We start from the raw sequence: 55,402 nt of genomic DNA on the forward strand, positions 1-55,402 counted from the left end.
TGCCGTTCGCGGGAACAGCGAGCGTGCCGCTGCTGGGACTGACCGGCATCCTGCTCGTCTTCACGATCGCCGAGCTGCTGCTCTCCCCGGTCGGGTTGTCGCTCGCCACCAAGCTGGCGCCGGAAGCCTTCCGCACCCAGATGGTGCCCTGTTCTTCCTGTCGGTCGCCCTGGGCACGGCGCTGTCCGGCACCCTGGCCGGCTACTACAGCGAGGACAACGAGGTGCTGTACTTCGGCGTCCTGGGCGCGATCGCCATCGTGCTCGGCGCCGCCCTGCTGGCCCTGGCCCCGATGCTGCGCCGCCTGATGGCGGCGTGAAGTGACTACGCCTCGTCCTGCCGCGGCGGGCGGGGCGTGCGCAAGTACTCGATGTAGGCCATAGCGACGGTGACGGCGACCGGCACGGCCAGAGACCACCAGATGCCGTACGCGAAACCCAGCACCACCGCCACCGGCAGGCCGAGGCCGAGGGTCAGACAGCCGGCGAAGAAGACCGCCGGCGGCTCGTCATCCGGGGCGGCGACCGGTGGCGCGACGGCGGGCGGCAGCTCGGGGTGCGGGACGGGCAGGTCGGCGAAGACCTGCAGGAGCTCGGACTGGGTGCGGGCCAGGTTCGTGGCTTCCAGGCGCCGCTCGTACTCGGCCGGATCGAACCTCTTCTCGACCAGGTGCTCCGCCAGCGCCTGGTGGGCCGACGCCCTTTCCGGGGTGCCGATCAGCCGGTCGGGCGTGGGGCTGTGATCATCCGGTACGCCGTCCCCCACCACCGTCACGGCGACAGCGTAGCGGGACTCCGCACGGCACGTTCGGTGAAGGCATTCACTGCCATCGCCACCAGTGCGAGCACGGCGGCGTTGAGACAGTGCCACAGCCAGTATCCGTCCACGCGCCGGACGGTAGCGATCCAAGGCATCGCCGGCGTGAACGACGGGCGGCCGGCGGGTCACTGCGGCGGTGGCGGCGCCTGGGCTGCCGCGGCCAGGCCGGCGATGGCGGTGGCGGCGCGGACGAAGTCGTTGGCGGCCAGGTCGCCGATGGTGGCTATGCCGAAGGCCAGGCGCAGGCCCTCGGCCTCCTCGTCGCTGACGCCGGAGAGGGCGGCCACGGGGGCGTTGACCAGGTCGGTCAGCGGCAGGTCGCGGAAGGGCTCGTCGAGCAGGGCGTCCAGGTTCACCGAGACGGGCATGACCGCAGCATCTCACGGTCCACTGTGCACGCCGGGCTCGTTTCGGATGGTGCGAACCATCCGCACGATGGGGACCGGGGCGCCGCCTCGGCCGTCCTCGATCCGTTCCACCTCCTGGAAGCCGTAGCTGCGGTAGAGCGGCTCGCCGGACAGGGTGGCCATCAACTCGAGCCGGGTGTAGCCCTCGGCGGCGGCGGCCCGCTCGCACAGGCCCAGGATCAGGCGGCCGACCCCGCGCCGGGTGAAGGCGGGGTGGGTGTACATGGCCCGCACCTTGGCCGGGTCCTTCGCGGGGTCGAGCAGGGAGGTGTCGCGGGTCGCGGAGTGGTCGCCGCCGTAGAGCGTGGCCCGCCGGCTCCACCCGCCGCACCCGGCGAGCACGCCGTCGGACTCGATCACGAAGTACGTCCGGTCGTCGATCAGCTGGGTGTCGAGCCCCATGATGGCCGCGCTGCTGCGGATCTGCTCGTCGGTGAGAAATCCCTTCTGCAGCTCGGCGATCGCGAGGTCGACCAGTGCCCGGAGCGCGCCGAGATCATCCGGCGTCGCCAGTCGATGGGTGAGAGTCACGCCCCGATCCAACCCGCTTGACAGGTTCCCGGTCCAGGCGCATCGTGTTAATCGATTAACACGAGGGGGGAACGATGGGCGCGCGGAAGCCGACTCTACGGTCGGTGGCGGAAGCGGCGGGGGTGTCGACGGCCACTGTGTCGTACGCGTTCAGCCGGCCCGACCGGGTGTCGGCCGAGGCCCGGGCGCGGGTGCTGACGGTGGCCGGGGAACTGGGTTACGCGGGGCCGGACGCCAAGGGTCGCTCGTTGCGAACCGGGCGGACCGGTGCCGTCGGCGTCATCTTCACGACCGGGCTGACGTACGCGTTCACCGACCCGTACGTGACGGCCATGCTCGCGGGGCTGGCCGAGGCGCTGGAGCCGAGCCGGACGAGCCTGGTGTTCATCCCGTTCGGCGAGGTGAACGCGGGCATGGCGCCCGACGAGGTGCGGCGGTCGGTCGACGCGGTGCACCGCGCGATGATCGACGGCGCGGTGGCCGACGGGCTCGACGACGACCACCCGGCCGTCCGGGTGCTGGCCGAGCGCGGCATCCCCCTGGTGCGCTCGAACGAGACCGCCGCCGGGCCGTCGGTGGTGATCGACGACCGGCAGGCCGGGCGGGATGTGGGCCGGCACCTGGCCGGGCTCGGGCACCGGGACATCGTGGCCCTGGTGGCCACGCCGCACGAGCCGGGGCGGGTGGTCGAGGTGACCGGACAGACGCCGCTCTTCCCGTACTCGCGGCTGCGCCTGACCGGGCTGCGCGAGTCGCTGCCGGCCGATACCCGGCTACGGGTGATCAGCGGGGGCAGCAACTCCGCGCTCGCGGGGCAGGTGGCGGCCAGGGCTGTGCTGCACGGGTCGGAGAGGCCGACGGCCATCGCCGCCGACAGCGACGTGCTGGCCGCGGCCGTCGCCGGGGTGGCTCGCGAACGCGGTCTCTGGCTGGGGGCCGGGCTCTCGCTCACCGGGTTCGACGACCAGCCGGTGGCGGCCGAGCTCGGCCTCACCACGGTGCGTCAGCCCGTACACCGGAAGGGTTTTCTGATGGGACGCATGCTGGTCGACCCGGGCGCGGAACGGGGGCGGATCACCCTGCCGACCGAGCTGGTCGTCCGCCGCAGCACCGGGCCGGCCCCCTCCGTACGGCTGGGAGAATGACGATGTGGTCCGATGAGGTCGACCTCGACGCCTACCTCGAGCGCATCGGCGAGACGGCGCCGGTGCGTCCGGATGCCGCGACGCTGACCCGCCTGCACCGCGCGCACGTGGCCGCGATCCGCTTCGAGAATCTCGACGTGATGCTGGGCCGCCCGATCGACGTCACCCTCGCCGCCGTCGAACAGAAGCTGGTGCGCCGGGGCCGGGGCGGCTACTGCTACGAGCACGCCACCCTGTTCGGCGCTGTCCTGCAGGCGATCGGCTTCCGGGTGGACAGGCTGCTCGCCCGCACCGGCGATCCGCTGGAGGAGCCGCGACCGCGCTCGCACATGACGCTGCGGGTGGCCGCCGGCGACGAGGTGTGGCTGGCCGACGTGGGCTTCGGCAGCGGGCTGCTCGAACCACTCCCCCTCGCGGCCGGGCGGCGACATCGGCAGGGAGCCTGGGAGTACGAGCTGGTGGTCGGGCCGGACGGGGCGTGGCGGCTGCGCGAGGGGGCCGAGAGCACGTGGCGCACCGTGCAGACGTTCACCGAGGAGCCGCAGTACCCGGTGGACGTCGAGGTGGCCAACTACGACACGTCGACCAACCCGCGGTCGCCGTTCACCCAGCGCTGCATCGTGATGCGCAAGAACGCGGGCGCGGTGCACAGCCTGATCGGCCGCGAGTACAGCGTCGAGCGGCCGGGGCGGCCCGCACGGCGCGAGACGCTGAGCGACCAGGATTTCGCGTCCGCGCTGCGCACCGAGTTCGGGTTGCGGCTCGAGCCGGCCGAGGTGCGAATGCTGACCGCGACGCTCTGAGCCACGATGCAGGAATTGGCCGCCTCGCGGGCGGGGCGGCGGCTTTACGGTAGCCGCATGACCGTGGGGTTTCTGGGGCTCGGCGTGATGGGGCGGCCGATGGCGGCCAACCTGGCGAAGGCCGGCGTCGAGCTGGTCGTCTGGAGTCGTACCGACCGCGGGGACACGCCGCCGGGCGCCGTCCGCGTGACCGAGCCGGGCGAGGTGTTCCGCCGGGCCGGAGTCGTGATTCTCATGCTGGCGACCGAGCAGGCGATCGACAGTCTGCTGCCGGCGGAGCTCGGCGGGACGCTGGTCGTCCACATGGGCACCACGAGCCCGGAATACTCGGCCGGGCTGGGCGCCCGGATCAGGGACGCGGGCGGCCGGTACGTCGAGGCGCCGGTCTCCGGGTCGCGCGGGCCGGCCGAGGCGGGCGAGCTCATCGCCATGATCGCCGGCGATCCGGAAGACCTTTCCCGCGTACGCCCGATTCTCGCGCCCCTGTGCCGCCAGGTGTTCGAGTGCGGGCCCGTGCCGGGCGCGCTGCTGCTGAAACTGTCGGTCAACACCTTCCTGATCAGCATGGTGACCGGTCTGGCCGAGGCCTTCCACTTCGCCGAGGGACACGGGGTGGAGGCGGACCTGCTGCGGCAGGTGCTCGACGCCGGGCCGATGGCGAGCGCCGTCTCCCGCGGCAAGGGCGGCAAGCTGGTCGACGGCGATTTCGCGGTGCAGGCGGCGATCCACGACGTGCTCAAGAACAACGAGCTGATCGTGTCGTCCGCGCGCCGCCGCGGCATCACGTCGCCGCTGCTGGACGTCTGCCGCGACCTGTACGCGTCGGCCGCCGCCTCCGGTCACGCCGAGGCGGACATGGCGGCGGTTGTCCACGCCTTCGGAGAGCCGACTCACTAGGCTGCGCTGGTGGCGAAGTACTTCGACGTGCACCCGGACAACCCGCAGGCGCGTTCCATCCGTCAGGTGGTCGACATCGTCCGGGGCGACGGGGTGATCGCCTACCCGACCGACTCGCTGTTCGCGCTGGGGTGCCGGATGGGCAGCAAGGCGGGCCTCGACCGGATCCGCGAGATCCGGCACCTGGACGACCGGCACCACTTCACCCTGATGTGCCGCGACTTCGCCCAGCTGGGCCAGTTCGTGCAGATCAACAACGCGGCCTTCCGCGCGGTGAAGTCGGCGACCCCGGGCCCGTACACGTTCATCCTGCCCGCCACCAAGGAGGTGCCGCGCCGGCTGCTGCACCCGAAGAAGAAGACCGTCGGCGCGCGCATCCCCGGCCACGTCGTGGCCCAGGCGATCCTGGCCGAGCTGGGTGAGCCGCTGCTGTCGACCACCCTGCTGCTGCCCGGTCAGGACGAGCCGATGACGATGGGCTGGGAGATCAAGGAGACGCTCGACCACGTGGTCGACGCGGTGGTCGACTCGGGTGAGGGCGGTGTCGAGCCCACGACCGTGGTCGACCTGTCCGAGGGCGAGCCCGAGATCCTGCGCGTGGGCGCGGGCGACCCGGCCCGGTTCGAGTAGTCAGCCCGGTTCGAGTGGTCAGCTCGAGAGCGCGCCGTCCGCGCCCAGGGCCAGGATGACCAGTCCGCCGCGGTGGTCGGTGGCGGTCAGGCGATGCTCGTCGAGGCGTTGCAGGGACGCGACCCCCGCGCCGAACTCGCCGGCGAGCGTCGGGCCGACCGGCGGGCCGGTCCAGTCGACAGTCCACGAGAAGAGCCGGAACTCGTACGACGCGGCGACCACGACCGTGCTCTCGGCCGTGCCGAGCAGGGCCACCGTGCGTACGGGCTCGGGCGCGCGCAGCGTGATGCCGCGTTCCACCTCGAAGCTCACCGGGTCGAGCCGGGCCACCCGCACAGCCTGGTGGGCGGCCGACGCGATGACCCGGTCGCCCAGCGCGTCGATGGCGCCGACGCGCAGGTCGTGCTCGACGACCACCGACCGGTTGCCGGGCGGGCCGGCCGTGACGACGCGCCCCTCGGCGGCCAGCACGCCGTTGCGGAACGGCCGGGTCGGCGCGGGTAGCGCGGGCAGGGACAGCCCGGAGGTCAGCGGCACGCCGGAGGTGCCGTCGAGCAGGTAGGGCCGGGTCGCGAAGGTGGCCGTGGCCAGCACCGGCCCGCCCACGGCGAGCGAGCAGGTGCGGATCGTCGGGTCGGTCAGCCGCCACACCGGCCGGCTCGACGGGTCGACGGCGAACACCGCTCCGTCGTACGCGCCCGCCAGCACATGCCGGCCGTCGGCCGACCAGGTGACCGAGCGCAGCGGCGCGTCGCCCGCGCGCAGGGTGCGGATCGGGTCGAGGTGGGCGTTGCGCAGCTCGATCGCGCCGTCGCGGCGGGCCAGGGCCAGGGTCGACGAGTCGGGCGACCACGCGCAGGCCTCGACGGCGGGAGCGGCCCGGCCGGCCAGCGGGGATCTGTCCTGAGCCAGGTCGCGGACGGCGACGAAACCGCTCGCGCCCACGGTGGCCACCAGGCCGCTCGCGCTCACGTCGAGGCGCGCACAGTCGTCGATCTCGCCCAGGTAGGTCTCCCCGAACGCCTGCCACACGGCCGCCCGCCCGTCGGCCAGCAGGCAGAGCAGATGCTGACCGTCGGGCATCCACGAGACGCCGGTGACCGCGGCCGGGTGACCGCCGAGGACCTTCATGAGGTGGGGCGGGCGGTCGTCGACGACCCGCCACACCGCGGCCGTGCCGTCGGCCGAGCCGGTGGCCAGCAGATCGGACGCGCCCGGGTTCCAGGACGCGGCCAGCACGGCCGATCGATGGGCAAATTCGGTCAGGGTCACGGGACGGGCAGGGTCGCTGGTCTCCCACACGGCCACCGTTCCCGCCTGGGTGCCACTCGCCAGCCGCCGGCCGTCGGCCCGGAAGGCGACGCAGTTGACCGGCGCGGCCGGCGCCGGGGCGCTCCCTGCTTTCACGCGACATATGCTGGACACCCCGTCGCAATGAGTCAATACCGAAGTCGGTCCTTAGCGGTCGGTCAGCCGACCGGTTGAAGTCTCAGCAGACCCGGGCGGCGGCTCGGCAGCGGCCCGATCGCTGCGGTGATCGCCCTGCGCAACCGCTCCTGTTCACCCGCCCGGTCGTGGTGCCACGCCGTTCCCCACAGGCGGTGCAACCGCCAGCCGAGCCCGGTGAGCACGGCAGCGTTGAGCCGGTCACGGTCGCGGGCCGCGCCCATCGAGCCGTAGAACGGGCCGTCGCACTCGATGCCGAGCACGTAGCCATGGCCCGGCGTGGGGTGCCGCACGCCGATGTCCACCCGGTACCCCTGACCGCCCACGCCGGCGTTCGCCTCGTACCCCCACGACCGCACCGTCTCGAGCACTGAGGACACGAACGGGTCGGCGGCCGCGGCCGGGGCCGGGGCGGCGGCCAGGCCGCGCTCGGCGAAATCCAGGTAGGCGGCGAGATGCCGTACGCCCGGGTTGGCCGACTCCGGGATGTCGCGCGACCGGATCGACGAGATGATCTCGACGCGGCGCCGGGCCCGGGTGATCGCCACGTTGAGCCGCCGCCAGCCGTTGGGCTGGTTGAGGGCGCCGAAGTTGCTGCTGACCCGTCCCTGCTCGTCGCGGCCGTACCCGATCGAGAAGATCATCACGTCGCGCTCGTCGCCCTGCACCGACTCGAGGCTCTTCACGAAGAAGCCGGTGAGCCGGTCCCCGTCGAGTAATCGTTCCAGCCCCGGATGGCGGGCCGCCGCCCGCTCGACGGCCGCCTCGATCGCCTCCGCCTGCGCCACCGAGAACGTGACCACGCCCAGCGACAGGTCGGGCCGGGTGGTCAGGCACGAGATGATCCGCCCGGCCACCGCCTCCGCCTCGACCGGGTTGTCCCGGGCGCCGCCGCGGCGGTAGACGCCGGCCGCCGGCACCAGTTCGACACCGGCCTCCGGATCGGCGCCGGCGCTCGGGAAGGTGAGCAGCCGGCCCTGGTAGAAGCGGTGGTTGGCGAAGGCGATCAGCGCCTCGTGCCGGCTGCGGTAGTGCCGGCCCAGGCCGAGGACGGGGAAGGCGCCGCAGGCCTCGGCCAGCTCCAGCACCGACTGGAAGTCGTTGACGTCGGTGCCGTCGTCGCGGTCGGCCCGGGTCGAGAAGAAGGAGGTCGGCGGCAGCTGGCGGTCGTCGCCCGCCGCGATCATCGCATCGGCCCGGTAGACGCAGTTGATCGCGTCGGCCGGCGCGATCTGGGACGCCTCGTCGAAGAGGACGACGTCGAAGGTCAGGTCGGGCGGCAGGTACTGGCTGACCGCGAGCGGGGACATGAGGAAACACGGCTTGGCGGCCTGGACGGTCTCGCGGGCCTGGCCGATCAGGTCGCGTACGGGAAGGTGGCGGTTCTGCTTGCGGCCCTCGCGCCGCAGCAGGGCGACCTCGTCCGGGCGATCCAGCCGGCGGGCCTCGACGGCGGCGCTGATGACGGCGGGCGCCTCGACGGCCAGGGCGGCGTCCAGGACGCGGAACTCCTCGACCAGACGGTCGCGCTCGAGGCCGTCGACCGGGCGCAGGCGCTCGTCGTCGCGCAGCACGGCATCGACCCAGGCTGTCCACAGAGCACGCTCGACCACCGGCCGGATCTGCTCGGCCGGCAGGTCCCGGCAGAAGTCGGCGGTCTCGTCGGGGAGCAGGCTGCGCGCGTGCTCGTACCCGAGTCGTTCCTGCTGCCCGTGCGGGTCGTCGAGCAGCCGCGCCAGCAGGTCGCCGTCGATCTCGCGGGCCGACGCGAAGGCCGCGGCCACGGCATCGCGGGCCTTCTGCCAGTCGCCGACGCACTCGGTGAGCGCACGCCCGTCACCCTCGATGAGAGGCTTCCCGCGTGCTTCCCGCGCCCAGGCGATCGCGTCGGCGCCGACGTCGGTCGCGTGGAAGACGGCGGTGCTGCGCAGCCGGGCCAGATGGGCGGCCTCGGCCAGATCGACGTGGCGCCCGAGCACCCGGTCGAAAGCGTCGAGGGCCTCGGCCGCCTCGATGAGCGGCCCGATGGCGGCCCGCCGGCGGGCCGCGGCGGAGCTCAGAGTCTCCGTCGGCGGTTCCCACCCGGCGACGATGCGGGCCTGCCGGGCCAGCCGCACCAGGGCCGGATCGGACGCCGTACGGCAGATCAGGTCGGCCGCCGCGGGCAGGGCGCCGGGCGGGCTGAGCCGGATCAGGTCGGCCGCGGTCCGCAGGGCGTCCTCGACCGCCGGCTCGCCCCGCCGGTAGCGGCCGAGCAGCGGGGCGTACTGCCGTTCGGCCGCCGCCCGCTCCCGCAGCGCCCGCTGCCAGGCCACGGCCGCGCCGAGGTGCGCGACGGCGTCGGCCGGCGACACCGTGGGCAGGGCGAACCCGGCGACGGCGTCCCAGTCCCGGCGGTACGCGGGCAGCAGCTTGCGCAGCCCACGATGCTCATGGGTGAGCCGGTCGGCCAGCTGCTCCACGGGCTGGTCGACGATCGCGTCGAGGAACCACCGGCGGCACTCGGCGCCGGTCGTGGCCACCGCCTCGGCGCACCGGCGCAGCACGGCCGCCGCCTCGGCGACCCCGGTGAGCACGCCGGGCCCGAACCAGAACGGCTCGGGCCGGTTGGCGCGGGCCGCCAGCTCGGCGACGGCGGCGAACCGGCCCAGGTCGGCGAACGTGGTCACCTCGGGCAGGCCGAGCCGGACGGCGAGCGGACCGGCCGCCGGCAGCATGTCGTCGAGGGCGTCCGCCTCCACGGTGTGACGGCGGGCCGCGGCTTCAGCGGCGGTGGCGGTCAGGGTGGACTGCTCGAGGTTGGGCGGGTGCGCTTCGGGCAGCTCGTCCCACTCGACGCCGGCCGCCTCCCGCACCTGCCGAGCGGCGTCGGCGAAACTCCGGAGCTGCTCGTCGGCGCGATCGATCGCATCCGGGGTTGGCGCGGTCAGCCACTCGTCGGGCACCGTGGCGGGCCGGTTCGCCGCGTGCGTGACCAGGGCGGCGAGCGCTCCGGCGTCGGCCGGGAGACTCAGGCCGTACGCCGCCGCTGTTTCCTCGTACGGCCGGATCGCCTCTTCGAACGCCCGCAGAGCCGCCCGGGCCCGGTGAATCGTGTCGTGCATCGGTTGCGTCGCCACGACATCCCGCCAGGCGAAGTCGTCGGCGGCCGCCCGGCGGCATCGGGCCAGCTCGTCGGCGGCGTCCAGGATCAGCCGCAGGCGCTCCGGGTCAAGCCCCTCCACCGCGGCCGGCGGCATCGGCGCGGCCGGCAGATCACCCAGCCGGGCGCACTCCCCCAGCGCCTCGTGGAGTGTGCGGCCCAGCGGCTCGCGGCGCTCGTTCATCGCCCGGGCATTGCCGTCCAGGCGCGCCCTGACGTTCTCCAGGCGAGCCCGATCAACGGACGCCCCGGCCCCTGGGGACGGCTCTCCGCCGGTGAGCTCGTCCGGCTCGGCGATTCCACCGGGTCGCGGCTCGACCGAATCGGCCAGCGCGCGGGCCACTTCTTTGCGGGTCGCCTTGTGGCTGTGCAGCTCCAACAGGTAAGGATCGAGTCCCACCGCCGCCAGCCGGTTACGCACGACTTCGAGAGCGGCCGCCTTCTCCGACACGAAGAGGACGCGCTTTCCCGCATGCATCAGGCAGCCGATCATGTTCGCGATCGTCTGGGACTTCCCCGTGCCGGGAGGCCCGTCGAGCACGAAGCTGCGCCCCGCGACCGCCGCCTCCACACAGGCCCGCTGGGTGGCATCCGCATCGAGAACGAGCGGCAGCTCGGGGTCGGCCGGACTGGACACGACCCGCCCACTGTGGGAGGGGGAGGTGGTGGCCGATTTTACGCCACCGAAAGCGCCATCAGCCCGTTGTCCACAGGCATCGCCGTCCGCATTCGTGCCAACTTCGGCGACGTCCCGACCAGCTCCACCCGGCTCCGCGACCGGCGCCACGCCCGGGTCTCCGGCGAGCGCGACCACCAGCGGATGGCGCACTATTCGCGACTCGTTGTCGAGCAGATCGCGGTACATCGCCTCCTTGTGGAAGCTGAAGCACGACAGAACCAGGCTCTCGTCCGCGGACCAGTCCAGGTTGCTGACCGTCGAGCGCAGCTCCGCCAGATACGCCCGCACGCCCAGCGCATCCCCATCGGCGAGCCCGGGCACTTTGATCCCCATCCGGCGCAACCGCAGGATCAGCGCCGGATTCACGACCATTTCGTCGTCGCGGAGGCGCAGCTGTGGCACCTCCCCGGGCGCCCGCGCCACCAGCTCGACCGGCAACAGCAACACCGGGCTGGTGTACGGCGTGTCCTCCTCGCCCCGCCAGTGCAGCGCCCCCACCGCCAGGTGCAGCGTCACCACCCCCCGGTCGAGGAAATCCTGCCGGGACCGGCGTAGCAGGCGGCGCAGGGTCGTGCCGAGCGGAACCGGCGCCAGCCCGGTGCGGAACAGGCACCCGGGCGCCGGCTCGGCGCCGGCCGGCAGGAAGCCGTACGCCCGCCCTTCGCGCAGGGCCGCGACCACGTCCGGGGCGGCCGGGCCGGTGATGACCAGGCTGCCGGCCGCGGACGGACGGTGGTTCAGCAGCCGGTTGGCGGCGTCGAGGTTGACCAGGCCGTCACGCCAGGCACGTACGGCCGCTCTCGGCGTTTCTGCCCCCATGGCGACAATTGCACCAAGCCGAGCAGGGGTCCCGCTGGAGTTCAGGAGTACTGCTCCTCATCCTCCTTGCGGTAGTCGTTGATCTCGTCGAGGCGGCCCGCCTCGGCCAGCTTCACCCAGGCCGGGTTGCCCAGCAGCACCCGGCCCAGCGCCATCAGGTCGTACTCGCCGCGGGCCCGCCGGTCGAGGAGCTCGCGCATCCGGTCGGAGCGGGCGAAGTCACGGGTGAGGCCGATCGCGCCGACGGTGATCGACGGCAGGCCGGTGAGGTGCTTGGCCCAGCCGGCCAGGTTCCGGTCGCTCCCGTCGAACACGGGCTCCCAGAAGCGGCGCTGCGAGGCGTGCAGCACGTCGGCGCCCGCCGCCCGAAAGCCCTCGAGAATCGTGCCCAGCTCGTGCGGAGTCTCGGCGATGCGGGCGCTGTAGTCGCGCTCCTTGAACTGCGAGAACCGGACGATCAGCGGCATGCACGCGGGGATCGCGGCCCGGACGGCCCGCACCACCTGGGCCGGGAAGTCGCGGTGGTGGCCGCCCGGGTTGGTCACCGGCCAGAGGAACTCGTCGAGCAGGTAGCCGTGAGCGGCGTGCACCTCGATCGCGTCGAAGCCGGCCCGCACGGCGACGCGCGCGGCTTCGGCGTACGCGCGTGACAGCGCGTCGAAGTCGCCGCCCGACATCGTCCGCGGTGTCCACGCGTCGCCTTCGAAGAGGCTGCCCAGATGCCACAGCTGCGCGGCGATCCGGCCGCCGGCCGCGTGCACCTCGGCGGTCACGTGGCGCCATCCGGCCTCGGCCGCGCCCTCGGTGAGCCGCGGGACGTCGCGCTGGTGGCCGGCGCTGGGGTGATCGACGAGCACGCCCTCGGTGATGATCAGGCCCACGCCGTTGGCGGCGCGGCGGCGGTAGTAGGCGGCGACCTCCGATGTCGGCACGCCGCCCGGCGAGTGCTCGCGCGTCATCGGGGCCATGACGAACGGGCTGGTCAGCGACAGGCCGGCCAGGGTGACCGGCTCGATCAGGGCGGTTGTGGTGGTCATACCGACACGGTAAAACTTGACATCCGCGTGAGGGTCAAGCACTTTTCGAGAATGCGTATCGGCGATCTGTCCGCGGCGACCGGCGCCAGCGCCCGGTCGCTGCGGTACTACGAGGAACAGGGCCTGCTGGCCAGCACACGCAGCGGCGGCGGGCAACGGCACTATCCGGCGACGGCTGTCGAGCGGGTCTCGCTGATCCAGTCGCTGTTGTCGGCCGGCCTGAACAGCGCCGCCATTCACGACGTGCTGCCTTGCATCAGCAACGAGGCCATCCGCACCCCGTGGCTGGCCGACCGCCTGACGGCCGAGCTCGATCGGGTGAACAAACAGATCAAGGACCTGCACCGTACGAGGGACATCCTGACCGGCCTGGTCGAGGAATACCGCGTGCCGTAGCCCCGGTCTCAGCAAACCGCCAGGCAGGTCACAGGCTGTGCTGGACTTAATCACCTACCGTGGTAGTCACCAGTAGAGGAGGCCACTTTGAGCGGTTCCGTCAAGAGACTGCTGATGTCGCTGATCGCGTCGAAGCTGCAGAAGCGGGGCCATCACGGTTACCAACAGCCCGGCGGCTACGGCCACGGCGCGTACGGCCCGCCGCCCACCTACGGCCACCACGGCCACTACAAGCATCACGGCCACTATCGTCACCACGGCCACTACAAGAAGCGCCGCCGCTGGTAGTGCGGCCGCCGCAAGCTGCCCCGGTGCGCTGCGCCAGCGTGCACCGGGGCTACTGCGTCATCACAGGCCGACGTCATCACAGGTCGACCAGCTCGACGGACACGGCGGCCACGTCACCGACCGCCAGCTTCTGCGCCGTGCGGATCGCTCGCTTGACCGGCAGGACGTAGGCGCCGCCACCACCGGGGAAGATCGACGTCAACCAGTGGCTGGTGCCGATCGACGCCTTGACGCGCACCGAGCCGAACCCGCGGCGCAGCCCGTCCGTCCGGTCGCGGATCTCGTCGGACGCCTCGACCGGCAAGCTGACGAAGGTCCAGCTCTCGGTCTTGCGCGCTTCCCACAACCACAGCTCGCTTTCGAAGTCGACCACCACCGCCAGAGCATGGCACGGGGGTACGACATCGCCCGGTCAAGCCGCGCTCGGAGCCGGCGCGGAGGCCCCGCGAGAGCCTCGATCAGCGACGAGCACGAGCGCGGCCAGCGCCAGCAGGGCGATGCTCGTGCCGGCGACCAGCAGGGCGGCGGGCGCCTGACCCTCGAGCACGTAGGTCGGGTTGGCGGCGGCGCTGTCGTAGGTCAGGGTGCGCACGAACACTCGGTAGAGCTCGAAGACCGGCACGGCGCCCGCGGTGAACACGACTGCCGTCCGGGCTGCGGCCAGCCGGCGGTGGGAGCGGTCACCCCGCCGTACGCGGGAGATCAGCGCAACCGCCACCAGCCACCCCACCAGCGCGCCGAGCGCCAGCCCGCCCACGGTGAACGGGCGCACGGCCCAGGCCTCGTCGGCCACGACGTCGACCCGCAGCGATGTGCGCCCGGCCCCGGTCAGGGAGTCGCCCCGCAGCGCCAGGCCGTCCTTCGCGGCCTCGAACATGACGTTGCGCGCGGGCACCGAGGCGAACGGCTCGGTGGAGACATCGGTGAGGATGGCGCTGGAGACGGTGGTGTACGCCGTGATCCGCCACCCGTCGGCGGTGAGCGCCGCGCGCGCCCGGTCGTCGATCTCGGGCCCGTTGGCGATCGCCCACGCGCTGGGGCCACCCATCGCCGTGCGCTGGTCGTAGAGCTCAGGCCAGTAGACGCCCATCGAGTCGGTCAGCGCCCGCATCCCGTCGCGCGAGGGCACATCGGCCCCCGTCTGCCAGCCCAGCCACCGGCCCCCGGCCGCACCGGCCGCCCCCACCGCGACCATGGCCAGCACCGCGGCCAGGATCGCCCACGGCCGCAACGGAACCCGGAACCGCTGCCGCACCCCGGCCGCGACCAGGTGCGCCCGGGCAGCGAGACCCGGCGCCCGGCCGCCGGACACCTCGGCCATCGTGGCCAGCAGCTCGTCGCCGTAGCGGCGGCGGAAATCGCTCGGGTACGCCCACAGCAGCCGGCTGCTCACGAGGCCACCGCCGGGTTGCCGAAGCCGCCCAGACGAAGCTCGGCCGCGTCGGCGTGCCGCCGCAGCCGGGTCGCCTCCTTGGCCAGCGCCGCCGCGCCGCCGGAGGTGAGCCGGTAGTAGCGCCGCAGCCGGCCGTCGACCTGTTCCTCACGGTCGACCTCGACCAGGCCCTCGTCGGTCAGCCGGTCGAGCGCGCCGTAGAGGGTGCCGGGCCGCAGCACGACCTCACCCTCGGACAGCCCCTCGACGGCCCGGATCACGCCGTAGCCGTGTGACGGCTCCGCCGCCAGGGCGGTCAGGATCAAGAACGTGGGTTCCCGCATGAGGCGAAACGCTACGCTCACCGTCATATGACGTCAACCGTTACATGCCGCTCCACGTCACGCCAGGCCGGCGTGTGCACCAACCAGCCCGGAGCCGGCGAGCGTTGCGGCCCGAACAGGTAGCGGTGCCCCACGATGCCGCGCAGGGCCTGATGCACGTCGAGCTTGTCGTCGACGAAGTGCGTGATCCCCAGCTCCGCACAGTGGACGGCCTTGTCGGGCCGCCGCCGGCAGAACCGCACGTTGCCGCGGGGGATCCCGGTGCGGGCGGCGAACTCCTGATGGTCGAGCCACTGCAACGTGTTGCGCTGCACCCGCTCGCCGCACTTCGAGATCAGCCACACCTCCTCGAAGCGAGGCGCCAGCCGGGCCAAGGTCTCCAAAGCCTCCGGTACGGCCGGAGTAGCCAGCATCCGAGCCGTGTCTCCACTGAAGAACTGGGTGTCGCCCCCACCCGGCCCACCACCGTCGATGATGACCCGCCCGATGTCGACACCGAGCCGCACATGCGTATCCATGCGTCGAGCCTGTCGGCCGCCGAGCGAGGGCGGAACTATTCTTCTCGCGCACACCATAGACAGGAGCTATAGCCAGTGGTTCCGAGTCGGCCTGCCTCCGCGAGATGACCGCCACACACGCTCGAGGCAGGCGGCGACGTAGCGTCGGAAGTCGGAGTCGACCCTCGTCGAGGAGGTCTCATGCCCTGGACAACCGAGGAACTGACGGCGATCGGTGACGCCGACGAACTGCAGATCGCGTCGCGGCGCGCGGACGGGTCGCTGCGGCCCTACGTGACGATCTGGGTGGTGCGCAGCGGGGAGCAGCTCTTCGTGCGCTCGGCCTACGGGACGGAGAACGGGTGGTTCCGCCGGGCCGTCACCGCCGGCGTGGGCCGGGTGCGGGCGGGCGGCGTCGAGCGCGACGTCACCTTCGAGGACGCCGGCGCGGCCGACGCGGGCGCGATCGACCGGTCGTACCACGAGAAATACGACCACTACGGGCCCCGGTACGTCGGGCCGGTGGTGGGGGCCAAGGCCGCCGAGGCGACCCTGGCCCTCGTTCCTCAGGAGCGGTGATGGGCCTCAGGAGCGGTGATGGGCGAACGACACCCAGGTCGGGGTGACCGGGTGGGCGCGTAGCGGCATGCGGGCCTCGGCCGGGGTGCGGTTGCCCTTGCGCTGGTTGCACGCGTAGCAGGCGGCCACGGTGTTGAGCCAGCTGTTGGCGCCGCCGCGCGAGCGGGGCAGCACATGGTCGATGGTGGAGGCCGCGCGGCCGCAGTAAGCGCAGCGCCGGCCGTCGCGGGCGAGCACGCCGGCGCGCGACCACGACGGGCCCCGGCTGTGGCGCCAGCGGGTCACGACGTACGTCACCAGGCGGACGACGGTCGGCACCGGCCAGACACCGATGACACCGTCGGGGCGGGCCTCGTGCACCTCGGCCACCTGCCGCACGAGCATGCGGACGGCGTGCCGCAGGCTCACCCGGTGCAGCGGCCCCAGATCGGCGTTCAGCACCAGCACATCACTCACCGGGTCACCTCCCTGTCGACGTACGTCCGGGAAGCGCCCACGGCGTCACCCGGATATGTGGTCGGGGCGCGCGGCGGCCACGCCACCGCACGACATGAGAAAGAGCATCCTTCTCCCCTGTTTCCCGACCAGTTGGTGATCTCTACGGTAGGGTCCGGCCCGCCGCCGGGACAATGGATTAACCGTTGGGGTGGACAACCACCTTCAGGCCCGTACGGGCGGCCGCCGTCCCGAGGGCGTCGGACACCGCGCTGAGCGGGAAGATGTCGGTCACCACCGACCTCAGGTCGACCAGTTTCTGCGCGGCCAGCGCGATCGCCCGCGGATAGACCTCGCCCATCCGGCGGGCCGTGACCAGCGTCAGCCCCTTGCGGCGGGCGATCGACGCGCTGAACGTGGTCGTGTCCCCGTCGGGGATGCCGACCAGCACGACCCGGGCGCCCGGCCGGGCCACCCGCAGCGCCGCCTCCACCGCCGACGGCGAGCCCGAGACCTCGAAGACCACGTCGGCCGCCGACTCCGCCTCGATCGGCGCCGCGCCCAGCCGCGTGGCTGCGGCCAGGCGGTGCGGCAGCGGTTCGGCGGCCAGCACCTGGGTCGCGCCGCCCCGGAAGGCGAGTTGCACCAGCAGCAGGCCGATCGGGCCGCACCCGACGACGGCTACCGAGGAAGCCATCCGGACGTGCCCCAGGTCGTACGCGTGCAGCGCCACCCCCAGCGGCTCCAGCATCGCGCCGTCGTCGTCGGAGAGCGAGTCGGGCAGCCGGAACAGCCGGTCGGCCGGCCAGGTCAGGTATTGGCGCAGGCCGCCGTCGGTTGCCTTGTGCCCGGCGAAGACGACGTTCAGGCACAGGTTGGGCCACCCGGACAGGCACGGCTCGCAGTGATGGCACGGGATGGCCGGGTCGATCGCCACCCGTACGCCGTCGTCCGGCCCGCCCCGGATGACGCCGGCCATCTCGTGCCCCAGCACCAGCGGTTTCGCCGGCACGGCGTCGCCGATCCCACCCTCGGTGAACCAGTGCAGATCGGACCCGCAGATCCCGACCGAGGTCACCTCGACCAGGGTGCCGTCGCCGGACGGTACGGGTTCGTCGTGCAGCCGCACGTCGCCGGCGGCGTGAAGACGGGACACGAGCATGCAGACCTCCGCGCGAAGAGGGGGCCGCGCTGAGGCAACAGCGCGACCCCCAGTCTCTCCCCTACCCCTTCACCGCGCCCGCCGTCATGCCGGCGACGATGCGCTTGTTGAAGAACAGGAACATGATCAGAGGCGGGATCGTGATCAACAGAATGTCCATGAAGAGCAGGTTGTACTGGGTCGAATAGGCGCTCGAGAAGTTGTAGAGCGTCAGCTGCACCGTGGCGTTCTGGTCGCCCGGCAGGAAGTACAGCGGGTTGACGAAGTCGTTGAAGACCGTCACCGACTGCACGACGACGACCGTGATGATCACCGATCGCAGCAGCGGCAGGATCACCCGGAAGAACAGCCGCATCGGCCCGGCGCCGTCGATGATCGCCGCCTCGTCGAGCTCGCGCGGGATCGTGGCGATGAACGCCCGGAACAGCAGGATGCAGAACGACAGGCCGAACGCGACCTCGATCAGGATGAGCCCGGGCATCGTCCGGAAGAGCCCCAGCTTCTGCAGCACCCAGATCGTCGGCACGACGGCCGGCGGAATGATCAGACCCGAGAGGACCAGGAAGTTGACCAGGCCGGTCCACCGGGTGCGGCGGCGCTGCAGCACGAAGGCCACCATCGCCGACAGCACCACCAGGATCGCCACCGAGGCCACGGTGAGGATCGTGCTGTTGATGAAGGCGATGATCAGCATGTAGTCGCGGGCCTGCACCACGTCCACGAAGTTCTGCACCAGATGAAATTGACTGGGCCACGAGAAGTCGAGCCGCGAGGCCTCCTGCCGGCTCTTCACCGCGGTCAGCACAATGAACGCGAACGGCACCAGGAAGACCACGACGGACAGCAGGATCGCCACCACGCTGAGCACGAGGTTCTTGCGCGGCTTCCGGCGCACCTCGACGGCTGCGGTCACAGGTCCACCTCCTTGGAGTTCAGGTACCGCGACAGCGGGAAGATGATCGCCGTCACCAGCAGGAACAGCACCACGTTGCCGGCCGTCGACAGGCCGTAGAAGCCGGCCTGGTACTGCTTGTAGATCACCGAGGCGATCACGTCGGACGTGAAGCCGGGGCCGCCGCGGGTCATGGCCCAGATCAGGTCGAACGAGCGCAGGCCGCCGATCAGCGACAGCAAGATGACCGTGAACGTCGCCGGGCGGGCCAGCGGCAGCACGATCTTCCGGAAGTTCTGCCAGGCGGTGGCGCCGTCGACGCGAGCCGCCTCGAAGTACTCCTGCGGGATCGAGACGATGCCGGCGATGTAGATGAGCGTGGCCAGGCCGACGCCCTTCCACACATCGACCAGGGCGACCGACACCAGGGCGAAGCTGGGGTCGGTGAGCCAGCCCGGCCCCTGGATGCCGATCAGCGCCAGCGACTCGTTGACCAGCCCCTCCTCCGGGTCGAGGAGGATCGTGAAGGTCAGGCCGACGCCGATCGTGCTGACCAGGACCGGGAAGAACACCACCGAGCGCAGGTAGCCGCGGCCGATGATCTGCGAGGTGAGCAGCACGGCCAGGCCCAGCCCGAGCACGACCTTGAGCCCCGAGGTGATCACCGCGTAGACCACGGTGTGCCACAGGCCGGAGACCAGCGCCGGCTCCCGGAAGAACGTGACGTAGTTGTCGAACCCGATGAACTGGGAGTCGAAGATGCTCCAGCGGGTCAGGCTGAAGTAGAACGACGTCACGGTCGGCACCAGGAACAGCACCGCGTACACGATGGCGGCCGGCAGGTAGAACCAGGAGGGGTACGGGCTCCGCTTGCGCCCGGCGGCGGGGGCCGGCCCGGCCACGCTGGTGCGCGGCCGGGCCTCCACGCTTACCAACCCTCGAGTCCCAGCTGCTGAGCCTGCTTCTTCACGTCCTCGTCGTAGAGCTTGGCGGCGGCGTCGGCCTTGCGGATGCCGGAGCCGACCTCGACGCAGATCTGCTCGAGCGCCGGGCCCTTGACCGGGGACAGGAACTCCAGGGCCAGGCTGGAGGCGCCCTGCTTGTCGATGTAGGTCTGCATGTCCTTGACGGCCTGCGGCACCGAGTCGGGCAGCTCGCAGCCGGTGACCGCGTACGGGCCGGTCGGGGTGGTCGCCTTGCCCATCGAGGCGCAGCCGTCGGGGCTGGCCACGAAGCCGAGGAACTTCTTGGCCGCCGCCAACTTGTCACCGGTGGTGCTGGTCGGGATGTAGAGGCCGTTCGGCGCCCACACGGTCAGGCCGTTCTTGGCGGCGTCGGCGCCCGGGATGGCGAACAGGCCGATTTTGTTCTCGCTGCCGGGGTTGTCGGCGATGAGCTGGCTGACCATGGCCGACAGGATCGGGTACTGCGCGCCCTGTCCCTTGGCCAGCTTGTTCAGGCCGTCGGTGAGCTTGGCCGAGGCGAAGTCCTTGTTCACGTACCCGGCGTCGTGCACCTGCTGCAGGTGGTCGAAGCCGGCCTTGGCGGCGGGCGTCGTCGCGTACTTGGCCTGGTTCTTGGTGTACTGCTCGGCCCAGCCCGGGCTGGCCGCCTCGACGTTGTGGTAGTCACCGAGAATGAACAGCTGCGAGGTCCACGTCTCGCCGTAGGTCTGGATGACCGGGTCGACGCCGGCCGCCTTGAGCTTGGCGTTGTTGGCCTGGAACTCGTCCCAGGTCGTCGGGACCTTCAGCCCGTTCTTGTCGTACACCTCCTTGTTGTACAGGATCGCGCCGGCCATGTAGTTGCCGAACGGCACGCCGTAGATCTTGCCGTCCGAGCCGACCGCCTTCTTGAAGTTCTCGTCGAGCTGACCGGCGAAGTCGTCCACCGGGGTGAGGTTCTTCTGCGGCGCCAGCGCCTGCATCAGCGAGCCCGAGTTGTACATGAACATGTCGGTCATGTCGCCGGTCGAGAGCCGGGTCTTGACGATGTTGTCGCCCTCGGTGCCCTGCGGCCGCGTCTCGACGTTCACCGTGATGTCGGGATTCTTGGCCGTGAAGTCCTTGGCCAGGCCCTCCGCCATCTTGACCGTCTCGGGCTGGTTGTCGGTCAGGAACGACAGGGCGACCTTGCCGCCGCCGCCTTCGTCGTCGCTGCTGCCCAAGCTGCCGGCGCTGCACGCGCCGAGGGCCAGGGTGCCGGCGGAGAACACGGCGAGCGCTATGCGGTGTGGTGTGTGGCGTCGTGTCATGGAGGGACTCCCTTGCTTTTACTGATCGGAAGAGGGGGAGAGAAGTGCGGTCAGCCGGGCGGCGAGCTGGTCGCCGCCGGGAATGAAGCCGTGCGCGGTGGCGGCGTCGGCGAAGCCGGTCGCGGGCGCGTCCAGGTAGCGCGCTAGCCGGTCGGCCAGGTCGGCCTCGCCGGTCGCGACGCCCGCCTCGCGCGCCGTGGCGACGAGCTTGTCCCAGGTGGGTGCGTGGTCCATCAGCTGCCGGATGCACGGCTCGGCGGGCAGACCGGCTTCGGAGGCGTACGGGTCCTCGACCGCCCAGTCGTGCCGGCCATGCCGTACGTCGACCGGCTCGCTCCACCCGGGCAGGAGCACCGAGGCGGTCGCACCGACCGGCACCACCACCTCGAGCCGCAGCTCACCGCCGTCGCGACGCCAGGACACCGAGGCCTCGCCGTACGGAGTGAGGTGCTTCGCGGCGGCATGGGTGAGCCGCCGGTCGGGCTGGGGACGCACGTCGATCCGGCGGTAACCGGGTTCGCCGGGCGCCAGGCCGGCCACACGCCGGTGCAGCCAGTCCGCCACCGCCCCGAGCGCGTAGTGGTTGAACGACGTCATCTGGCCCGGGTTGATCGAGCCGTCCGGGAGCATGCTGTCCCAGCGCTCCCAGACCGTGGTCGCGCCCATCGTCACCGGGTAGAGCCAGCTCGGCACGCCGGTCTGCAACAGCAGCCGGTACGCCAGTTCGGGCTGCCCGGCGTCGGCCAGCGCGTCGGTCATCAGCGGGGTGCCGACGAAGCCGGTGCTGATCCGGAACCCGGCCGCGCGAACCAGGTCGGCCAGCCGCTCCCCCGCGAGCTTGCGCTGCCCGGCAGTGGGCAGCAGGGCCCACTGCAAAGCGAGGGCGTACGCGGTAGGAGCGTCACTGAGCACCCGGCCGCCGTCGGTCACGTACTCGCGGGCGAAGGCGGCCCGCACCCGCTCGGCGAGTTCGCCGTACTCGCGGGCCACGTCGCCGTCCCCGACCGCCTCGGCGGCCCGGGCCACGATCTCGGCCGAGCGGGCCAGGTGGGCGGTGGCGACCACATCCGGGTCGGCCTTGGCCCGGAACGGGTCCTCGGGCGGGGCGGCCGGGTCGAGCCAGTCGCCGAACTGGAAGCCGCCCGCCCAGAGCAGGCCGTCGCCCGCGAGCCCGGCGATCCGGTCGACCCAGGCTCGCATGCTGGGCAGCTGACGCTCGATCAGGCCCGCGTCGCCGGTGCGCTGATAGACCACCCAGGGCACGATCGCGGCAGCGTCGCCCCAGGCCGCGGCGGCCGGGCCGGGCTGGCGGATCACGTCCGGGACGACGTGCGGCACCGAGCCGTCCTTCTGCTGCTCGGCGGCCAGGTCGGCCAGCCAGCTGGTGAGGAAGCCGGCCGAGTCGAACAGGAACGACGCGGTCGGTGAGAAGACCTGGATGTCACCGGTCCAGCCGAGGCGCTCGTCGCGCTGCGGGCAGTCGGTCGGCACGTCGACGAAGTTGCCCCGCATGCCCCAGACGACGTTCTCGTGGAAGCGGTCGAGCAGCTCGTGCGACGAGGAGAACCAGCCGGTGCGCCGCAGGCCGGAGCCGACGACGACGGCCACGATGTCCTCACGCTGCAGATTCTCGACGCCGGTGACCTCGGCGTACCGGAATCCGTGGAACGTCAGACCCGGTTCGAGAACGACCTCGTCGGCGTTCCTCAGAATCCACTCGTCGGTGGCCTTGGCCTCGCGCAGCGGTCGTACGCCCAGCTCGCCGTCCTCGAGCACCTCGGCGTGCCGCAGCCGGATGACGTCGCCCTCCTGTCCGCCCCGGACGGTGAGCCGGACCCAGCCGACCAGGTTCTGGCCGAAGTCGACGAGCGTCCGGCCCGACGGCGAGGTGACGACCTCGACGGCCGGCAGCACGTCGGTGACGCGGACGGGCGGGCCGTCGGGCGCGACAAGCAGGCCGAGATCGGCGTCGAGCACGTCGACCGCGGACTCGGGCCCCGGCTCACGGCGCAGATCGGTGCGCTGACCGTTGTAGATGTCGTCGCTGACGACGGCGCCCTCGCGGGCTGTCCAGGAGCCGTCGGTGGCGAGCGTGAGCACCCGGCCGTCGGCCGTCTCGACCTCGAGCTGGGCGAGCAGCGCCAGGCGGTCGCCGTAGAGGCTGTGCTGATTGCGGAAGCCCAGGAAGCCGCGGAACCACCCGTTGCCGAGCTGCACCTCGAGCCGGTTGACGCCGTCGGTCAGCAGCGCCGTGACGTCGTGCGACTGGTAGCGCAGCCGATGCTGGTAGGCGGTCCATCCCGGCGCGAGCTGCTCGTCCCCGACCCGCGTGCCGTTGAGCTTCGCCTCGTAGAGCCCGTGCGCGGTGGCGTACAGCCGGCCCTTGACGACGCCGGCCGGCAACTCGATCGTGCCGGTGAGAATCGGCGACGGGCTGCCCCAGGCCCCGATCTCGCGCGGGCTCACGAAACGGGCAGTCCAGTCGCCCCGCTCCAGCAGCCCGGTCTCCACCGTCGCCGCTTCGCTCCAGTCGCTCCAGCTCTGCGCGTCCCCGACCCGCACGCGTACGGTCGCAGCCTCCCGCGACGCGAGCGGCGCTCCCGGCCACGGCACCAGCACCTGCTCGCCCGACGCGACCGCGAACACCCGCGCCTCGCGCCCACTGTCGACCGCCTCGGCGCTGTGCCCGCTCCCGGCGATGTCCCCAGCCTCGGCGCCGCGCTCGCTCCCGGCGATGTCCCCAGCCTCAGCGCCGCGCTCGCTGCCCTCCTGGCCTGCGGGACGGCCGGTGCGGGTGATCTCGATTTCGTAGCGGGTCTGGGTGTAGGCGTCCGGGGCGGCCGGCACCTGCCACGAGAGGCGCGGGGTGGCGGTGCCGAGGCCGAGCACAGGGGCGGGCTGGTGCTCGAAGCGAAGGGCGGTGGGCGGGGCGATGTCCGGCATGTCACTCCTGTGCGGGCGTTGCGTATCGCCTGACGTCGGTGAAACGATTCAAGAACCGCCGCGACGGGAAGACGATCTGATGTTTCGTTTTCGTGGCGAGAACGTTTCGCCGTGACCCGATCCTCTGGGTCGATGTGGCCCACGACATAGCCCGTGATGAACCGGAGGTAGCACGAAATTCACCTGGGGCCTACGGTGGGGCATGACCGAAGACCCGCCGGTCGAGAACACCCGGACGCTGCTGCACTTCATCGACGGGTCGGTGGCGTACGCCGGCCACTACCTGCACGAGGACACTCATCCCGTGCACACGCACAGCTTCGTCGAGATCGCCGTGGTCATGTCCGGCGCCGGCGTCCACCACAGTCTGGCCGGCCGCCGCGAGCTGCAAGTGGGCGACGCCATCCTGCTGCGCCCCGGGGTCTGGCACGGCTACGAGAACTGCCGCCGCCTCGATCTTTACAACTGCTGCTTCTCGACCGAGCTGCTCCAGCGCGAACTGGCCTGGACAAGGCAGGACCCGCAGCTGGGCCACCTTCTCTGGACGGGCCCGTACGCCGGCCAGCGCCGCGGAATCCTGCACACCCGCCTGCACGACGACGCCCTGACCGGCTGCCTGGAACATCTGGACGGCCTGCAGAAACTGCGCACCCTGCCCCCGGGCGACTACCGAGGCGACCTGGTGGGCCGCCTGACGCTGTTCCTCAGCGGCCTGGCCCGCGTCGTGGCCGAAACCGACCAGATCACCGGAGGCTCAGCCGGCATCCACCCCGCAGTCCTCGACGCCATGCACAAGATGGAGGACCGCCCCGCCCACAGCTGGACCCTGACCGAGCTGGCCGCCGAACTCCACCTGGCCCCCGGCTACCTGGTCCGCCTGTTCAAGGCCGCCACGGGCCTGCCTCCCATGGCCTACCTCTCCCGCTTCCGCGTGGAACTGGCCGCCGCCCGCCTCCTCCACACCGACCAGCCCATCAACCGCATAGGCGAGTCCGTGGGCTGGCCCGACCAGAACTACTTCGCCCGCCGCTTCAAGTCCCACTACGGCCTGAGCGCGTCGGTCTACCGCACCCGCTTCACCCGAGCCGTAAAGCACTGACCCTGCACCGCTCCGCCGGAAACCGGCCGCGAGGCCGTTTCCATGCCGCCGCCCTGTTCTATCAGCGAATGCCCGCTCCCCTCGCCCTCCACCAGCGGGCGCGCCGCCACCGACAGCGACCAGCAGCTATGCCCGCTCCACCCCCTCGGACTCCTCCCCGACTTCGACCAGCGGCGCGCCGCCGGACGCGAAGCCGGTGCGGACCTCCCAGCCCGATGTACCGGCCCGACCGCCCGGGACCGGCCCGAACAGCAGGTCGAGCTGCGCATCCAAGGCGTCCAGCGCCTGTTCGGCTTCGTATTGACCGCCGAGGAGGTAGACGCCCAAACCCTCCATCAGCGCCAGCAGCCCGGCCGCCTGGTGTGGCTCGCCGCTCGGCAGTTGACTCGCGATGAAGTGGACGAACTCGGCCGTGGTGGGGTGCAGCTCGGCCGACGCCGCCGGACGCACCGCCGTGTAGGCCAGGAACGCCAGCGCGACCCGGCCGTCCGCGCGGGTCGCCTCGTCGAGCGGCAGCAGCGCGGCGATCATCGTGCGCAGCAGCTGCCGGGGCGGCGGGTCGGCGCCGAGCGCGCCCACCGCGGCCTGGACCCGGGCCTCGCTGCGCTCACTCACCGCGGACAGGGCGAACGACATCATCTCGTCCTTGGTGCGGAAGTAATGCTGCACCATCCCGGCCGAGACACCCGCGGCCGCCGCCACGTGCCGCAGGCTGACCGCTTCCAGGCCCTGCTCGGCGGCCACCCGCATCAGCGCGTCGGCGATGAGCCGGCGGCGCTCGTCATGATCGACCTTTTTGGGCATGATGTCACTCCGCGTACGCCTCGAGGTGGGCCCGGGCGGACCGCACCAGGCCGTCCGAGTCGTCGGCGTACAGACGTACCTCATCGACCGGTTCGCTGCTTCCGCGGGGCAGCTCAAATGTCAGCGGCCGCCGCAGGCGCACGTCGATGCTGGTCTGGCTGCCGACCACGATGTGCAGCGCGCCGTCCTCGTGCTGCACCGCCTTGCTGGACGGCAACGACCGGTAGCGCTTGCTGACCGAGGCGACGTCGGCCCACGGCACGGTGATGTCGATGCCCGGCCCCATCCGGATGCGCAGCCCCTCGGCCACCACCAGGTGCGGGTTGCGGGTCAGGCCGCCGAGAAACCCGAGCATCCACAGCAGGCTCCACACGCTGATCACCAGCATGATCAGGCGGGCCGGCCCCCACGGGATCACGTGTTTGATGATCAGGTCGAGCACCGGGATCTCCACGACCGACAGGCCGAGGAAGACGCCCAGGATCGGCTTGACCACCCCGAGATACCCGAAGGACTCACCCCCGTGCAGCTCGACCGGCCGCCGGCTCGCCCAGAGGGCCAGATTGCGCCAGGTGGCGGCCTCAGCCGCGGCAGCGCGCCGCAGAACGCTCATGACGATCCCTTCACCACAGTGCCGGCGTCGCCCGCCTCGTCACCGATGCCCGGCCCGACGGCGGCGGCACCGCTCGCCGCGTTGCCGTAGTCAAGCTCGACGGGCGCGGCAGCGCTCGCCGCGTTGCCGGGGCCGGGTTCGACCGGGGCTGCCGCGTCGGCGGCGACGTCGCTGACGACGGTCACGGTGCCGGCCGCGGCGTCGACGGTGACGATCTGGCCGGTGCGGAGGTGGCGGGTGGCGCCGGGCACGCAGATGACGGCCGGGATGCCGTACTCGCGGGCGACCGTGGGCCCGTGAGCCATGACGGCGCCGGTCTCGGTGACGAGCGCCGAGGCGGTCAGGAACAGCGGCGTCCAGCCCGGGTCGGTCGTCGAGGTGACCAGCACCTCGCCGGGTTCGAGGCGGGCGGTGGCCGGATCGTGCACGACGCGGACCGGCCCGGTCGCGCGGCCGGCCGACGCCCCCACACCTCGGAGCGCGCCGGGATCCTCCGCACTGGGCAGGACAGCCTCGATGTCGGTGCCGTCGGAGAGCAGCGCCACGGGCACCGATCGGCGCCGCGACTCGCGGTCGTACTCGGCACGACGGTCGGCGATCAACTGCCGATGGCCGCTGCTCCGATCACCTTCGAAGGCGTCGTCGGCCCGGAGCTTGCGGGCGATCCGCGCCGCGTTGTCGGCCTCGTCGAGGGTCAGGAACATGATGTCGTCGGGGCGGGACAGGACACCCGCCGCCGTCAGATCGGCGCCGACGGCCAGCAGGTGGTGGCGCATCTCGGCCAGCCGGTAGAGGCCCGCGAACTTGCCGGTCTCGCGCAGACCGGCCAGCCGCCGGGCCCGGCCCAGCAGGAAGATCGCCAGCCGGCCGCGCACCGGACGGCGCCGCCGGGCCCGCGCGCCCAGGTCGAGCAGCGTGGCCTCGGCTCGTTCGGCGGCGCGGGCGAAGCGGCGGTCGGGCGCCTGCTCGGGGTCGGTGACCCGCAGGAGGTTGGCCAGAGCCGCCCGCACCGGGGCCGGGTCTTCCGACCAGCGCGGGACACCGAGATCGACCTCGGCCGCCGCGCGATGCCCGTATCTGTCGAGGAAAGCGCCGAGGTCGATGTCGTCGAGGCTGCCGGCGTCCCGGGCGAGGCGCCAGAGAGCCAGATCCATCTCGATCGTCACGTTGTGCGGCATGCCGCCCAGCACGGCGTGGATCTCGCCCGGCCGCGCGACGTCGCCCAGCAGGCGCGGCGGAAGGGCACTGGCCAGCATGCCGGCCACGATGGGCCAGATGATCGCGTCGGGGCTGTCGCTCTGGTCGTGCTCGCGCACGAGCCTCAGTCTTTCCTCGGTGGTCGGGGTGCCGACGTCACTGCGCGAGGAGAGGCGGATGCGCTCGACCGCCTCGTCGAGGCGGGCGCGGGCCCGGTCGGGTTTGGCCAGGGCGCCGAGGATGCCGCGAACGGCCCGGCCGATCGGCGGCAGGCCGCCGTCCCGCTTCTTCCGCGGGCCCTTCCGGGGCACGAACTGCGGGTCGTCGAGCACGTGGCGCATCACGGCCTGGGCGCGCGGGCCGAAGTCGACCGCCATGAGCGGGACCAGCCGCCGCCGGGCGACCGGGTCGCGGACGAGGTCGCTGAGGTCGCCGTAGAGCCGGCCGCCGATGTCGACGATCTCGACCCTCAGCCCGAGCGGCGCCAGCATCGCCTTGATCAGCTCTTGGAGGGAGTTCATGCCCATCGGCGTGACCGGCTGCAGCATGCCCTGGACGTGCCCGAATTCCAGGTAGACCCGGGGCGGGCCGTCGGCCGGCGGGGGCGACGGGAACAGGGTGGTGATCGGCCGGGACTGGAGGATCCACAGCTCGCCGTGCTCGTCGATCGCCCATTCGACATCTTGCGGCGAGCCGAAGAGCGCCTGGAGCCGCTGCCCCACGGTCCACAACGGGTCGTCGGGCCCGACCAGCCGGCGATCCACATCGTGCCGGCCGTCGACGACCGTGGAGCCGTTGCCCTCGGCCGATTCCACCAGCATCTCGGTGCGGCGCCCGGTCAGGGGGTTCGCGGTGAACAGCACGCCCGCCCGATCGGCAGCGATCATGCGCTGGACGACGACGCCCATGCGGATGTCGCCCTTCCCGTAGGCCTTCGCCCGGGCGTTGGACGCGGACGCGCGGCACGTCTCGATCGCGGCGAGCAGGGCCTCGGGACCGTGGACGTCGAGAACCGTGTCGAACATGCCGGCGTAGCTGGCGTCGGGAGCGTCCTCGACGGTGGCGCTCGATCGCACGGCCACCACTCCCCCGCCCAACCGCTCGTACGCCGCAATGATCTCGCCTTCGGGCAGGGGGCCGGCCTCGGCGGTGAGGCAGAAGCCGGACGGCACCCGCTCGCCGGCGCGGAGCAACTCGCCCAGGGCCGCGGCCTTGCCACCGACCCGGTCGACCGCACCGGCCGAGACGTCGTGCAGGTCAAAGATTGGCATCGGCCCTCCCGGAAACAATACGACTGCAATGCATGCTACCCGGTTGGCAATACGACTGCAATGCGAAGGCCGGGAAGGACGAAATTCCACCCGGAGCCGGAACCGCAGACGACCCAAAATCGTCTGAAGGGGCATGACTCGTCTCCGCGGCACCCTGATGGCCGCCGCCGTTCCCCTGTTCCTGCTCGCCGCATGCGCGCAGCCCAGCGCCACCGGCGCGGGCGCGCCGGACTCCCGGGAGAGCGCCTCCCCCTACCCCCAGGGCGGAGACGAACTTGTCGTACGGGTGGAATCGTCCGGTGGCTTCGTGCCGCCGGACCGCACGGTCGGCACCCTGCCGGCGATCAGCATCTACGCCGACGGTCGCGTGATCACCGAGGGCCCGGTGCCCGCCATCTATCCCGGGCCCGCGCTGCCCAACCTCCAGGTGGTCAAGATCGGCCCCGACAAGGTTCAGCAGCTGCTGAAAGAGGCGACCGACGCCGGCGTACGCCCGGGCACCGACTTCGGACGCCCCAATGTGGCCGACGCGCCCACCACCCGGGTCACCGTCAACACCGCCCAGGGCGCCCAGTCGGTCGCGGTCGAGGCGCTCAACGAGGCCCAGGCCGACGACCCGATGCTCACCGCACCGCAGGAGGCGGCCCGGGCCAAGCTGGCCGCCTACGTCGACAAGCTCACCGATCTCGCGGCGGGCGGCGACCCGAGCGCGACCGGCCCCTATACGGCCGAGTCGCTGGCCGTGCTGGCCCGCCCGTACGTCAAGCAGGGCGCCGACCAGCCGGCCCAGCCCGAGATCGCCTGGCCGGGCCCGGCCCTGCCCGGCGACTACCTCAACCCCGCTTTCAAGATCGGCTGCGTGGTGGTGAGCGGCGCCGACGCCAACAAGGTGCTGACCGCGGCCAAGAAGGCCAATCAGCTGACCCCGTGGACCGCCGACGGTGCGAAATACCTGATCACCTTCCGGCCGCTGCTGCCCGACGAGAAGGGCTGCGCGCAGTTCAAGGGAAACCGATGACTCCTCTCGGGGAGCCGTTCGATTTCGGCCGCGACGACGTCGCGGGGGACGACGGAATCGATCGCGGGCCGGAACGGACTGAGTCCGTTCCGGCCCGCCAGGGCTGCCGCCCCACACTGACCGCGCCCCGCGGCACGCGCAGAAGTTAGCTCCTGTTTCGGAATGGGGGTCGAGTCGCGGTGCGGTCCAGGCGTCGTCTGGGCCTCGGCGCGGCCGGCTCCCATTCCGAAACAGGACCGAGTGCGGTGGCCACTAACTTTCACCGCCCCACCACCGGTGGGGAGTCATCGCTCACTACGGTGAACGAGGATCCACAACCAAGCCGGACCCAAACCGGCCAACGTTCGTGGACACCGCACTAGTCCACCGGCTCCAGTTCCCGGACCACGCGGTCGATGCGGCGGTCCGGGAGGAACCACAGCAGGGCGCAGGCGGCGAAGAACGCCACGGCGATCGCGGCCCGGTCGACCAGCACCGCGGTGAGGATGCCGGCCAGGTAGAAGAACGGCGAGATCTTGCCCTTGAGGTCGCCGCCCACGGCCTGCCGCAGCGGCGACTCCGGTCCCTGCTGCTGGATGATCAGCTTCTGCAGGACGAGGTAGGCGAGTGCCGCGGCGGTCAGGTTGAGTCCGTAGACGACGACCGGCGTACGCGCGAAGCCCGACTCGTCCATCCAGGCCGTGGTGAACGGGAGCAGCGAGAGCGTGAACAGCAGCGCCAGGTTGGCCCACAGCACGCCGCCCCCGACCCGCCGCACGAGGTGGAACATGTGGTGGTGGTTGACCCAGTAGATGCCGATCCAGACGAAGCTCAGCAGATAGGTCAGCAACCCGTCGCCGGTGTCGTGCAGGAGGCCGGACAGGTCGTGACTCTCCGGGATCTTCAACTCCAGCACCATGATGGTGATGATGATGGCGAGCACGCCGTCACTGAACGCCTCGAGCCGACTGGTACGCATCGCGACCGCCTTCCTCCTCCGATGGCCTGCTTCGTCCGGCAAGACCGGACAGCCACCGGAACTGTGACGAGGCCGCTCGGCGGCGAGCACTGAGGCCGGCTGTCACAAACTGTTCCGCCCCGCGGTCTGAGTGGTCACAGCCGTGCGGAGGGAGACCGGTGATGCCCGATATCGCCAAACTGTCCACGTTGCTCGACGCGCCCGAGGTGCGGGACCTGCTCTTCGGCCTCGCGCACACCGGAACTCATCCGGCCGGCCCCGCCCACCTGCATGCCGTCGTGCTGCGGCTGGCCGAGACGACCACTCCCGAGCAGTACGGCAGCTGGCTCTCCGATCGTTCGCACAACCAGCCGATGACCGTCGACCAGGTGCGCCTGACCGTCGGCGAGGGCCCGCTCGGCGACCTGGCCTCGTTCGCCGGTGGGAGCGCGGCCGCCGTGGCCTGGCAGCTGGCTGCGATCCTGCCCGACCTGGTCGACGCGGTCAGCCCCGGTGGAAGCGTGATCGGCCCGGATCTGCTGGGCCGCCAGATCACCGAGGCCATCGACGGCGACGACCGCTCGGCCGGAGCCTTCGGCGCCCACCTCCACTGACCAGGATCGCAATCCTTCCCGTACGCCGTCACGTGCGCACCGCCCGACCGGAGCGCCACTGCGGCCCGGAACCCCGCTCGACGACCCCGGGAAGTGTCGTACCCACGGCCTACCGTGAGGCCATGGACATGAAGATTGAGCTCATCCCCGTGCCCGTCACCGACGTCGACCGCGCGAAGGCCTTCTACGAACGCGTGGGCTTCAACGCCGACCACGACCATCGCGTGCAGCCGGGCCTGCGATTCGTGCAACTCACGCCGCCGGGCTCGGCGTGCTCCATAGTCATCGGCGAGGGCATCACCGAGAAGACGCCCGGCACGCAAGAGATCCAATGCGTCGTGGCGGATGCCGAGGCCGCCCGCGCCCGCCTGGTCGAGGCGGGCGTCGAGGCCAGCGACGTCGACAAGCAGGCCTGGGGCAACTTCGTCTACTTCCGCGACCCCGACGGCAACAACTGGTCGCTCCAGGCGATGGAAACGCGCCCCAACGGCTGACGGGTGCCGCGGCGTGGCGGGCCACACGATCGGCACAGGCCTCAGGTGGGGCGGGTGGCTCGGTAGGCGCGGGGCGACTGGCCGGTCACGCGCTTGAAGGCTGTGCTCAGAGCGCTTTCCGAGCCGTAACCGACCTCGCGGGCGATCGCGGCCACGGTGTGGTCGCCGTGGCGCAGGCGGGCCGCGGCCAGTTCGATGCGCCACCCGGTCAGGTAGTCGAGCGGGCCCTGCCCGACAACCTGTTTGAAGCGGGCGGCCAGGGTCGAGCGCGACACGGCGGCCACCGCGGCCAGGTCGGCCACCGTCCAGGCGTACGCGGGCTTGCCGTGCATCGCCTGCAGGGCGGCGCCGACCACCGGGTCGGCCAGGCCGGCCAGCCAGCCCCCGGCCGGGGGCGCGGCCGCGAGGTGCAAGCGCAGCAGGTGGATCAGCATGACCAGAGCGAGGTGTTCGGTGAGCAGGGTCGATGCGGGTGGACGGTCACGCAGTTCGGCGTCGATCTGTTCCAGCGCCCACCGCACCGCGGCCGCCGCCGTGCTGGCCCCGGGCACGTGCACGACCGGGGGCAGCGCGTCGAGCAGCAGTTCCTGGGCACGCTCGCCGAAGCCGAACCGGCCGCCGATGAGGAACACGTCGTCGCCCTGGCCGGCCCGGGCTGTGCCGTCCTCGCCGGCCGCCACGAAGAGCGGCCGTGCCGGTTCGGGGCGCACGTCCGGGCCACTGGCCAGCGTGAACGCCACCGGGCGGGTCAGCAGGAAGCAGTCGCCGGGCCGCAGCTCGAAGACCTTGCCGTCGGCCAGCAGCAGGCAGCTCCCCCGGCGTACGGCATTGAACTTGACCGCCGGAGGCGGCTCGAAGGCCACCGCCCACTCCCCGCCGGCCACCAGGCCCGCCGACAGGCTGCTGGTGGCGCCGACGAGGGCGAGGACATCGTCGAGCGGATCCGTCTGGACTCTCACGCAACTATCTTGGACCCTGAACCATTCAGCATCCACATGGGCCGCCGCACAGTGGTAGCCATGACAAGGATCCACACACCGTTCACCGCCCGGTCCACCGCCGCCGAGGTGCTCGCCGGAATCGACCTGACCGGTCGGCGCATGCTGATCACCGGGGGCGGTTCGGGGCTCGGCCGCGCCGCCGCGGACGCGCTGCGGGACGCGGGCGCCGAGGTCGTAACCCCGACCCGCAGCGAGCTCGACCTGGCCGACCTCGACTCGGTCCGCGCCTACACCGCCGGCTGGAGGGGGCCGGTCGACGCGGTCATCGCCAACGCCGGCATCATGGCCGTGCCGGAGCGCCGCACGGCCGCCAACGGCTGGGAGCTGCAGCTCGCGACCAACTTCCTCGGCCACTTCGCACTGATCACCGGTCTGCGCGAGCACTACACGCCGGGCGCTCGCGTGGTCCTGGTGAGTTCCGGGGCCCAGCTCCGCGCCGGCGTCGACCTCGACGACCCGCACTTCGAGCGGCGCCCGTACGACCCGTGGACGGCCTACAGCCAGTCGAAATCCGCGGTAGTCCTGCTCGCGGTGGGCATCAGCCGGCATCTCGGCGCCGTCTCGGCCAACGCCCTCGCGCCCGGCAGCATCCACACCAACCTGCAGCGCCACATCGACCGGGCGACCATGCGGGTGCTGGGCGCGATGGACGAGGACGGCAACCTGATCCACCCCGACGGCTACAAGACCCCGGAGCAGGGGGCCGCCGCCGAGGTCATGCTGGCCGCGTCCCCGCTGCTGGCCGGGGTCACCGGCCGCTACTTCGACCAGGACAACCAGGAGGCCGAGGTCGTGCCGGGCGGCCCCGAGCCGATGGCCGGCGTGGCCGAGTGGTCCGTCGACCCGGCCGCCGCCGACCGCCTCTGGAAGCTGGCCGAAGCTGAGATCCCCGGCTGACGCGCGCCGCCTCCTCGAGAGGATTTCGCACGCCGACGCCGGTCGTCGAGCGGCGCCGACTCAGCCTGAGGAGGCGGTCAGGAGCCGTCAGGAGGCGGTCAGGAGGCGGTCAGGAGGCGGTCAGGAGGCGGCCAGCGGCAGGCTGACCAGGCCTTCGTTGCCCGAGCGGTCGAGTCCGCTGAGGCAGTAGGTGGCCGGCCCGGCGGGCGCCGCCGGGTCGATGACCTCGGAGCCGGCCCGGCCCGTGGCCACCAGCGCCGCGGAGGCGCCGCTGACCCGGTAGAGCGCCCAGCTGGTGGCGCCGGACGCGGACGCCTCGAACTTCATCGCCGCGCCGGAGCGGGCCGCCGCGACCAGGCGAGGCGCCGCGGGCGGGGCGGCGGGCAGCCGGGCCATCCGGGGCACCAGCGCCGGCGACGCGTAGTGCTTGTTCTTGTACTTCGTCACGGCGCCCAGGCGGTCGGCGCGGATCTGCTTGGCGCTGAAGTGCACCTGCCCCTGGACGCCGCCGCTCTTCTCGTTCAGCGTCATCTGCCGGTCGAGCTGGCCCGGGTCGCTCCACGCGCCGTCCTCGCCGATCCGGTAGTCGGCCATCCCGATGTAGAGCTGCACGTCCGTGCCCTTGGTGAGCGCCGTCCACCACGGCAACAGCTTGGTGTAGTCGGCCTTGTCGAAGCCCAGATGCCAGTAGAGCTGGGGCACGATGTAGTCGACCCAGCCCCGCTGCACCCACTTGCGGGTGTCGGCATAGATGGCGTCGTACGCCTCGAGGCCCTTGCTCTCGGAGCCGGCCGGGTCGCTGGTTTTGTTGCGCCAGATGCCGAACGGGCTGATCCCGAACTTGACCCACGGCTTGAGCTGCCGGATCCGTTCCTGCATCTCGCGGACCAGTGTGTCCACATTGTCGCGCCGCCACTGGGCCCGCGACTTGCCGGCGCCGTGACGGGCGAAACTGGCGTCGTCCGGGAAGTCCTGGCCGGCCTGCGGGTAGGGGTAGAAGAAGTCGTCGAAGTGCACGCCGTCGATGTCGTACTTGCGCACCGCTTCGAGCATCGCGTCCTCGACGAACTTGCGCGCCTCGGGGATGCCGGGGTCGAAGTAGAGCCGGCCGTTCCGGCCCGACGGATACGAGATGGCCCAGTCGCGGTGCTTCAGCAGCGGGTGGTTGGGCGCGAGCTTGGCGAAGTCGGCGCCGGGCCCGGCCGGGCCGGGCTGGGTGCCGCGGTAGGGGTTGAACCAGGCGTGAAACTCGAGGTTGCGGGCGTGGGCCTCGCGGACCATGTAGTCGAGCGGATCCCACCCGGGCGACCTGCCGTCACGCTTGCCGGTCAGCCATTCCGACCAGGGTGCGTACGCCGACGGCCAGAACGCGTCGCCGCTGGGCCGCACATGCACGAAGACCGCGTTGTGGCGCTGGGCCACGGCCAGGCCGAGCCAGCGCTGGTATTCCGCCTTGACCTGGGCCTGGGTCAGCCCCCGCCGGCTCGGGAAGTCGATGTTGTTGACCGTGGTCAGCCACATGCCCCGCAGCTGACGGACGGCCTTGGTCGGCGCCGTGCCGCACCGGCCCTCGACGCCGGGCGCCGCTGACGGCGACGCCGACGCCGACGGCCAAGACGCACCGGCGGTCGCGCCGGGCCGATAGTTGGCCGCCCGCAGCAGGCCTACGCCGAGGACCGCGGTCGCGAAGAACACCGAAACAACGACGACAGTCACCCGTACGGACGGGCGAGGGACGCGGAGCATGGGGACCAGTGTGCCTTGCCGCCCCGATCACCACGAATCACCGTAGATGCCCCGGCACCAAGAATCACCGTTGCCCCGCACCACGACCAGGGAAGTCCTGGACTCCGCGTCGCCGTGGAAGCGTCGCCCCGCGCGTCGCCATGGAAGCGTCGCGCCGCGCGTCGCCGGGAAAGCCCGGACCCACCACCGGAGAAGCCATCCTGCCGCGCGTCGCCCGGAGAGCGCCCGGATCATGACCTGCGGTCGTAGAGTCGTCCGGGTGACGGTCGTCGTGGTGGGAGCGGGGATCGCCGGGTTGGCCTGCGCTCGCGAACTGGGCGACGCCGGGGTGCCGGCGCGGGTGCTGGAGCGCAGCGACGAACCGGGAGGACGCCTCGCCAGCGTGTCTCTCGACGGCCGGTTCGCCGACATCGGCGCCGCCTATGTGACCGCCGACGACCCTTCGTTCCAGGGCCGGCTGCAGAGTTGGCGCATCGAGGGTCTCGCCCGGCCGTGGACCGACACGTTCCGCGGGCAGCACGGCCCGGGCCCGATGCGCTGGTCGGCGCCGGCGGGCCTGCGCAGCCTGGCGCACAGCCTGGCCGCCGGGCTCGACATCACCTACGGCACCGAGGTCACCGAGCTGCCCGAGGCCGAGTACGTGGTGCTGGCCATGCCCGGTCCGGAGGCGCTGAGGATCGCCGACCTGCCGGCGGCCCGCGACCAGTCGTGGGACCCGGTTCTGACGGCGGTGCTGACCTATCCCCGCCGCTCATGGGACGACTTCCACGGCATGTTCGTCAACGACCACCCCGCGGTCGCCACGATCTGCGACGACGGTGACCGGCGCGGCGACCGGGCGCCCGTGCTGGTAGCCCATTCGACGGCGCAATTCGCGCGCGACGAGGCCTCCGATCTCACGCGAGACGAGACGTCTCGTCTCACGCAAGGCGGGCTCACGCAAGGCGGGCTCACGCACGGCGGGCTCACGCACGGCGGGCTCACGCAAAGCGGGCTCACGCGAGGCGGGAGACCGCGGGTGGGTCGTGGCGGGTCGCGCGACGCCATGGTGACGGCCGTCAACGGGGTGCTCGGCATCGAGGAGGCGCCGGAAACGGCGTACCGCCTGTGGCCGTACGCCCAACCGCGCCCACTGCCGGGCGACTTCGCCCGCAGCGGGAACGTCTATCTGTGCGGCGATGTCTTCGGCCGCCCGCGCGTGCAGACCGCCTGGCTGAGCGGCCGGGCCGTGGCCGAGGACATTCTCAGAGTACGGAGCGGTAGACCGCCATCGTCTCCTCGGCGATCCGCGACCAGCTGAACTTCTCGACCGCGCGGCGGCGACCGGCCAGGCCCATCTCGCGGGCGCGAGCCGGGTCCTGGATCAGCTCGGTCATGCCCGCCGCGAGGTCGGCGACGAACTTGTCGGGGTCGACCGGGGTGCCCGTGCCGTCCTGGACCTGCTCGATCGGCACCAGCAGGCCAGTCTCGCCGTCGGCCACCACCTCGGGGATGCCGCCGGTGGCCGTGGCCACGACCGCCGTCTCGCAGGCCATCGCCTCGAGGTTGACGATGCCCATGGGCTCGTAGATGGACGGGCAGATGAAGACGGTGGCGTGCGTGAGCACCTGGATGACCTCGTGCTTGGGCAGCATCTCCTGCACCCAGATGACGCCGTGCTCGTCGCGGGCGGCGCGCAGCTCGTCGGCCAGCGCCTCGACCTCGGCCGCGATCTCTTTGGTGTCGGGCGCGCCCGCGAGCAGCACGATCTGGGTCTCGGGGGGCAGCGTGCGGCAGGCCCGGAGCAGGTAGGGCAGGCCCTTCTGACGCGTGATGCGGCCGACGAAGACCACGCTGGGCCGGTTCAGGTCGATGCCGAGGCGCTCGATGACGTCAGTGCCGTGGTTGGGCGCGTAGAGCTCGGTGTCGATGCCGTTGTAGACGACCTGGATCTTGTCGGGGTCGACCGACGGGTACGCGGTCAGCACGTCCCGCTTCATGCCGCCGGACACGGCGATGACCGCGTCGGCGTTCTCGATCGCGACCCGCTCGCAGAACGACGACAGCGCGTAACCGCCGCCGAGCTGCTCGGCCTTCCACGGCCGCAGCGGCTCGAGGCTGTGCGTGGTGACGACGTGCGGAACCCCGTACAGAAGCTTGGCCGTGTGCCCGGCGAAGTTGGCGTACCAGGTGTGGCTGTGCACGATGTCGGTGCCCTCGGCGCCGGCCGCGATCTCGAGGTCGACACCCATGGTGCGCAGCGCGGCGTTGGCCCCGGCCAGCTCGGCCGGTTCCGGATAGGCGGTGACGCCGGGCTCGTCGCGCGGCGCGCCGAAGCAGTGCACGCGCACGTCGGCCAGGGCGCGGAGGTCGCGGGTGAGGTATTCCAGGTGCACCCCGGCGCCGCCGTACACCTCCGGCGGGTATTCCCGGCTGATGAGGTCCACGCGCAGTCTCTCGGTCACGCCCGCAGCCTAAACCTTGAACCCTTCCCGCGCCCTCGGGGAGCAGGCGCTTCCCTCGCATCGGGAAGGAGACTTCCCTCGCGCTCGGGACGCAAGATCAGATAACCTGGCCGTCGCCGCGATGACCACGGCGAGTTCCCTTCTTCGGCTGGCGCTCCGGCTGGCGGAAAGTTAGCGTCCTTCCATGGCTGTCAAGGTGCTTGCGATCGTTCTGGCCGGTGGTGAGGGTAAGCGCCTGATGCCCCTGACGGCTGACCGGGCAAAGCCCGGCGTCCCGTTCGGCGGCATCTACCGCATGATCGACTTCGTGCTGTCGAATCTTGCCAACGGCGGCTATCTCAAGATGGTCGTCCTGACCCAGTACAAATCCCATTCGCTCGACCGCCACATCTCCAAGACGTGGCGCATGTCGACCCTGCTCGGCAACTACGTCACGCCGGTGCCCGCGCAGCAGCGGCTGGGCCCGCGGTGGTTCGCCGGCTCGGCCGACGCCATCTACCAGAGCCTCAACCTGATCAACGACGAGTCGCCCGACTACGTGATCGTGTTCGGCGCCGACCACATCTACCGCATGGACCCGAAGCAGATGGTCCAGGACCACATCGACTCCGGCGCCGCGGTCACGGTGGCCGGCATCCGGCAGCCCAAGTCGATGTCCGACCAGTTCGGCGTCATCGACGTGGCCGAGGACGGCAAGCGCATCAAGGCCTTCCGCGAGAAGCCGAAAGAGGTCGACGGCCTGCCCGACGCCCCCGACGAGATCTACGCGTCGATGGGCAACTACATCTTCACCACGCGGGCGCTGTGCGAGGCGGTCACCAAGGACGCGCAGGACCCCGACAGCAAGCACGACATGGGCGGCAACATCATCCCCATGCTCGTCGAGCGGGGCGAGGCCAACGTCTACGACTTCCGCGACAACCTGGTGCCGGGCAGCAGCGACCGCGACCGTGGCTACTGGCGCGACGTGGGAACGCTCGACTCGTTCTACGAGGCCCACATGGACCTCATCGCCACCGAGCCGATCTTCAACCTCTACAACCACGACTGGCCGATCTTCACGAACTACGGCTCGTGGCCGCCGGCCAAGTTCGTGCACGGCTTCGACGACCGCCAGGGCCGCTCCATCGAGTCGATGATCTCGCCCGGGGTCGTGGTGTCGGGCGCGCTCGTCGAACGTTCGGTGATCTCGCCCAACGTGCGGGTCAACTCGTGGGCCCACGTCGAGGGTTCGGTGCTGATGGAAGGCGTGAAGGTGGGCCGGCGCGCGGTCATCCGCAACGCGATCCTCGACAAGAACGTCATCGTGCCCGAGGGCGCCCAGATCGGCGTCGACCTCGATCGCGACCGCAAGCTCTACACGGTCTCGGACAACGGGGTCGTCGTGATCGGCAAGGGCCAGAAAGTAGAGCTCTGATTCCGGTTCAGGGGTAGCGGTCAGCGCCGTTCACGCAGGGTCTGGGACGGAGAGACACCGTATCTGTCCCGGTAGGCGCCGGCGAACCGTCCGAGGTGGGTGAATCCCCAGCGATAGGCCACCTCGGACACGTTCACCTGCCACGGGTCCGAACGCGACAGTTCGGCGTGCACCCCGTCGAGCCGTAATCGCCGCAGGTAGGTCAGCGGCGACATGCCCACGTGCTGGCGGAACGACTCCTGCAGCACCCGCACGCCGACGCCGGCGATCCCGGCCAGGTCGGTGGCGGTGAACGGGCGCCACGGCTCGGCATGCATGGCGTCCAGCGTGCGCTTGACCGTCCGCGGGCGGTTGGGGCCCCGCATGCCGGCCGGCTCTTCGCCGTACGGATGCTCGACCGTCAGCGCCAGGCCGCTGACCACCATGTCGCGCCAGCGGCCGGCCATCCGCGGCTGCGCGGCCAGGCCCTGCCCCCGCATCAGTTCCCCGAAGAACAACCGCACCAGCGACACCCACGTACGCCCGGGCGCCTCGAGCCGGTTGAAGCTGTCGCCCAGCAGCAGCGGGCTGACGATCTGCTGGTCGAGGGCCGCGTCCAGCTCACGCTCGAGGGCGGCCCGTTCGACCTTGACGCTCAGCAGCCGGCAGGCGCCCGGCCAGTCGAGCTCGATGTCGCCGACCGGGCGGTAGACCGCGGCCCGGGTCTGGTCGGCCAGCACCGCTGTGCCCCGGTGCCGCGACCGGAGCACGCCGGACAGCGACGCCAGGACGTGGTAGGACGTCTCGAGGTCGGCGATGGTGACGTGGATGTCGCTGCCGTAGCTGATCTCGCCGACTGTGATCGGGCCGAGCGACACCACATCGCCGCGGAAGGCGAACCCGGTGCGGTCACCGACCGGGTCCACCCGCAGCGGGCCGTAGAACATGCGGCGGCAGAAGGCGCGTGCCTCGTCCACATCGGTCGTGCTCAGAGACAAGTGGACGGGTGCGTCTGCGCCGGGACTGCCCGGACGAGTCGTCAGAGGGACGCCGACCATGGCGTCCACCCTAGACCCGGGCGACGTCTACGCCACGAGGGAAGCCACCGGCCAGGTGAATTCCGCGACCGCCCCGCCCGGCACGTCGACCTCGCCCATCGGCGTGACCGGGTTGTCCCAGACGGTGTAGCGGCCCTCGGGCAGGCTGTCGAGCACCACGCTGAAGCACACGCCGCCCCACACGTAGCGGGCGCGCACTGCCGCGTGCGTACGGCGGGAAGGATCTTCGACCGGGCTGACCTCGATCTCCCGGCCGTGCATGCCGCCCGGGGTGTTGATGATCAGCGCACCGATCCCGGCGCCGATGTTCAGCATGACCGTGCCCTGGCCGGACGGGGTCATGCTGTGCCAGCTGTGGTCGGCGTGCTCGTGTGTGTGCGACATGGCAGCCTTCAGTCCCTTTCAGGGGCGGTGGCCGGGGTGGTTGGACGGGCAGTCATGAGGGGTTGCCGAATCCGTCGAACGGGGTGCCCAGGTACGGGAACTTCTTGAGCAGCCCGGCGCTCGCGTCCTTGATGCTGAGGCCCTGCTCGACCAGCGCCGCCGCGGCGTCCGGCTCGAAGTCCTTCTCGACCAGCGGCAGGGTCACGCCCGCGATGGCCCGGATCGAGATCGACACCACGTCGTCGGCGATGCGCCGCCCGTTCGGGAAGCCGGCCAGGTCGCCGCCGAGGATGCCGAACTTGCTCGGCTCCTTCGCGGGCGGCACGGCGGTGTTGAGGCGCAGCATGTCGGCCTGCACCTCGCCGGTGTTGTTCTGGAAGTTCTCGATGATCCCGTCCGGGATGCCGGTGAGCAGGATCGCCACCAGGTCGGCGCGCGGCTTGTCCTTCTTGTCGCGGGCGGCCAGCTTGTCGAACAGCCCGGGGTAGAGCACCGGCAGCAGGGTCTGCAGCTCGGGCTTCTCGACGAACTGGGCGAACCGCTTGTCCTCGGCCGGGGGCAGGCTGTTCCACTTGTCCTTCTCGGCCATCGGCACGATGACCTCGTTGAACAGTGGGTTGCCGAGGCGGGAGACCTGCACCTGGGGCCCGACCACGACGTCGTCGTTCTTCTTGTCGCCGTTGCGCACCTGCACCTGGCGCCGGCTGGCGGACGTCCACACGCCGATCACGGCTTCGGGATCGCGCCCGCGCACCTTCTTCTTGCCGTCCCGGCGTACGGCCGAGAGCGGCACCTGGATCGCGATGCTGTGCACGTTGAGCTTGTCGGTCGCGTTGACCGCCTTGCCCGCGTAGTTGAACAGCGTCTGCCCGACCAGGTGCTTGTCCTGGAAGGGGCGCAGCGTGCCCAGGTCGAAGATGGCGCCCAGGTCGACGAAGAACGCGTCGGCGCGCTGGCCGGCGAAGACCTTCTCACCCGTCTTCAGCTTGGCCACCGCGTCGGCGGCGAGACCGTCGTAGTCCGGGATCGAGAGCTTGCCGACGTTGCACGGCGGGCAGGGCAACTTCTTGGCCAGTACGGTGCTCTTGCCGTACGCGTCGACCTTGGTCACCGAGAAGAATTGGCGCCGGTTCCAGTTCTCGCTGTCCAGCGCGTCGATCGGCCCGGTGTTGTAGAGGAACGTCTTCTCGTTGCGCAGTTCCGTGCGGAACCGGAACTGGTAGGTCAGATCGGGCCGGGCGTCGCCGTTCGAGTCGATGTGGATCTCGTAGAGGACGTCGTCGCCGAACTCGAAGAAGTTCGGGCCGCTCGACGGGAGCTGGAGCGGCACGTAGTTCGCGATGATCGTCACGGTGTCCGGGTCGTCCGGGCTGACGAACGCGTACAGGTCGGAGCTGTCGGCCACCGGATCCTTGCTGATCTCGGGAGCTTCACGATGTGATGACATGGTTCTCTCCCTCAGCCCTGTGCCGACTTGAGCAGCTTGGCGGCGAGCTTCTTGTCGGTGAGCGTGCTCTTGGAGCCGCCGACGAAGACGTCGAACGTGCCCTTCTCGGCATCGCGCAGCGACAACACCAGCGGCCCGGCGCCCTTGGGGGCTTCCGCGGACTCGCCGGCCAGGCTCAGACCGGCCACGCCGGCCACCGAGACACCGACACCCGCCGTGGCGGCGATCGCCAGGACGCGACGGCGGTTCACTCCTTGGTGACCGTAACGAACTCGCCTCATTGCTCGGCCTTTCGTGTTTCCTTGGGGGGAGAAACGGACCTGCTTGCGATGTCGACGCCCATCAGTACGAGGCGCGAACCGTTGCGGTTCAACGGTTTTCGCGTCGTCTGCGAAGAATTCCGCCGAGGCCTGCCCAGGCCGCTGCGCCGAAGCCCACAACCAGGGCTCCGGCGACAATCCAATGACCCAGCGTGACCTGGCTGTTGTCACTCACCGGTTGGATGGCTTGCGGCGCCGGCGCCGGCGAGGTCGTCACCGCGGAGGGCTTCGAGGTCGCCTTGACGATCGCGGGGGCCGCGCTCGTCGTGGTCTTCGTTTTCGGACGCTTTGCAGCTTTGGTCACGACCGCCGGTTTTCCGGCCGCCGGTGTTCCGGCCGCCGGAAAGGACAGATCCGAGCACGAGTAGTAGGTGTCGGGCGTGCTCGACGTCTCCCACACGATGTAGAGGAGGTGGCGGCCGGCCCGCTGCGGGAGCTTCGCCTTCAACTCGTACGCGCCGTCCTCGAGCGCGGGGTCGGTGACCGCCACGAGCGGCTTGCTGCCGAGGTCGGCCCAGGTGAGGCGCCGGCTGGGGTCGTACGAGGGCTTGGTCAGGAAGACCCGGAACTCGCCGGCGTGCGGGATGGTCGCCCGGTAGCGGATCGTCAGGGTCCGGCCCGCCGTGACCTTGGTGGCCGGGAAGTCGTTGCGGGGCAGGTCGAGGCCCCGGAACGCGGCCAGGCCGCCGCTGCACAGCTTCCCGTCCGGCACGACCTGGCGATCCTTGCCGTTCACGCCGGCGATGCGCAGGTTGTCGAACGTACCGAAGCTACGGCCGTTGGCCTTCCGAGCCGCCTCGCACGCCGCGCTGTCCGTCTCCTGACCGCCCGACGCGCACGCCGTAGTGCGGCTGATCGGCGTGGTCGGAGATCCGTGCGCCTCGGCCCGGGCCGGCGCGAGCGCGGCGGCGGCGGTCACTGCCAGTGCCGCCGCGGCCAGACGATGAATCCTCACGTCCGTGCAATACGGATAACTCGCGTGAGTCGTTCAGCACGTCCGCCACCGGGTGTGACGAGCCGTGTGATTGCATGGCGGGGCTCGAGAAGTCAACGAATGGAGTTCCCATGGACAAGCCCGACGTCGGTCCGATCGAGGGCGCGCCCCCGGCCGACCTGGTGATCGAGGACATCACCGTCGGCGAGGGGCCCGAGGCGACGCCCGGCCAGAACGTCAGCGTGCACTACGTGGGCGTGGCGCACTCGACCGGTCGCGAGTTCGACGCCTCCTACAACCGTGGCGAGCCCTTCGCCTTCCCGCTCGGCGGCGGCCGGGTCATCGGCGGCTGGGACCAGGGTGTGGTGGGCATGAAGGTCGGCGGCCGCCGCAAGCTGACCATCCCGCCGCACCTGGGCTACGGCGCTCAGGGCGCCCCCGGCGTGATCAAGCCGAACGAGACCCTGATCTTCGTGGTCGATCTCCTCGGCGTGCAGTGACCCGCTTCCCATAAGCGCGTGACCTGCGCCGCGGCGCTGCTTTCGGGCAGCGCCACAGTGCGACCTGCGCCGCGGCGCTGCTTTCGGGCAGCGCCACAGTGCGACCTGCGCCGCGGCGCTGCTTTCGGGCAGCGCCGCGGTACGCGGCCTTCCGTCGCGGAATCCGCGGCCCGGCCACTACGGTCCGAGCAGCCGTTCCAGCTCGGCCAGATTCCCCGTACGCGCCGCAGCCAGCACGACCCGGACGAGCAGGCGATGCTCGGCCTCGTCGACCGGCCGCTGCCGGTCGGAGCCCAGCCCCTCGTGCGCCCGCCGCACCAGCTGCCGCGCGCTGTCCCCGCTGACCCCCAGGATCTCGGCGATCCGCTGGTACGGATAGTCGAAAGCCTTGCGCAGCAGGTAGGCCGCCCGCTCGGCCGCAGTCATCTTCTGCAGCATCAGCCGCACCGCGCCGTCGAGCGCGTCGTGCCGCTCGACCGTCACCGCCGGGTCGTCCCCCCGGTCGACCGGCTCGGGCAGCCACGGCCCGGCCGCCGTCTCCCGCCGCTTCCGCGCCGACTGCGCGACGTTGATCGCCAGCCGCGTCGTCGTGGTCGCCAGGAAGGCGGGCGCGTTGACAACCCCCGACCGGTCCTCGCGCCGCCAGCGCAGCCACGCTTCCTGCACCACGTCCTGCGCCTCCCCCGGATCCCCCAGCACCCGCAGGGCCAACGCCATGAGCCGCGGCCGCACCGCGACAAACTCCTCCGCCTCGCCCGCGCTTCCCTCGCGCGGCCCCACCAGCAACACGCTCACGGTTCCGGCTCCGTTCCCCCACGGACACCCACCGATGCCCTGAGATCACCGTCGCCCGCCACCCACTGGCCTCGCGCCCCGGAAACCGCGTGGCCACCCCGTGGTCCGTAGCCCCGGGCTAAGCGAGGGTGCGGCCGTAGCGGTAGAGCGCGGTCATTTCAGTGGGACAGGTGGGCGTACATGATGTGCAGGCCCACGCGGCCCTGGATGGGGTGGGCGAAGGCGCCGGGGACGGTGCCGACGATGGTGAAGCCCTCGCGGAGGTAGAGGTTGACGGCTGTCCGGTTGGACTCGGCGACGGCGTTGAACTGCATGCCCGCGTACTTGTTGCGGCGGGCCCATTCGAGCGCGTAGCGCAGCAGCGCGGTGCCGACGCCGCGGCCTCGGCTGACGGGCGCGACCATGAAGCTGGCCGTGGCCACGTGGGCGCCGGGGCCGGGCTTGTTCGTTCCGACCTTGGCCGTGCCCAGCACCTCGTCGCCGTCGAGGGCGACCACCGTCTCGCCCGGAGGGGACTCGAGCCAGGTCGCGCGGGCTTCGCGTTCGGTCATCGCCGGGTCGTAGGTGAACGTGTCGGCCGCACGGACCACGGACCGGACGATCTCCCACACCTGGGGCCAGTCGGACTCGGTGAACTGCCGGATCTGCACGATGCGCACGTTACTCAGTCTTCCCCCATCGCGGTGAGCAGTTCGAGGGCGGGGCGGTCCATCAGGCGGGCCGTGTTGGTCAGCGCCACCACGGCCACGCCGCGCGCCGGTTCCAGGCCCGCGAACGAGCAGAAGCCGCCGGTGCCGCCGTTGTGCCACAGCTGCTCACGACCGCCGGGGAGGCGCCGGCCCATCCAGCCGAGATGCACCCACGCGTACGGGTTGATGTCGTGCCGCACCGAGCGGGCGAACCGGATGGCCTCGTCCTCGGCGGCGAGCTGGGCGCGCAGGAACGTCACCAGGTCGGCGGCGGTCGAGCGCAGCCCGCCGGCCCCGGCCAGGTCGGCCAGGTGCCACGGCGGTACGGGCTTGCCACGAGCGTTGTGCCCCTGGATCGGCGTCACGCTGAAACCGGTGGACTTCAGGCCGGGCGGCCGCAGCAGGTCGTCGTACCCGAGGCCGGTCCGCCGGGACAGGGCCAGACCGAGCAGCCCGGCGCCGAAGTTCGAGTAGCGGAAGCGAGGGGCCTTCAATCGCGTACGCCGGAGGGCCGCCTCGAGGAAGCCGGCATCACAACGGGCGTACGGGTCGGGCTGTCCGGGGTTGAGCAGCGCCGGCAGCAGCATGCCCGTCGGCAGGCGGGGCAGCCCGGACGTGTGCGTGGCCAACTCTTGGAGCCGGATCCGGGGCGGCGCGGACGGAAGCAGATCGGCCAGCGGCTCGTCGAGCCCGACGACCCCGTCGAGGGTCAGGCGGCTCAGGGCCAGCGCCGTGAACACCTTGGTGAGCGAGCCGATCTCGTAAACCGCGTCCGCGTCGCCGGCGATCTCCACGGTGTCCCCGGCGATCGCGGCCACCACCACCCGGTCCCGTTTCTGCCCGAGCAGCGACGCCGTCCGTTCCAAGCGATCCCTCATGGGGTCATGTTCTCAGCGCCCTGTCAGCGGCCAGGGCCGAGGATCCGGTCATGACAGCCGCCACCCTCGTGGTCGCCGTGTCGCGGCCCTGGTTCTGGCCCGTGTCGTGGGTGCCCGCCTATCTGGGCACGGTGCTGGCCGACGGGCGATGGCTCCCCGCCGACCTGCCCCGCGCGCTGGTCGCGTTGCTGGTGCTGGGCCCGCTGGTCTGGGGCGCCGTGCTCGCTCAGAACGACCTCCACGACCTGGCCAGCGACCGCGCCAACCCCCGCAAGGCGACAGCGCCCCTGGTCACCGGAGCCGTCAACGAAACCACGCTGCGGTCCTGGTACCGCCGGATCGCCCTGGCGTGCCTGGTCGCGGCGCTGTTGGTAGGCCCGCTGTTCGTACTGGGCGTGGCCGGCGTGCTGCTGCTGGGCTGGGCGTACAGCGCTCCCCCACTACGCCTGAAGACCCGCCCGGGCTGGGACGTCACCGTGAACGCGCTGGTCGTCGGCGTCGTCTCCCCGGCCGCGGGCTGGTCGATCACCCGCGACCCGTGGGACTTCCCCTGGCAGTTCGGCCTGATCGGCCTGCTCTTCGCGGCCGCCCTCTACGTGCCGACCACGGTCACCGACCTGCCGGCCGACGAGGGCGCCGGTGACAACACCTTCGCCGTACGCTTCGGAGCCCGCGCCGCTTACGTCACCGGCCTCACGCTGTGGGCCGCCGCGCTGGTGCTCTGCGTGGCCTGCGCCGCCGCCGACGTGGTCGTCCCCCGCTCGACCCTGACCGGTCAGCTCGTGACGATCCCCGTGCTGCTCACCGCGTACGCGATCCTGACCCGCCGACCCTCGATCCCCCGCCTGGCCGTCCTGTCCCTGTTCTTCGCCATCCCGACCGTCGGCTACGCCCTCGCGATCGTCGGCTGAGGCCCCTGGGAACAGATGGGTGGCCGGTCCCGGCAATGGACCGGCCACCTTTCATCGGGGGCGGAGTTGACGCTCTTACTTCACCGAGCCCAGGGACAGCCCCTGCACCAGCTTGTCCTGGGCGGCGAAACCGGCGACCAGGACGGGCAGGCTGACCACGAAGGCGGCCGCGCAGAGCTGGGCCAGGAACAGGCCCTGGCTGGTGACGAAGCTGGTCAGGAAGACGGGGGCCGTCTCCGCGACCGTGGCCGTGAGCACGCGGGCGAACAGGAGCTCGTTCCAGCTGAAGATGAAGCAGATCAGCGCGGTGGCGGCGATGCCGGGGGTGACGACGGGAGCGATGACCGAGCGCAGGGTCTTGGTCAGGTTGGCCCCGTCCATCTGGGCGGCCTCGAGCATCTCGACGGGCACCTCGGACAGGAACGAGCGCATCATCCACACGGCGATGGGCAGGTTCATCGAGGTGTAGAAGAGGATGAGCAGCCAGATGTTGTCGAGCAGGCCGGTGTTCTGGGCGAACAGGTACAACGGCAGCAGGCCCGCCACGACCGGGAGCATCTTGGTGGACAGGAAGAAGAACAGGACGTCGGTCCACTTCTTGACCGGCTTGATGCTCAGCGCGTAGGCGGCGGGCAGCGACAGCAGCAGCACGATCAGGGTCGAGATGACGCTCGCGGTCAACGAGTTGAGCAGCGGCGGCCACGGGCTGGCGCCTCCGGAGAAGAACTCGCGGTAGCCCTCCAGGGTCAGCGGGGCGAAGACCGAGGGCGGGTTGGTGGCCGCGTTGGCCTCGGAGTGGAACGAGGTCAGGACCATCCAGACGACGGGCAGCACGAACAGGATGCCGACGATCCAGGCGAGCAGGGACAGCCAGACGTTCGCGCCCTCGCGGCGCTTCTTGACCGGGCGGCCGCGTTCGTCGTGGGCGGCCGGAACCGGTGCGGTGTCGGTGATGCTCATCGGCCGGCCTCCTGCTTGAAGAGCGACGAGACCGTACGCAGGGCGAACGTCGCGATGATGATGGTGCCGATCACGACCACCACGGCGGCCGCGGACGCCCGCCCGTAGTCGTGGGCCTGATAGAAGATCTGGTAGATCGTGTACGGCAGGTTCGCCGTGCCGAGGCCGCCGGACGTGATCGTGAAGACCGCGTCGAAGTTCTGCACGATGTAGATCGAGCCGAGCAGCGCGCCCAGTTCGAGGTACTGCCGCAGGTGCGGCAGCGTCATGCTGCGGAAGATCTGCCAGTTGTTGGCGCCGTCGATGCGCGCCGCCTCGATCACGTCGAGCGGGCGGCCCTGCAGACCGGCCAGCAGGATCAGCATCATGAACGGCGTCCACTGCCAGACCAGCGAGAAGATCACCGCCCACAGCGGCATGTTGCTGATCCAGTCGGGCTGCGGCGGGTTGTCCGAGCCGAACAGGCCCCAGATCCAGGTGAGCGCGCCGTTGAACAGGCCGTATTCGGGGTTGTAGAGGGCGTGCTTCCAGATCAGCGCCGCGGCCACCGGCACGACCAGGAACGGCGCGATCATCATGGTGCGCACCGCGCCGCGGCCGCGGAACTTGCGGTCGAGCAGAAGAGCGATCCCGAGCCCGAGAACGAGGCTGATCAGCACGACGCCCGCGGTGAGCAGGATCGTCGTCCACACCGCGTCGCGCATGTTGACGTCGGTGAAGACCCGCACGAAGTTGTCGAACCCGGCGAAGCCGCGCTCGGAAGGGTAGTAAGCGTTCCAGTCCATGAACGAGATGACCAGGGTGGCCAGGAAGGGCAGTTGGGTCACCACGATCATGAAGATGAGCGCGGGCAGCAGCGGGGCGCGGCGGGCCCAGGCGGATGCCCGCCGGGCGGCTCCCGGCGCCGGTTGGGGAGCGTCAGTCTGCGTCCCGGCCTGTTCGGCGACCGATGTCATCCTGGGCCTCCCGTGGCATGCCTTCCTGGCCCTACAGGCGCTTCGCTGACTCCGGTGCAGTCAGTCATGCCTAGCCCTCCTCGCGGGACTGGTAGCGCTCGGCGACGTCCTCGGCCAGGCGCTGGCCGCGTTCCAGGGCTTCGTCGACGCTCATCTGGCCGGCGATCGCCGAGCTCACGTACTGCGACACCTGGGTGCCGAGGTCGGTGAACTCGGGGATGTCGATGAACTGGATGCCGATGGCAGGCCGGGGCTGCACGCCGGGGTCGCGCGGGTCGGCGGCCTCGATCGCGGCCCGGGTGGGCTCGGCGAACGACGACGCGACACTGAGGTAGTCCTCGTTCTCGTACGTCGAGGCCCGCTTGCCGGCCGGCACGCTGGACCAGCCGACCTGCTGGCCGACCAGCTCCTCGTACTGCTTGCTGGACGCCCACGAGATGAACTTCCAGGCGTTGTCCTTGTTGTCGCTGGCCTGCTGGATGCTCCAGGACCACGCGTACAGCCAGCCCGAGCTGTCGGTCTTCACGACGGGCGCCGGGGCGTACCCGATCTTGCCCTTGACCGGCGAGTCGTCGGCCTCGAGCGAGCCCGCGGCGCTGGTCGCGTCGTACCACATCGCCACGTTGCCCTGGATGAGGTTGTTCAGGCACTCGGTGAAGCCGGCCTGCGGGGCGCCGTTCTCGCCGTGCGAACGCACCAGGTCGACGTAGAACTTGGTGGCCTCGGTGAACTCCGGGCCGTCCACCTTGGGCGTCCAGTCCTGCTCGAACCAGGTGCCGCCGAAGGTGTTCACGACCGTGGTGAGCGGCGCGAAGATCTGGCCCCAGCCGGGCTGTCCGCGCAGGCAGATGCCGCGCATGCCGGGCTGTTTGTTGTCGACCTGGGCGGCGATGTCGGCGACCTGCTGCCAGGTGGGCTTCTCGGGCATCCGGACGTTGTTCGACTCCAGCACGTCCTTGCGGTACATCAGGAACGACGACTCACCGTAGAACGGCTCGCCGTAGAGCTTGCCGTCGTCGGCGGTCAGCGACTGGGTCATCGGGGCGAGGATGTCGCCCTGGTCGAACTGCTGATCGGCGGCGACGTAGTCGTCCAGCGGCGCGATCCACTTCGACTTGGCGTAGATGGGGATCTCGAAGTTGCTGAGCGAGGCGACGTCGTACTGCCCGGCCTGGCTGGAGAACTCCTGGCTGATCTTGTCCCGGACGTCGTTCTCCGGCAGCACCGTGAAGTTGACGTTGATGCCGGTCTGTCTGGTGAAGTTGTCCGCGGTGAGCCGCTGCAGATCGATCATCTGCGGGTTGTTGACCATCAGGACGTTGATGCTGTTCGGTCCGCCACCCCCCGGCCCGCCGCCCCAGCCGGCGCACCCGGTGAGGGTGAGCACGAGTGCGGTGGCGGCGGCGAGCGCGGCGCGCATGTGCCTGCGTGACATGGGGCCTCCCCAGCGAGGCTTGCTGGTCCAGCGGCACTACCCATGCTGTGACGCCGGTAACATCCGGGCCTCAGTACATGCCTGAGATCGACAGGATGTCAACCATTCGTCACGGTGGGTGGGACATACGGGCATCGATGATCCGGCGGCGACCGTCCTAATCGGCAACGACCCGGGCCTGGTTGCCGAGAACCTCGACGACATCGCCGGGGTGCAACTGGCGTCCGCGACGGGTGTCCACCTCGCCGTTGACCGAAACGTCCCCGGACGCGATGAGGACCTTGCCCTCGCCGCCCGTGTCGATGAGGTCGGCCAGCTTGAGGAACTGTCCGAGTCTGATCATGTCGCCGTCGATCGGCACGTCACGCATCCCGCCATCATCCGGCAACCGGCCGGAAAGATTTCCGCGGGGCTTTGAACCTTTGCCGCTTGTGATCCGAACTACCCCCCGTGAGGCACTCTCAGCTGGCCCGCCGCGCGGGCATCCCGGTAGCCGCAGCCGTCCTCGGCGCGCTCGTCGCCACACCGGCCCTGGCCGACGCGACGGTCGTGTCGCCGACGACGGCCTACCAGGGCAGCGGGCAGAACGTGACCCTGCGCGTCACGAACGACGGCGCCGCACCGGTTCGCCGGATCACGCTCAAGTTCCGCGACGACACGCCCCTGGCCGAGGCCTATCCGCTGTCGGTCGAGGACTGGGCGCCGAGCATCAAGATGCGGACGATCTCGACGCCGCTGAAAACGCTGCACGGCGACAACGAGACGACCGAGGTCGCCGCGTCGATCACCTGGCTCGCCATGCCCGGCAAGGACCTGGCTCCCGGCAAGAGCGCCGATCTCACGGTGGCTGTCGGCCCGCTGCCGCAGCTGAGCACCGTCCAGTTGGACGTTGCCACCACCTACGCCGACGGCAAGCCCGGCCCGGCGATGCCCCCGGCCGCGTTGAAGCTGACCCCGGACCCCACCGGCGGCCTGGCCGCAGCGGCCCACTCGCACGGCGGCGCCACCGGCGGGTCGGCCGCCAGCGGCGAGGAGCAGCTGTTCAAGCAGGCCATCGAGGAGGCCGACCGCGGCTCCTCGATCTGGTCGTACGCGGGCTGGGTCGTCGCCGCCCTGGCGCTGGCCGGCGGCCTGGTGATGATGCTGCGCAACCGGCACCGCGCCGAGGAGCCCGAGCCGGCCGACGACGAGACCGCCGACGAACCCGCGGCTGAGGAGAAAGAGCCCGTGACCGCGGGCAACGGCAACAGCAAGTGGGCCTACAAGGGCTGACAGGACTCCCGCGATGGTGGACGCGGGACACCGTCGTGATGGCGCGCGTGGGGCGCGGCGCACGACGTGCGGGTGGAGCCATTGGGCATGGCGCGTGACCCGCGGACGAGGGGCGGAGGATTCACTTCTTCCGCCCCTCGAGTATCTCCGCCGACACCGTCCGCCTACACCGACACCGGCCGGGGTGAGCGCAGCGCGTCGACGATCTCCCGCTCAACCCGTTCAGCTTGATCGTGCGGCACCTGGCAGGTGCCGGCCGCGATGTGACCGCCCCCGCCGTAGCGCAGCATCACCTCGCCCACATCCACCGGCGAGGTGCGGTCGAGGATCGATTTTCCGCAGGCGAAAACGGTGTTCAGCTTCTGCCGCCCCCAGATCACGTGGACCGAGACCCGCGCCTCGGGGAACATCGCGTACACCATGAAGCGGTTCCCGGCGTGGATCACCTCTTCCTCGCGCAGGTCGACCACGACGACGTCGCCGTCGACGCGACTGACCCGCTTCAGCTGCTCGACGAAGAGATCGTGCTGCGCCCGGTACAGCTCCGCCCGCTCGGCCACGTCGGGCTGGGAGAGGATCTCGCGGACGTCGTTGTGCTGAATGCAAGCGTCGATGAGCTGCATCATCAGCTGGTAGTTGGAGATCCGGAAATCGCGGAAACGCCCCAGCCCGGTACGGCTGTCCATCAGGAAGTTCAGCAGGGTCCAGCCCTGGGGGTCGAGGATGTCGTCGAGGGCGTAATCGGCCGAGTCGGCCTGGTCGACCGCGTACATGAGGCCGTTGGAGACCTCGGGGAAGCGCTCCCGGCCCCCGTAGTACTCGTAGATCACCCGGGCCGCGGAGGGCGCGTCGGCGTCGATGACGTGGTTGCTGAGATTGCCCTCGTTGCGCAGCGTCTCGGAGTGGTGGTGGTCGAAGACCATGTACGCCCCCGGCGCGTACGGCAGGTTCGTGAGGATGTCGTTCTCGGTCACCTCGACCTCCCCGTCCTGCACGTCCTTGGGGTGGACGAACTTGATGTCACCGATCATGTCGAGGTGGCGCAGCAGCACGGCGCAGACCAAGCCGTCGAAGTCGCTACGGGTCACGAGCCGATACTTCACGGGTCCCCCTAGGGTGCGCACAGCGATACACCCCAGTTTGCCACTTTTGCCGGTGTATCCCGGGTCGCATCCGGGGATGGAAGTGAACCTTTCCGGCTCGGCCCTGCGTAGAGTTTTGCCGGACGGTCCCAACGGTCGGAGGACACGTAATAACCATGGACAACGCCCCTCAGCTCATTCAGGAGCGCAGCGCCCCACCCGCCACGCTGGTGATCTTCGGCGCCTCGGGCGACCTGACCCGGCGCAAGCTCCTCCCGGCCGTGGAGAGCCTCGCCCGGCACAATCGCCTGCCCAGCCAGTTCGCCCTGGTCGGCGTAGCCCGCACCCCGATGGGCGACGAGCAGTTCGCGGACAGCGCGCTCGGCGGCCGCAGCCTGCTCGACAAATCGCAGCTCCAGGGCGGAATCCGGTACGTCTCGGGCGGCTACGACGACCCCGACACGTACAAGCGGCTGGCCGAGACCCTCGACGGGCTCGACGCCGAGCGGGGCACTGCCGGCAACCGCCTGTTCTACCTGTCCACCCCGGCCGAGGCGTTCGAGCCGGTGATCAACGGGCTGGCCGGCGCCGGTCTCAACCACCCGCGCGAGGGCTCCTTCGCGCGGCTGGTGATCGAGAAGCCGTACGGCCGCGACCTGCCCAGCGCCCGCGAGCTCGACGCCGTCGTGCACGGCTCGTTCGACGAGTCCCAGGTGTTCCGGATCGACCACTACCTCGGCAAAGACACCGTGCAGAACGTGCTCGCGCTGCGCTTCGCCAACTCGATCTTCCAGCCCATCTGGGACCGTTCCTGGGTCGACCACGTGCAGATCACGGTGGCCGAGACTCTCGGCGTCGGCACCCGCGGCGGCTTCTACGAGCACGCGGGCGCCATGCGCGACATCGTGCAGAACCACGTGCTGCAGGTTCTCGCGCTCGCGCTCATGGAGCCGCCGGCGTCGTTCGAGGCCGAGGGTCTGCGCAACGAGAAGGTGAAGCTGCTGCAGGCGATCCGGCTGCCCACCAACCGCGACATCGCCGACCTGGCCGTCCGCGGGCAGTACACGCGCGGCGGCACCCGGGACGACCTGATGGCCGGCTACCGCGAAGAGGTGGGCGTCGACCCGCTGTCGCGGACCGAGACGTACGCGGCCATGCGGCTCAACGTCGACAACTGGCGCTGGGCCGGTGTGCCGTTCTATGTGCGTACGGGAAAGCGCCTGCCGGCCCGGGTGACCGAGGTGGCCCTGCAGTTCCAGCGGCCGCCGCACCTGCCCATCCCGCAGGACCAGCTGACCGGGCTCGAGGCCGACGCGCTGATCCTGCGCATCCAGCCCAACGAGGGCATCTCGCTGCGCTTCGGGGCCAAGGTGCCGGGCCACTCGTTCCGGGTGCGCACCGCGTCGATGGACTTCTCGTACGAGCAGACGTTCGCCGAGGAATCCCCCGAGGCGTACGAGCGTCTGCTGCTCGACGCGCTGCTCGGCGACCCGACGCTGTTCATCCGCAGCGACGAGGTCGAGCACTCGTGGCGGATCGTCGACCCGATCATCGAGCACTGGGCCTCGGACAACTCGCCGATCCCGACCTACGAGGCCGCCTCGTGGGGTCCCGCCGACGCCGACCGCCTGATCGGCCGCAGCGGCCGCGCCTGGAAGAACAGCATCTAGGCGTCAAGAGCAACTACCTCGAACTTCGCCCGTCGATGTCGAGGGCGCCGAAAACGGCTAGGCGTAGCCGAGGCCGTTTTCGGTGTCCTCGGCATCGACCCCTCAGGGCGAAGTTCTCGGCGAGCGGAGCGACGCCAAAGCAAGCTCAGCGTGGTCGTCCATGTTCATTTCGGCGTGGATCACGTCCAGCACCGTGCGGTCGGTGTCGATCACGAAGGTCATCCGCTTCGAGGTGAGCGGGCCCAGCGGCAGCTTGCGCTTGACACCGAGCGCCGACGCGACGGTGTAGTCCGGGTCGCTGAGCAACGGGTAGTCGAAGCCGTGCTTGTCCGAGAACTGCTTCTGCTTCTCGACCGGGTCGCGGCTGATGCCGACCCGTTGAGCGCCGGCCTCGCGGAACTCGGCCGCCAGGTCGCGGAAGTTGCAGGCCTCGGCCGTGCAGCCACTGCTCATGGCGGCCGGATAGAAGAACAGCACCACCGGGCCGTCGGCGAGCAGCGCGCTCAGCCGGCGCGGCGTGCCGTCCTGGTCGGGAAGCTCGAAATCGTCGACGACGTCACCCGGTTTGATGCTCATCGGGAAAACTTACCGCTCAGTAGCGGATTCGGCCATCGTGGCCCGGCTCGCCTAGGCTGGGGGCCACCGACCCCCGTCCCTTCGATCGATTCAGCACCACCCGCCCCCCGCAGATATCCACCGAAAGCGACACCGCCATGCAGGTCTCGGTCGCGCACCACCCGCCGAACACGGCCGTGCTGGTGCTGCGAGGTTCCCTCGACATCGACACCGCGCCCGTTCTCAAGGCGAATCTCGCCCGCCTCGTCGACCGGCCCGCTCCCCGGGTCGTGGTGGACGTGGCCGGGCTCGACTTCTGCGACTCGATGGGTGTCGGCGTTCTGGTCACCGCGCACGGTCGTGCCACCGAACGCGACGGCTGGGTGCGGCTGGCCGGGCCGTCGGGCTTCCTGCGCCGGCTGTTCGACACGCTGGGCCTGACCGAATACCTGGCCCTGTTCCCCGACGTGGAAACGGCCCTGAAGGACTGAGGCCGAGCGCCTGCGCT

56 protein-coding genes and 1 pseudogene are annotated in these 55,402 nt (G+C 71.0%); 20 read left to right on the forward strand and 37 right to left on the reverse strand.

Going from position 1 to position 55,402, the window contains the following annotated elements; translation table 11 throughout:
* Positions 1 to 319: pseudogene (locus KXC43_RS29775) on the forward strand (hypothetical protein); the annotation flags it as partial.
* 5 nt (positions 320 to 324) lie between these two features.
* On the opposite strand, the gene KXC43_RS29780 reads toward KXC43_RS29775, so the two are convergent.
* The 3 genes from KXC43_RS29780 to KXC43_RS29790 form a co-directional block, all read right to left on the reverse strand.
* Entirely contained in the window at positions 325 to 774 is a 450-nt protein-coding gene (locus KXC43_RS29780) for a DUF1707 SHOCT-like domain-containing protein (protein ID WP_221379510.1), read from the reverse strand.
* A 170-nt stretch (positions 775 to 944) separates the two neighbouring features.
* Positions 945 to 1,187, reverse strand: coding sequence for a hypothetical protein (locus tag KXC43_RS29785; protein WP_221379511.1), 243 nt, complete (start codon positions 1,185 to 1,187; stop codon positions 945 to 947).
* A 12-nt stretch (positions 1,188 to 1,199) separates the two neighbouring features.
* Positions 1,200 to 1,757: a GNAT family N-acetyltransferase gene (locus tag KXC43_RS29790; protein ID WP_221379512.1), complete on the reverse strand. Its 558-nt coding sequence runs from the start codon at positions 1,755 to 1,757 to the stop codon at positions 1,200 to 1,202.
* Between the two features lie 104 nt (positions 1,758 to 1,861).
* On the opposite strand from KXC43_RS29790, the gene KXC43_RS29795 reads away from it, so the two are divergent.
* From KXC43_RS29795 to KXC43_RS29810, 4 genes are read left to right on the forward strand one after another with little or no spacing between them, the layout of a single operon-like run.
* Entirely contained in the window at positions 1,862 to 2,902 is a 1,041-nt protein-coding gene (locus tag KXC43_RS29795; RefSeq protein WP_221379513.1) for a LacI family DNA-binding transcriptional regulator, read from the forward strand.
* On the forward strand, positions 2,899 to 3,705 hold the full coding sequence (locus tag KXC43_RS29800; protein ID WP_221379514.1) for an arylamine N-acetyltransferase family protein: 807 nt from the start codon (positions 2,899 to 2,901) through the stop codon (positions 3,703 to 3,705). The genes KXC43_RS29795 and KXC43_RS29800 overlap by 4 nt, the downstream gene beginning before the upstream one ends.
* A 57-nt stretch (positions 3,706 to 3,762) precedes the next feature.
* Positions 3,763 to 4,602: an NAD(P)-dependent oxidoreductase gene (locus KXC43_RS29805; protein ID WP_221379515.1), complete on the forward strand. Its 840-nt coding sequence runs from the start codon at positions 3,763 to 3,765 to the stop codon at positions 4,600 to 4,602.
* Positions 4,603 to 4,611: 9 nt separating this feature from the next.
* Positions 4,612 to 5,232: an L-threonylcarbamoyladenylate synthase gene (locus tag KXC43_RS29810; protein ID WP_221379516.1), complete on the forward strand. Its 621-nt coding sequence runs from the start codon at positions 4,612 to 4,614 to the stop codon at positions 5,230 to 5,232.
* Between the two features lie 18 nt (positions 5,233 to 5,250).
* Here the strand turns inward: KXC43_RS29810 and KXC43_RS29815 are convergent, their stop codons facing one another.
* The 3 genes from KXC43_RS29815 to KXC43_RS29825 form a co-directional block, all read right to left on the reverse strand.
* Positions 5,251 to 6,639 (reverse strand): WD40 repeat domain-containing protein, encoded by a 1,389-nt coding sequence (locus KXC43_RS29815; protein ID WP_221379517.1) that lies wholly within the window; start codon positions 6,637 to 6,639, stop codon positions 5,251 to 5,253.
* 62 nt (positions 6,640 to 6,701) lie between these two features.
* A complete protein-coding gene (locus KXC43_RS29820; RefSeq protein ID WP_221379518.1) occupies positions 6,702 to 11,318 on the reverse strand; it encodes a PDDEXK-like endonuclease domain-containing protein in 4,617 nt (1,538 codons plus the stop codon).
* A gap of 41 nt (positions 11,319 to 11,359) precedes the next feature.
* Positions 11,360 to 12,355: an oxidoreductase gene (locus KXC43_RS29825; RefSeq protein WP_221379519.1), complete on the reverse strand. Its 996-nt coding sequence runs from the start codon at positions 12,353 to 12,355 to the stop codon at positions 11,360 to 11,362.
* A 51-nt stretch (positions 12,356 to 12,406) separates the two neighbouring features.
* Here KXC43_RS29825 and KXC43_RS29830 point away from each other — a divergent pair, with 51 nt between their 5' ends.
* Positions 12,407 to 12,751: a MerR family transcriptional regulator gene (locus tag KXC43_RS29830; protein WP_221379520.1), complete on the forward strand. Its 345-nt coding sequence runs from the start codon at positions 12,407 to 12,409 to the stop codon at positions 12,749 to 12,751.
* A gap of 87 nt (positions 12,752 to 12,838) precedes the next feature.
* On the forward strand, positions 12,839 to 13,039 hold the full coding sequence (locus KXC43_RS29835) for a hypothetical protein (protein WP_221379647.1): 201 nt from the start codon (positions 12,839 to 12,841) through the stop codon (positions 13,037 to 13,039).
* A 76-nt stretch (positions 13,040 to 13,115) separates the two neighbouring features.
* On the opposite strand, the gene KXC43_RS29840 is transcribed toward KXC43_RS29835, so the two are convergent.
* Genes KXC43_RS29840 through KXC43_RS29855 form a run of 4 tightly spaced genes read right to left on the reverse strand, consistent with a single transcriptional unit; the run spans position 13,116 to position 15,273 of the window.
* Positions 13,116 to 13,415 (reverse strand): DUF1905 domain-containing protein, encoded by a 300-nt coding sequence (locus KXC43_RS29840; RefSeq protein WP_221379521.1) that lies wholly within the window; start codon positions 13,413 to 13,415, stop codon positions 13,116 to 13,118.
* 36 nt (positions 13,416 to 13,451) lie between these two features.
* Positions 13,452 to 14,432, reverse strand: a complete 981-nt coding sequence (locus KXC43_RS29845) for a hypothetical protein (RefSeq protein ID WP_221379522.1) — start codon at positions 14,430 to 14,432, stop codon at positions 13,452 to 13,454.
* Positions 14,429 to 14,755: a PadR family transcriptional regulator gene (locus KXC43_RS29850; RefSeq protein WP_221379523.1), complete on the reverse strand. Its 327-nt coding sequence runs from the start codon at positions 14,753 to 14,755 to the stop codon at positions 14,429 to 14,431. Before KXC43_RS29850 ends, KXC43_RS29845 begins: the two co-directional genes overlap by 4 nt.
* Positions 14,756 to 14,778: 23 nt before the next feature.
* Entirely contained in the window at positions 14,779 to 15,273 is a 495-nt protein-coding gene (locus tag KXC43_RS29855; protein ID WP_221379524.1) for a hypothetical protein, read from the reverse strand.
* A 180-nt stretch (positions 15,274 to 15,453) separates the two neighbouring features.
* Between KXC43_RS29855 and KXC43_RS29860 the strand changes: the two genes are divergently transcribed.
* Positions 15,454 to 15,831: a DUF2255 family protein gene (locus KXC43_RS29860; RefSeq protein ID WP_221379525.1), complete on the forward strand. Its 378-nt coding sequence runs from the start codon at positions 15,454 to 15,456 to the stop codon at positions 15,829 to 15,831.
* Positions 15,832 to 15,837: 6 nt separating this feature from the next.
* Here KXC43_RS29860 and KXC43_RS29865 read toward each other — a convergent pair whose 3' ends face one another.
* The 6 genes from KXC43_RS29865 to KXC43_RS29890 form a co-directional block, all read right to left on the reverse strand.
* Positions 15,838 to 16,287: an HNH endonuclease gene (locus tag KXC43_RS29865; protein ID WP_221379526.1), complete on the reverse strand. Its 450-nt coding sequence runs from the start codon at positions 16,285 to 16,287 to the stop codon at positions 15,838 to 15,840.
* 178 nt (positions 16,288 to 16,465) lie between these two features.
* Complete coding sequence (locus KXC43_RS29870) at positions 16,466 to 17,428, reverse strand: zinc-dependent alcohol dehydrogenase (protein WP_255645067.1); 963 nt, start codon at positions 17,426 to 17,428, stop codon at positions 16,466 to 16,468.
* Positions 17,429 to 17,489: 61 nt separating this feature from the next.
* Positions 17,490 to 18,341 (reverse strand): carbohydrate ABC transporter permease, encoded by an 852-nt coding sequence (locus KXC43_RS29875; protein ID WP_308129311.1) that lies wholly within the window; start codon positions 18,339 to 18,341, stop codon positions 17,490 to 17,492.
* The gene (locus tag KXC43_RS29880) at positions 18,338 to 19,246 is read right to left on the reverse strand and encodes a carbohydrate ABC transporter permease (protein WP_308129312.1); all 909 of its coding nucleotides are present in this window, start codon (positions 19,244 to 19,246) and stop codon (positions 18,338 to 18,340) included. Before KXC43_RS29880 ends, KXC43_RS29875 begins: the two co-directional genes overlap by 4 nt.
* A 2-nt stretch (positions 19,247 to 19,248) precedes the next feature.
* Positions 19,249 to 20,574, reverse strand: a complete 1,326-nt coding sequence (locus KXC43_RS29885; protein ID WP_221379528.1) for an ABC transporter substrate-binding protein — start codon at positions 20,572 to 20,574, stop codon at positions 19,249 to 19,251.
* Positions 20,575 to 20,592: 18 nt separating this feature from the next.
* The gene (locus KXC43_RS29890) at positions 20,593 to 23,517 is read right to left on the reverse strand and encodes a family 78 glycoside hydrolase catalytic domain (protein ID WP_221379529.1); all 2,925 of its coding nucleotides are present in this window, start codon (positions 23,515 to 23,517) and stop codon (positions 20,593 to 20,595) included.
* Positions 23,518 to 23,719: 202 nt separating this feature from the next.
* Here KXC43_RS29890 and KXC43_RS29895 point away from each other — a divergent pair, with 202 nt between their 5' ends.
* On the forward strand, positions 23,720 to 24,616 hold the full coding sequence (locus KXC43_RS29895; protein ID WP_221379530.1) for a helix-turn-helix transcriptional regulator: 897 nt from the start codon (positions 23,720 to 23,722) through the stop codon (positions 24,614 to 24,616).
* A 126-nt stretch (positions 24,617 to 24,742) separates the two neighbouring features.
* Here the strand turns inward: KXC43_RS29895 and KXC43_RS29900 are convergent, their stop codons facing one another.
* From KXC43_RS29900 to KXC43_RS29910, 3 genes are read right to left on the reverse strand one after another with little or no spacing between them, the layout of a single operon-like run.
* Positions 24,743 to 25,420, reverse strand: coding sequence for a TetR/AcrR family transcriptional regulator (locus KXC43_RS29900; RefSeq protein WP_221379531.1), 678 nt, complete (start codon positions 25,418 to 25,420; stop codon positions 24,743 to 24,745).
* 4 nt (positions 25,421 to 25,424) lie between these two features.
* Positions 25,425 to 26,033 carry a hypothetical protein gene (locus tag KXC43_RS29905; RefSeq protein ID WP_221379532.1) on the reverse strand — a complete coding sequence of 203 codons (609 nt, stop codon included), beginning with the start codon at positions 26,031 to 26,033 and terminating at the stop codon, positions 25,425 to 25,427.
* Complete coding sequence (locus KXC43_RS29910; RefSeq protein WP_221379533.1) at positions 26,030 to 28,501, reverse strand: PEP/pyruvate-binding domain-containing protein; 2,472 nt, start codon at positions 28,499 to 28,501, stop codon at positions 26,030 to 26,032. Before KXC43_RS29910 ends, KXC43_RS29905 begins: the two co-directional genes overlap by 4 nt.
* Before the next feature lie 133 nt (positions 28,502 to 28,634).
* On the opposite strand from KXC43_RS29910, the gene KXC43_RS29915 reads away from it, so the two are divergent.
* Positions 28,635 to 29,519: a hypothetical protein gene (locus KXC43_RS29915; protein ID WP_221379534.1), complete on the forward strand. Its 885-nt coding sequence runs from the start codon at positions 28,635 to 28,637 to the stop codon at positions 29,517 to 29,519.
* A 358-nt stretch (positions 29,520 to 29,877) separates the two neighbouring features.
* On the opposite strand, the gene KXC43_RS29920 is transcribed toward KXC43_RS29915, so the two are convergent.
* On the reverse strand, positions 29,878 to 30,477 hold the full coding sequence (locus KXC43_RS29920) for a TMEM175 family protein (protein WP_221379535.1): 600 nt from the start codon (positions 30,475 to 30,477) through the stop codon (positions 29,878 to 29,880).
* A gap of 161 nt (positions 30,478 to 30,638) precedes the next feature.
* On the opposite strand from KXC43_RS29920, the gene KXC43_RS29925 reads away from it, so the two are divergent.
* Together KXC43_RS29925 and KXC43_RS29930 are read left to right on the forward strand one after the other, a co-directional pair.
* A complete protein-coding gene (locus KXC43_RS29925; RefSeq protein WP_221379536.1) occupies positions 30,639 to 31,070 on the forward strand; it encodes a YidB family protein in 432 nt (143 codons plus the stop codon).
* Between the two features lie 122 nt (positions 31,071 to 31,192).
* A complete protein-coding gene (locus tag KXC43_RS29930) occupies positions 31,193 to 31,564 on the forward strand; it encodes a VOC family protein (RefSeq protein WP_221379537.1) in 372 nt (123 codons plus the stop codon).
* A 41-nt stretch (positions 31,565 to 31,605) separates the two neighbouring features.
* On the opposite strand, the gene KXC43_RS52855 is transcribed toward KXC43_RS29930, so the two are convergent.
* Positions 31,606 to 32,523 (reverse strand): AraC family transcriptional regulator, encoded by a 918-nt coding sequence (locus KXC43_RS52855; RefSeq protein WP_221379538.1) that lies wholly within the window; start codon positions 32,521 to 32,523, stop codon positions 31,606 to 31,608.
* A gap of 60 nt (positions 32,524 to 32,583) precedes the next feature.
* On the opposite strand from KXC43_RS52855, the gene KXC43_RS29940 reads away from it, so the two are divergent.
* The gene (locus tag KXC43_RS29940) at positions 32,584 to 33,462 is read left to right on the forward strand and encodes an SDR family NAD(P)-dependent oxidoreductase (protein ID WP_221379539.1); all 879 of its coding nucleotides are present in this window, start codon (positions 32,584 to 32,586) and stop codon (positions 33,460 to 33,462) included.
* Positions 33,463 to 33,582: 120 nt separating this feature from the next.
* Here KXC43_RS29940 and KXC43_RS29945 read toward each other — a convergent pair whose 3' ends face one another.
* Positions 33,583 to 35,208 carry a glycoside hydrolase family 10-like protein gene (locus tag KXC43_RS29945; protein ID WP_221379540.1) on the reverse strand — a complete coding sequence of 542 codons (1,626 nt, stop codon included), beginning with the start codon at positions 35,206 to 35,208 and terminating at the stop codon, positions 33,583 to 33,585.
* Positions 35,209 to 35,467: 259 nt separating this feature from the next.
* Between KXC43_RS29945 and KXC43_RS51415 the strand changes: the two genes are divergently transcribed.
* Positions 35,468 to 36,508, forward strand: a complete 1,041-nt coding sequence (locus KXC43_RS51415) for an NAD(P)/FAD-dependent oxidoreductase (protein ID WP_308129313.1) — start codon at positions 35,468 to 35,470, stop codon at positions 36,506 to 36,508.
* Here KXC43_RS51415 and glgA read toward each other — a convergent pair.
* Complete coding sequence (gene glgA / locus KXC43_RS29955; protein ID WP_308129314.1) at positions 36,453 to 37,652, reverse strand: glycogen synthase; 1,200 nt, start codon at positions 37,650 to 37,652, stop codon at positions 36,453 to 36,455. The genes KXC43_RS51415 and glgA overlap by 56 nt on opposite strands.
* Positions 37,653 to 37,836: 184 nt before the next feature.
* Between glgA and glgC the strand changes: the two genes are divergently transcribed.
* Positions 37,837 to 39,069, forward strand: a complete 1,233-nt coding sequence (gene glgC / locus KXC43_RS29960; protein WP_221379541.1) for a glucose-1-phosphate adenylyltransferase — start codon at positions 37,837 to 37,839, stop codon at positions 39,067 to 39,069.
* A gap of 20 nt (positions 39,070 to 39,089) precedes the next feature.
* Here the strand turns inward: glgC and KXC43_RS29965 are convergent, their stop codons facing one another.
* From KXC43_RS29965 to KXC43_RS29985, 5 genes are all read right to left on the reverse strand, one after another.
* The gene (locus tag KXC43_RS29965; protein ID WP_221379542.1) at positions 39,090 to 40,106 is read right to left on the reverse strand and encodes an AraC family transcriptional regulator; all 1,017 of its coding nucleotides are present in this window, start codon (positions 40,104 to 40,106) and stop codon (positions 39,090 to 39,092) included.
* A gap of 27 nt (positions 40,107 to 40,133) precedes the next feature.
* Positions 40,134 to 40,490 carry a phospholipase gene (locus KXC43_RS29970; protein WP_221379543.1) on the reverse strand — a complete coding sequence of 119 codons (357 nt, stop codon included), beginning with the start codon at positions 40,488 to 40,490 and terminating at the stop codon, positions 40,134 to 40,136.
* Between the two features lie 52 nt (positions 40,491 to 40,542).
* Complete coding sequence (locus KXC43_RS29975; RefSeq protein WP_221379544.1) at positions 40,543 to 41,937, reverse strand: DUF4331 domain-containing protein; 1,395 nt, start codon at positions 41,935 to 41,937, stop codon at positions 40,543 to 40,545.
* Between the two features lie 11 nt (positions 41,938 to 41,948).
* Positions 41,949 to 42,188: a hypothetical protein gene (locus KXC43_RS29980; protein ID WP_251797611.1), complete on the reverse strand. Its 240-nt coding sequence runs from the start codon at positions 42,186 to 42,188 to the stop codon at positions 41,949 to 41,951.
* A gap of 118 nt (positions 42,189 to 42,306) precedes the next feature.
* Positions 42,307 to 43,212: a lytic polysaccharide monooxygenase auxiliary activity family 9 protein gene (locus KXC43_RS29985; RefSeq protein ID WP_221379546.1), complete on the reverse strand. Its 906-nt coding sequence runs from the start codon at positions 43,210 to 43,212 to the stop codon at positions 42,307 to 42,309.
* Between the two features lie 110 nt (positions 43,213 to 43,322).
* Here KXC43_RS29985 and KXC43_RS29990 point away from each other — a divergent pair, with 110 nt between their 5' ends.
* The gene (locus KXC43_RS29990; RefSeq protein ID WP_221379547.1) at positions 43,323 to 43,691 is read left to right on the forward strand and encodes an FKBP-type peptidyl-prolyl cis-trans isomerase; all 369 of its coding nucleotides are present in this window, start codon (positions 43,323 to 43,325) and stop codon (positions 43,689 to 43,691) included.
* A 177-nt stretch (positions 43,692 to 43,868) separates the two neighbouring features.
* Here KXC43_RS29990 and KXC43_RS29995 read toward each other — a convergent pair whose 3' ends face one another.
* The 3 genes from KXC43_RS29995 to KXC43_RS30005 all read right to left on the reverse strand — a co-directional run bounded on the left by KXC43_RS29995 (position 43,869) and on the right by KXC43_RS30005 (position 46,053).
* Positions 43,869 to 44,486, reverse strand: a complete 618-nt coding sequence (locus KXC43_RS29995) for a sigma factor (RefSeq protein WP_221379548.1) — start codon at positions 44,484 to 44,486, stop codon at positions 43,869 to 43,871.
* Positions 44,487 to 44,644: 158 nt separating this feature from the next.
* Positions 44,645 to 45,136, reverse strand: a complete 492-nt coding sequence (locus KXC43_RS30000) for a GNAT family N-acetyltransferase (RefSeq protein ID WP_221379638.1) — start codon at positions 45,134 to 45,136, stop codon at positions 44,645 to 44,647.
* 14 nt (positions 45,137 to 45,150) lie between these two features.
* Positions 45,151 to 46,053, reverse strand: a complete 903-nt coding sequence (locus KXC43_RS30005; protein WP_221379549.1) for a serine hydrolase domain-containing protein — start codon at positions 46,051 to 46,053, stop codon at positions 45,151 to 45,153.
* Positions 46,054 to 46,103: 50 nt separating this feature from the next.
* Between KXC43_RS30005 and KXC43_RS30010 the strand changes: the two genes are divergently transcribed.
* Complete coding sequence (locus KXC43_RS30010; protein ID WP_221379550.1) at positions 46,104 to 46,964, forward strand: UbiA prenyltransferase family protein; 861 nt, start codon at positions 46,104 to 46,106, stop codon at positions 46,962 to 46,964.
* A 75-nt stretch (positions 46,965 to 47,039) separates the two neighbouring features.
* Here KXC43_RS30010 and KXC43_RS30015 read toward each other — a convergent pair whose 3' ends face one another.
* The 4 genes from KXC43_RS30015 to KXC43_RS30030 form a co-directional block, all read right to left on the reverse strand.
* A complete protein-coding gene (locus KXC43_RS30015; RefSeq protein WP_255645069.1) occupies positions 47,040 to 47,924 on the reverse strand; it encodes a carbohydrate ABC transporter permease in 885 nt (294 codons plus the stop codon).
* Positions 47,921 to 48,880, reverse strand: a complete 960-nt coding sequence (locus KXC43_RS30020; RefSeq protein ID WP_221379551.1) for a carbohydrate ABC transporter permease — start codon at positions 48,878 to 48,880, stop codon at positions 47,921 to 47,923. The genes KXC43_RS30015 and KXC43_RS30020 overlap by 4 nt, the downstream gene beginning before the upstream one ends.
* Before the next feature lie 70 nt (positions 48,881 to 48,950).
* On the reverse strand, positions 48,951 to 50,315 hold the full coding sequence (locus KXC43_RS30025) for an ABC transporter substrate-binding protein (RefSeq protein ID WP_221379552.1): 1,365 nt from the start codon (positions 50,313 to 50,315) through the stop codon (positions 48,951 to 48,953).
* Between the two features lie 157 nt (positions 50,316 to 50,472).
* On the reverse strand, positions 50,473 to 50,685 hold the full coding sequence (locus tag KXC43_RS30030) for an RNA-binding S4 domain-containing protein (RefSeq protein ID WP_221379553.1): 213 nt from the start codon (positions 50,683 to 50,685) through the stop codon (positions 50,473 to 50,475).
* An 80-nt stretch (positions 50,686 to 50,765) separates the two neighbouring features.
* On the opposite strand from KXC43_RS30030, the gene KXC43_RS30035 reads away from it, so the two are divergent.
* The gene (locus tag KXC43_RS30035; protein WP_221379554.1) at positions 50,766 to 51,587 is read left to right on the forward strand and encodes a DUF1775 domain-containing protein; all 822 of its coding nucleotides are present in this window, start codon (positions 50,766 to 50,768) and stop codon (positions 51,585 to 51,587) included.
* 164 nt (positions 51,588 to 51,751) lie between these two features.
* Here the strand turns inward: KXC43_RS30035 and KXC43_RS30040 are convergent, their stop codons facing one another.
* A complete protein-coding gene (locus tag KXC43_RS30040) occupies positions 51,752 to 52,675 on the reverse strand; it encodes an exopolyphosphatase (RefSeq protein ID WP_308129315.1) in 924 nt (307 codons plus the stop codon).
* 170 nt (positions 52,676 to 52,845) lie between these two features.
* Here KXC43_RS30040 and zwf point away from each other — a divergent pair, with 170 nt between their 5' ends.
* A complete protein-coding gene (gene zwf / locus KXC43_RS30045) occupies positions 52,846 to 54,339 on the forward strand; it encodes a glucose-6-phosphate dehydrogenase (protein WP_221379556.1) in 1,494 nt (497 codons plus the stop codon).
* Between the two features lie 102 nt (positions 54,340 to 54,441).
* On the opposite strand, the gene KXC43_RS30050 is transcribed toward zwf, so the two are convergent.
* A complete protein-coding gene (locus KXC43_RS30050) occupies positions 54,442 to 54,915 on the reverse strand; it encodes a peroxiredoxin (RefSeq protein WP_255645071.1) in 474 nt (157 codons plus the stop codon).
* Positions 54,916 to 55,052: 137 nt separating this feature from the next.
* Between KXC43_RS30050 and KXC43_RS30055 the strand changes: the two genes are divergently transcribed.
* The gene (locus tag KXC43_RS30055) at positions 55,053 to 55,385 is read left to right on the forward strand and encodes an STAS domain-containing protein (protein WP_221379557.1); all 333 of its coding nucleotides are present in this window, start codon (positions 55,053 to 55,055) and stop codon (positions 55,383 to 55,385) included.
* Positions 55,386 to 55,402: the final 17 nt, after the last annotated feature.

Origin of the sequence: Paractinoplanes polyasparticus (assembly GCF_019710575.1) — a bacterium.
In the GTDB taxonomy this organism is placed as follows: domain Bacteria; phylum Actinomycetota; class Actinomycetes; order Mycobacteriales; family Micromonosporaceae; genus Actinoplanes; species Actinoplanes polyasparticus.

Bases quoted from the DNA above. Each gene is read 5' to 3' on its own strand.
- KXC43_RS29965 (WP_221379542.1), bottom strand. From the start codon at position 40,106: ATGGTCGGCGTCCCTCTGACGACTCGTCCGGGCAGTCCCGGCGCAGAC.
- KXC43_RS29905 (WP_221379532.1), bottom strand. From the start codon at position 26,033: ATGAGCGTTCTGCGGCGCGCTGCCGCGGCTGAGGCCGCCACCTGGCGC.
- KXC43_RS29805 (WP_221379515.1), top strand. From the start codon at position 3,763: ATGACCGTGGGGTTTCTGGGGCTCGGCGTGATGGGGCGGCCGATGGCG.
- KXC43_RS30030 (WP_221379553.1), bottom strand. From the start codon at position 50,685: ATGCGTGACGTGCCGATCGACGGCGACATGATCAGACTCGGACAGTTC.
- KXC43_RS29990 (WP_221379547.1), top strand. From the start codon at position 43,323: ATGGACAAGCCCGACGTCGGTCCGATCGAGGGCGCGCCCCCGGCCGAC.
- KXC43_RS29870 (WP_255645067.1), bottom strand. From the start codon at position 17,428: ATGCTCGTGTCCCGTCTTCACGCCGCCGGCGACGTGCGGCTGCACGAC.
- KXC43_RS29975 (WP_221379544.1), bottom strand. From the start codon at position 41,937: ATGTCATCACATCGTGAAGCTCCCGAGATCAGCAAGGATCCGGTGGCC.
- KXC43_RS30050 (WP_255645071.1), bottom strand. From the start codon at position 54,915: ATGAGCATCAAACCGGGTGACGTCGTCGACGATTTCGAGCTTCCCGAC.
- KXC43_RS30055 (WP_221379557.1), top strand. From the start codon at position 55,053: ATGCAGGTCTCGGTCGCGCACCACCCGCCGAACACGGCCGTGCTGGTG.
- KXC43_RS30015 (WP_255645069.1), bottom strand. From the start codon at position 47,924: ATGAGCATCACCGACACCGCACCGGTTCCGGCCGCCCACGACGAACGC.
- KXC43_RS29785 (WP_221379511.1), bottom strand. From the start codon at position 1,187: ATGCCCGTCTCGGTGAACCTGGACGCCCTGCTCGACGAGCCCTTCCGC.
- KXC43_RS29920 (WP_221379535.1), bottom strand. From the start codon at position 30,477: ATGCGTACCAGTCGGCTCGAGGCGTTCAGTGACGGCGTGCTCGCCATC.
- KXC43_RS30005 (WP_221379549.1), bottom strand. From the start codon at position 46,053: ATGAGGGATCGCTTGGAACGGACGGCGTCGCTGCTCGGGCAGAAACGG.
- KXC43_RS29855 (WP_221379524.1), bottom strand. From the start codon at position 15,273: ATGGATACGCATGTGCGGCTCGGTGTCGACATCGGGCGGGTCATCATC.
- KXC43_RS30025 (WP_221379552.1), bottom strand. From the start codon at position 50,315: ATGTCACGCAGGCACATGCGCGCCGCGCTCGCCGCCGCCACCGCACTC.
- KXC43_RS30010 (WP_221379550.1), top strand. From the start codon at position 46,104: ATGACAGCCGCCACCCTCGTGGTCGCCGTGTCGCGGCCCTGGTTCTGG.
- KXC43_RS29890 (WP_221379529.1), bottom strand. From the start codon at position 23,517: ATGCCGGACATCGCCCCGCCCACCGCCCTTCGCTTCGAGCACCAGCCC.
- glgC (WP_221379541.1), top strand. From the start codon at position 37,837: ATGGCTGTCAAGGTGCTTGCGATCGTTCTGGCCGGTGGTGAGGGTAAG.
- KXC43_RS29860 (WP_221379525.1), top strand. From the start codon at position 15,454: ATGCCCTGGACAACCGAGGAACTGACGGCGATCGGTGACGCCGACGAA.
- KXC43_RS29825 (WP_221379519.1), bottom strand. From the start codon at position 12,355: ATGACCACCACAACCGCCCTGATCGAGCCGGTCACCCTGGCCGGCCTG.
- KXC43_RS29930 (WP_221379537.1), top strand. From the start codon at position 31,193: ATGGACATGAAGATTGAGCTCATCCCCGTGCCCGTCACCGACGTCGAC.
- KXC43_RS29800 (WP_221379514.1), top strand. From the start codon at position 2,899: ATGACGATGTGGTCCGATGAGGTCGACCTCGACGCCTACCTCGAGCGC.
- KXC43_RS29925 (WP_221379536.1), top strand. From the start codon at position 30,639: ATGCCCGATATCGCCAAACTGTCCACGTTGCTCGACGCGCCCGAGGTG.
- KXC43_RS29945 (WP_221379540.1), bottom strand. From the start codon at position 35,208: ATGCTCCGCGTCCCTCGCCCGTCCGTACGGGTGACTGTCGTCGTTGTT.
- KXC43_RS29940 (WP_221379539.1), top strand. From the start codon at position 32,584: ATGACAAGGATCCACACACCGTTCACCGCCCGGTCCACCGCCGCCGAG.
- KXC43_RS29900 (WP_221379531.1), bottom strand. From the start codon at position 25,420: ATGCCCAAAAAGGTCGATCATGACGAGCGCCGCCGGCTCATCGCCGAC.
- KXC43_RS30020 (WP_221379551.1), bottom strand. From the start codon at position 48,880: ATGACATCGGTCGCCGAACAGGCCGGGACGCAGACTGACGCTCCCCAA.
- KXC43_RS29895 (WP_221379530.1), top strand. From the start codon at position 23,720: ATGACCGAAGACCCGCCGGTCGAGAACACCCGGACGCTGCTGCACTTC.
- KXC43_RS29820 (WP_221379518.1), bottom strand. From the start codon at position 11,318: ATGGGGGCAGAAACGCCGAGAGCGGCCGTACGTGCCTGGCGTGACGGC.
- zwf (WP_221379556.1), top strand. From the start codon at position 52,846: ATGGACAACGCCCCTCAGCTCATTCAGGAGCGCAGCGCCCCACCCGCC.
- KXC43_RS29910 (WP_221379533.1), bottom strand. From the start codon at position 28,501: ATGCCAATCTTTGACCTGCACGACGTCTCGGCCGGTGCGGTCGACCGG.
- KXC43_RS29850 (WP_221379523.1), bottom strand. From the start codon at position 14,755: ATGCGGGAACCCACGTTCTTGATCCTGACCGCCCTGGCGGCGGAGCCG.
- KXC43_RS29830 (WP_221379520.1), top strand. From the start codon at position 12,407: ATGCGTATCGGCGATCTGTCCGCGGCGACCGGCGCCAGCGCCCGGTCG.
- KXC43_RS29885 (WP_221379528.1), bottom strand. From the start codon at position 20,574: ATGACACGACGCCACACACCACACCGCATAGCGCTCGCCGTGTTCTCC.
- KXC43_RS29915 (WP_221379534.1), top strand. From the start codon at position 28,635: ATGACTCGTCTCCGCGGCACCCTGATGGCCGCCGCCGTTCCCCTGTTC.
- KXC43_RS29970 (WP_221379543.1), bottom strand. From the start codon at position 40,490: ATGTCGCACACACACGAGCACGCCGACCACAGCTGGCACAGCATGACC.